This window comes from Suilimivivens sp. (assembly GCF_037359455.1).
GTDB classification, from domain to species: Bacteria; Bacillota; Clostridia; order Lachnospirales; family Lachnospiraceae; genus Suilimivivens; species Suilimivivens aceti.
The window spans coordinates 1-46,138 of the sequence record NZ_JAXXXI010000005.1 but is presented as its reverse complement, the minus strand read 5'-3'; the positions used below and the strand labels follow the sequence as shown (position 1 = coordinate 46,138).

The window sequence follows — 46,138 nt, the reverse complement described above, 5'->3', positions numbered from 1 at the left end:
CTTTTCCAGTTCTTTTGCTATTTTATCCACAATTGTAGCAATTTCTTCATCTGATGTCTTTTCGAAATCGTGTGCTACATGCTCCAGCCGCTTTCTTTCTTCTCGCCGATTTTCCAACCATTTCCACTTAGGACTGTCTTTCTCCAACATTGATAGATAAATATTATATAATGGTGTGACTTTCACTAGAAGATCTGTCAGCTTTTCACCAATTGATCTCTTATGATGATACTCCTTCAGTTGTTCTTTGGACAGATTATAATATGGATCCTTAAGTACCTCTTCTGCCATATCCGCAAATTTGATATAACTTGGCGTCTTCCAGTCAATCGTATATACCTCATCGATCAGTTCTTCACTGACAGGAAACGGCATTGAACAATTATCCTGTGTTGTTACCTCAAATTCGTCAAATTCTGTGATCTTATGTGCATTCTGGAAAAATGCCAGTTCATAATCTTTGGGTACTGGTATCGGAAATAGCAAATAGCACATTTTCTTCCCAAAATACGCTTCTACAAATGTAGAACTGTTTCCTGTATATACCTTATCACTGATCAGGATCCATTGCTTTACAGATTTATCTCCTATTACCTTAAAATTAGGTAATGTCTTCTCCATCTCTATTGCTGTCAGACTCTCTTCACCTGGATGTGGTCTGTATATAAAGACAATATCCTTTCTTTCCTCACAAAGCTTTCTGATCCAACCTAAAATAATCTTCTTGGACGGGAGCATACAATCCTGATAATAAGACCTCCAACCCTCACCAAACCGTCTGCACATTTCCTTCAGATACTCTTCTGTATGGGTATCCGAAAAATATGGTGAAATAAACAAGAATACTTTCTTATCTGCCGGAATCCCGTAATCCTTCACCACTTCTTCTTTGGACAGATAATATCCCTTTAGCTCATCTCTCAGGAAATCCATTCCAACATGACCTACAAGTTTGACTTTCTTAGGATCCATCTTCACCACGTTCAGCATCCGTCGCTTATTCATTTCTCCCCATGAAACTCTGACTACATCCTTGGCTACACCGGAATAATTTTTATAAGCCTTTTCGTCCTTCTCATCCATGGGAAACACAATATTTTCCCACTGCATATCGATAAGCTTATCAAATGTTACAAACCTTTTCGTATGCCATTCTATGGAACTGTTCTGATAACAAGCCATGGTAACTACAACTTTAGCGTGATAGATAGGCCGCATTGCCTTCAACGCCTCTGCATCCTCAATATGGACAATTTTAGTCGTATACCCCCTCCTGTCAAGTTCATACTTTAACAGGCACAGGTTCTCCAGCTCACGTACCTTATGCTCATATACAAACAAAAAATCAACTTCTTTGATCTGATACTTTCCCATTTATTTTTAAATCTCCTGATCACTAAAGTATTTCTTCACTTCCGCCAATACTGTAAGTGCCATTGCCTTCTCCATGACATTGCCCTGTTTAAACATCACTTTGATATCTTTCCTCAGGCTGTCTGTAATGACTGGATTCTCTATATTTTCTTCATAATATTTCTCATATAAATTCACTGTCTGCATATCTCTGTGATACCAATAATCCACCGGTGTCATACCATCTCTACTGCTCTTTCCAGCCAGCTTTGACACTTTCATTCCTATAAGCCGCCTGATTGTTCTAATCTTTCTTCGCCAGATATGATCTTCTCTTGGTCTTATACCACCCCATTTTTCCCATCCGAATTTCGTAGCATCTGGATATTTCTGGAGCATCCATTTCAGATAAATATGATGTCTGTTCCGATATTCAAACGGCAGTGAAAACACTGTATTCAGGAAATCCACATCCATAAAAGGCGAATCTGTTTCCACATAATGCTGTCTTGTAATATAAGAAGACTGTGCTCCCAGCATTCCTCTGGTATAAATCGCAAACAGTTCCTGACAGGGATATTCCCCTAACAATGTTTCTTCGAAATCATAAGCTAATCTATCAGAATATCTGTGATAGCCAAATCTGGGGGCACCATAATTAAGTGTTCTGTCATGATAGAACGTAGAAAGTATCGCATCTCCTATCATACCCGTATGTTCCATACCAAACTGCTCTGTATTAAGAGTTCCTAGCATTCTGGCTCCACCCGTTATACCCAAAAAAAGTGCAGCCCCGTTGTTCTGTGAAGTAATGCTGTCAATATCCTGCATCCAGGCTGCATCATCCAGTGGCTTAAACAGATATTCATGCTTCAGATACAATGCAATCTCTTTGGAGATCACATCATCACTATATCCAGCCTGACTGTATGTGATGTTCATCTGATCTGTATAGCCAAGGTCATGTCCAACAAAGGAAACCATTCGACTGTCAAGTCCACCGCTTAAGTCTACCAGATGCCTATATCCATACTCCCTGTCCTTTTCAAATTCTCTCCTGACTGCCTCCCGAAATGCACGGTCAATTTTTTCAACCGCTTCATCCTCAGGTATCTGCTGTTCAGCATTCGGGATCATATAATATCTTTCTGCCTGAATATGTCCATCTTTAATTATAACATATTCTCCTGGCAGTACACGATGAATTTGTTCAATAAAGGTACTGTCATCTATCATATAGCCATAAGAAAGCATGTACTCAGCAGCTTTATCACAAAAAGAGTATTTTTCGTGATTCTCCCGTAGTACCTTCACCATATAATCAAGATGATTGGAAACCATCCATTTATCCATATTACTGTAATAATATACCGCCTTATTGCCCACCTGGTCAGTAAATATCCTAAGCTCCTTCAGTCTGCAATCATAAGCATAGCCACAAAAGCCTCCTCTCATTCTGTTAAGAAGGCTCTTCATATTCTGCCCGGCTTCCTCTGCAAATGCCTGAGACCAGTTCTGCCCGTAATCTGTAAAGTCCTGTCTGTTATAAACAAATCCATCCAGAAACACATCTGTCTGCCCTGTCTGGCAGGAAACCCTGTCCCCCGGGAATTTATTCAATGAATGATCATAAAAAACACATCCACTTTTTCTTACCTTAATATCTCCCAGACATTCTATATTCAAATTGCCTGCTGCCAGCCAACCCCGCATATCTTCGCTCCGTTATTTTTCATTTGCCAATAGTAATAATTCCTCTGCCATTGCTTCATAATTTTTATCTGCGTCAAATTTATCATGGAATATTTCCAATGATCTGTCACACATTTTAAAATAAATATTTGTTCCATACACTTCCCGCATTCTCAGGATTCCCTCAGCCACCTCCTGTGCTGTTGGATTTTCCGGCAGTAATACTCCATTGTCCTGAACCATAACAGGCAGTTCCCCTACCGCCGTAGCTATAACAGGAACTCCAAAGGATAATGCCTCCTGTACAGAAACAGGCGAACCACCTTCTGTAGATGTTGTTGTGATAAACGCTCCAACATAGTGGTTCCGATAGTATTGAATCACCTTTTCGTTTGGTACAGCTCCAAGAAATTCGAATGTTATATTCGTATCACTCTCCAGTTTCTGCTTTGCAAGATTCTTTAAATGAGTAAACTGTTCACCATTTCCTATATGAACCCACTTTATTTCTCTATCATTGATAAAAGATAATCCTTCAATAATCAATTCTATCCTTTTTATCTGAATTGCATTAGAACAACTTAAAAGCAAAAATTTATTCTCAGGCAACCACTCTCTTCTTTGCTGCCCAGTTATTTCTTTATCTGATACTCCTAATCTGTGAAGCGGATATTTTTTATTGTCTTTTTTTGAATACCTCTGCAGATAATACTCTTTAGCAAACCCAGCTGCAAAAATGAGTCTTTTTAAATTTCGATCCATCTGTTCTTTAAAAAACTGTCTTCCATACAGCTCCCTTGCATCATATAAGTCATATCCGTGTGTTCTTGCTATAATTTTAAGCCCTGGATACTCTCTTTGATGCATAGTCAGTCCCAAACATTTATAATCGAACCAATAAAAATAAACTATTGCCTCTGTTTCTGAGGTTAACCCTGCTACCTTTTTGAAATTCTGAAAAAATGCTTCTGCCGCTGTCCCAAACATAAGTGCACGGAAAATACGCTTTGCTGTCAATGTACGTGTTTTTATTATATCTTTTATTTCTAAATAACACTCTTTTTTTAGTAAGAATCTGATCAATGAGGAGATTTTCCTCCAGGTACAATTTTCCGTATCCATACGTATTGTATCTATATTCTGCGGATATGTCTGTTTTTCCTGCTTATCCACTTCCGTTGCAATCACTGTAACATCAAATTTTTCTTTTATATGATCATATTCTGCAGTAATAAATGAACTTTCACTATTTCCAAAAGGGAAACCCTTTGTTACTAAAAAAACTTTATATGCCACTTCATTTACTCTTCCTTTTTCACTAGTAATCTAGCCGGATTTCCTACTACTACCGACTTAGCTTCCACTTTCTTCGTCACATTAGTTCCCATTCCAACCACACAATTTTCTCCTACTCTAATTCGATTTCTTATGCTTGAATTAATTCCTAAAAAACTGTGTTCTCCCAGTTCTGCAAATCCTCCAACGATCGTACCTGCCGTAATTTCTGTATTTTTTTTCAAATGCGCCTCATGACCTATGTGAACAAGTGCATCTATTTTTACATTATCTTCTATTATCGTATCTCCACATGTACCTGTAGCAATATCATCACATGCTCCAATCTCTACATTGTTCCCGATAATAACTCTCCCTAATGCAGGAATCCTAATTCTATCCCCTTTTAAATCTACTGCCATTGTAAAACTGTAATCTCCAATTACAGCATTTTCATTACACAAAAAATCATTTCCAATGGTTGCACATTTAATAACTGATCCTGCCAATATAACTGCATTATCTCCAATTTTTACATTATGTCCTAGGATTACCCCTGGCTCAATATAAGCATTTTTTCCAATAGTTACACCTTGTCCAACAAAAAAGCCTTTTTTATCCTGCTTATATCCCCACTGTGCCTCCTGCTTTCTTATCTCATTTGTCAACTTAGTTGCAAACATAGCATACATATATTGCGGATTATCAGAAAACATAAAGCAATTTTCTTTTTTCAGTATTTCTGGAACCTGAATACCATTTTCTGCGAATACAAGACAATATTTTTTCCCTTGAAGATTTTTAATTAGGTCTTCTACTTTCTTTGAAATATACATCATCGTATGCTCTCGTGGAGCACCCACATATGATGCTCCATCTATATAAAAATCATATGCATTATTTATTGTGCAAACATTAACTCGCATCACTAGCTCCATTCTCTTTATAGTTGAATATCATACAATACTTTGCGAATTATACAATTAATATTACTTACTTCATCTTCTTCTAAGTATGCATGCATGGGAAGAGATAAACAGGTCTGACTGATTTCTTCTGTCTTTAAACAGTTTTTCCCCTGACACTTATTATTAAAAGCTGCCTGCTTGTGCATAGGTTTCTTATAATAGACAGCCGAAGGAATCCCAGCTTCCTTCAGTTTACCCATAACCAGTTCTCTCTCCTCAGAGCTTTTTAAAAGTATCGTATATTGTGCCCAGCTGGAACGCATTCCTTCCGTTATCACTGGTGTCTCTACAATATTCTTTAAGCCTGCAGTATATTGTGCTGCTACCCTGTTGCAGGCTTCTATTTCCTCTTCCAAGAATTTCAGTTTCACATTAAGAACTGCTGCCTGTATCGTGTCCAGTCTTGAATTCATTCCTATACGGATATTATCGTATTTATCTGTTCCTTTCCCATGCACCCGAAGAGACCTGAGTAGCTCAGCCCATGCGTCATTATCTGTAAATACGGCTCCGCCATCTCCATAACAGCCTAAAGGTTTTGCCGGGAAAAAGGATGTCGTTGCAATATCCCCAAAGCTACATGCTGCTTTATCACCAATACGTCCGCCAAACCCCTGGGCTCCATCCTCCAACACGTATAGATTGTACTTATCTGCAATCCTCCTGATTCTGTCATAATCTGCAGGCTGCCCAAATAAATCTACTGCGACTATTACTCTCGGCTTCAGTTCACCCTCACTTATACACTTTTCTATGGCAGATTCAAGATCATCTGGATCAATATTAAAAGTATCCTTACTGATATCTACAAATACAGGAGTTGCACCACACAAAGAAACTACTTCACCACTGGAAAAGAATGTAAAATCCGGAACAAAAACAGCATCACCCTTCCCAATTTCCCAGGTCATCAATGCAAGCTGCAACGCATCTGTTCCATTTCCACAGGTAATACAATGCTTCTTCCCAACATATTCTGCCAGTGCTGTTTCCAGTTTTTTTACAGCATCTCCCATAATAAAATCTGTATTAAGTAATACGCTTTCTATTGCCTGGTCTATATCTCTTTTATGTGTATAATATTGCTTTTTTAAATCTCTAAATTCCACTATTTTATCCTTCTACTTATCAAATCTTCCCTTGAACTGTATAGTACTGCATTCTTTCATTGGTAATTTTACAAAGCTTCCTTTGAATGCAGATTCATAGATTGCCAATACCAGCTCCAGTGCCCTTCTTCCTGCTCTGGCATCCACATAAGGCTGTCTGTTCTTTTCTATCGACTCTATTACATCCGCATATAGGGGTGTATGCCCATATCCATATACATTGGGGGGATTTTCATGAAATTGTCTTTTCACCTCTTCCGGATCATCAAGCATATCAGAAAAACGCCACTCTTCAATTACATTAACTGACTGACCTCCTGCCTTTACCGTTCCTTTCTCGCCAAATAAATATAAGGTTTCTTCAAGATTTTTAGGATATATATCTGTAGTTCCTTCTATAATTCCGTAAGCACCACTCTTAAACTTGACAAGCGCTATACCAAGATCCTCTGCTTCTATATAGTCATGATGCAGTCTGTCTGTCATACCAACTACTTCGTCAATATCATCCCCAAGCATCCACCGGAGAAGGTCAATATTATGGATACACTGATTCATCAAAGCTCCGCCATCCTGTTCCCATGTTCCTCTCCAGCTGGCCCGGTCATAATACTCATGATCCCTGCACCATCTGATATGTGCCGTTCCATAAAACATCTTTCCAAAACGTTTTTTCTCCACTGCATCTCTTATCTTCTGTATAGATTTATTAAATCTGTTCTGATGACAGGCGCATACCTTAACTCCTTTTTCATCCGCTTTTTTGATGATCTTATCCGCATCTTCCAAGGATAGCGCAATAGGCTTTTCAATGATCAGATTGCACCCTGCTTCAATGCAGTCAAGTGCTATCTGCGCATGCTTCCCACTCTCAGTTGCAATTGCTACCAGATCAATCACTTCCTCTGCCAGCATTTTTTTATAATCTGTATACAGTTTTACTGTGTTTGGAAGATCAAACTTTACTTTTTTATCAATCATATTTTCTGGAACAATATCACAAATAGCAATCATCTCCAGATTATTTGCCTTTGCTGCTGCAATATGATTCGGTGAAATTCTGCCACAACCAATTAATGCATATCTCATATGTTACCCTATACTCCCTGATCATTATAATCAAATAAATTTCTTCTCTTTCAAAATCTGAACCATCTTTTGTGCTGCATGACCATCTCCATAGAGCCTGGGTCTCTTATCTGTCTCTACTCTTTGCGCTTCTTGGGCAAACTTCAATGCACTCTGAACGCTTTTCTCATCTTCCACATTAACCTTTTGAATCCATCCAATATTCATTAAATCAATCCAAACATCCAGATCGACCATAAAAAGGCATTTAGCACCGGCAAATGATGACTCTTTTGAAACACCACCCGAATCTGTCAGGATCAGTCTTGCGCTCTGCATAAGTGCTACCATTTCCAGATATCCAACTGGATCAATTATTGAAAAGCCAGATATTCCAAGGGCTTTTTCCCATAGTCCAAACTGCTTCAGATATTTCTGTGTCCTGGGATGCATTGGACAAATCACCTTGTCATTAAGCTTCTCAACAAAATTCAGAATACTTTCCATCCGCTCTTTACTTTCCGTATTCTCCTGTCTATGCCATGTCATCAAAATAATAGGATCATTATTCTCTTTTTCCCTCTTTGCACAGTTCAAAAATGTATCATACATAATGTCCCCTGTACAATATGAATTATTTTCCATTCCCTCCAGCTTTGTATTTTCTACTGCAATCATATCTGGACAAAATATCACGCTTGACAGGTGATCTGTCACAATACGATTCTGTTCTTCAGGATTCGTTCTGCTATGAGTTCTTTCGCCTCCTTCCACATGTGCAAGTGGTATATGTAATTTCGAAGCAGCAAGGGCTGCCGCCAATGTTGTGTCCGTATCTCCATATACAATAACCAATTCTGGCTTTAACTGCAGCAATTCTCTTTCCACTCCGACTAATGCTTTAGCTGTTATTTCCGCATGGGTACCGCTTCCCACTCCTAAATTTACAGCAGGCTTTGGAATATTTAATTCATCAAAAAATATTTGTGATAAGCTTGGATCATAATGCTGTCCACTATGAATGATACTCTGTTCTGCCCCCGAACTTTTTAAGGCAAAATATAATGGTGCCAGTTTGATAAACTGAGGTCTGTTTCCTACCACATGTACTATCATTTTATTCCTCACTCTCTATAAATCTGATAACAGGTAACATTGCTTTTTCCATTCCCACTGTCTCTTCAGCATACTTTCTGATTTCATTTGTTGTAACTGCTTTTTTCAGATTTTTCGACTTAATTTTAACATAAAAATCTACTATTTCATTAATATTTATGCTTTCTTTATTATTACTAAAATTTTGCACATAAAAATAGTCATCATTTAATACATCAATTTTACATCCAGTTACAATTGGCATTCCTTTTGCCAAATATTCTCTGGTTTTTAATGCACTGAGCTTCCCATTATACCCCAACTTATACATTCCAAAGGATGCCATCGCAATATCACTTTCATCATAAAGCTGTTCCAATGCTTCTCCAGACATAGTTGGATAAAATTCTATATAATCCTGCAAGTGATATTTCCCCACTAAGCTTTCATATTCTGCTTTTTCCGGACCATCCCCTACCAATTTTAATTCTACAGTATACCGGGAATTTCCTTGTTGATAATAGCTTCTTAATCCTTCTATGATCCGTTCATATCCGTGATGTCTTTGCATAAAGGCAACAGCCAATAAAGTAATTCTATCTTCCTTATATTCTCCCTCTACAGTGCTTACCCGGGATAAATCTATTCCATTTCGAGTTATAATCGTCTTTACACCGAATATTTCCTTATCATCAGTATACGTTACAAATCTGTCAATATAATTCTTCAGTTGCTTCCTGTATATCAACTCCTTAAAATAGAATGGCCACGCATTCCATTTACCAAAATCATCTTTATCATAAGGATACGTATATATTTCAATAATAATTTTACAATCAGGAAACCTTTTCTTTATCTCTCTCCAGAACGCAACATATTCTTTATCTGCCACCGTTCTTCTTACATAAATAAAATCAGGGGATTCTAACTGATTTAATGCAGCTTGATAATTTCTTTTTATTGACGCTGTCGGCCATAAGCCAATAATTCTCTCCAGAATACTTCTCTGAGGTGTTGTGACCTCAAGTTCCTCTATTTGAAAATGCTTTTCAAACTCAGCCAGCTGCATATCAATTTTTTTACTTACACCAATAGATTCTCTTCCTTGAAAATGTATATAGTACCCTTTTTTCATTACTTCCTCATTAATCATCATATTTTTAAAAGTATATCACAATGTAATGTCTATTGCAAATTACACTCCCTGCTCATATCTTCCATTTTTTCCTTCTTTATAGTGTTTGATTCCACGCTTTATCTCACATATCAGCAAATCCTTGCCCTGCAATTTCCATATTATGCTCCATGCCAGTCTATTGAAGAAAAAATATATTCTGAATATGATAAATCTTTTTTTCATATATTGTCTATTACATAGCAGCCAGTTTCTCGTAATATAATAAACACTGAGTGGATTTTCATTCCCTTTCGTTGCCCCATTTACCTTATGGTAAACCACAGCCTGTCCACAATACCAGATTTCTACTCCAGCCGCCCTTGCCCGCAGACTGTATTCTGTATCCTCGTAATATAGGAAAAATCTCTCGTCCAGATAACCTATCTTTTCAATAATCTCTTTTGTCATAAGCAGACAGCAGCCGTTTGCGAAGTCACACTTTTCTTCTCTGTCATACTGCCCTATATCCTTCTGGTTCAATCCCCTGTGAACAGGCTTCCAGATAACAGGAGTCAATTTTCCTCCTGCATACCATATTACACCTGGTCTGTCCGCATATAAAACCTTGGAAACTACCAGTGCCTTGTGCTCCTGACTGCACTTAAGAAGACGTTCCAATGTATCTTCTTTAATTTCAGTATCATTGTTCAAAAGCACATAGGTACTACACCCCTGCTCCATCGCCCACCTGATCCCGATATTATTTGCCTTGGCAAATCCGTAATTATCATCAAGTGCTATGATATGAACCTTTTCCTGATCTCCCCATACTTTCTGCAGTGCTTCCAGTGATCCATCTGTAGATGCATTATCTACAACTATAATTTCCAGACTGTCTCTGATACTGCTCTTTAAAATTGACTGAATACAGGCATCATTAAATGACATGCCGTTGTAATTCACCAGAATAACACTTATCTTTTCTTCCATTCGTCTTCCTTTAACGCTTCCAGATAGAGCCTTGCGATATGCTCAGGTGCATATCTGCCAAAATCCGGTTCTTCCTGCTTTGTTTTCGTTTCTATTTTCTGGATCCATTCCTCTACATCATAGGGATCCTGCACATAAACTGCCTTCCCCTGTGTTACCTCCGGTATACAGGCACACTGCGTAGTCACAACTCTGGCGCCAAAATACATGGCTTCCACCGTTGGCATCCCAAAGCCTTCAAATACACTTGGGAACAAAAATGTGTGGCAGTTCTGATACAGTGTATTCCTTTCCTCATTGGATATAAACCCGGTAAAGGTAATATTATCCTGAAGCCCAAGCTCTGTTATTTTCTTCTGCAGCTGACTGGCTGCATTCCCATTTATCCCTGTAATCAACAGCTTCCCTGGAAGATCCAATTTCTTCTTTCTGATTAGCTGCATAACCAGAATCAGAGTCTCTATATTTTTATGAGGAATCAGCTGTCCAATCGTATAAAAATAACCTTTTTCATCTATGTGATATCGCTCCTTCAGATCACCAAAGGGAACAACTTCCTCTTTTGTCACCAGTATGGGATTATAGATCACCCCTATATCCTTCCTGTGATATTTCCGAATAATATCTTCTCTGACCCAATTGGAAATTGCAAAGATCCTCGCTGCATTCAGTACATCCATTCTCCAGCACATTCTGGAATATACAATTTCATGAAAAGGATGGTATTCCGGATAATGCAGTGCCTGAAGATCATGGATAACACAGGTGTATTCTACACCCCCATTCAACCATGGTTTACAGTAAACCGGTTCAAAGCATCTTGTAATACCATGCTTTTTAAGAAATTTATTCTGATGCAGGTTCTGCCATATGATTCTTTTCCCGATCCCTGCCGATGCAATATCCGCCTGTAATATAGTAAATCTTCTGTCCTTCGTATAATGGACAAAGGTATCTGCGTTATCTTTGGATACCAGAAGCACAAATGCGAAATCCTCATCCAGTTTTGAAAGTCCGTCTAGCAGATTCCGGATAAAAAATTCTGTTCCTCCCACCTTACCAGGCCGGAGCCACAAAAGATCAATCGCTGTTCTTTTCATTCTCTGTTTTCTCCTGCTGACTCTGCTCCAGCTCCCGGATTCGTTTCTCGAGCATACTGTTTTCCTGGATCAAAATCTTTATCTTCATGTTCTGTCTGGATACAATAGAAGTCAGTGTCATCATGATCATGATGGTGACCCCAAAGCAAAGGATATATAATCCATTCATATTGCTCTCTATTCCAAGTATCCTGACAAAGGCAACAAGCAGCTCCGGGAAAAATATCATGATTCCCATGACAATACCCGCTGCAAGCCATATCAATGTATACTTCAGCTCAAGCATCTTATTTTTCAGATAATGAAGAATAATAACAAAATAAAGCAGCACTGCTACACACAGAGTAATACGTAAGGTTCCAGGTATCATGCTTTTGCCCTCCTTATGCCCATACTGAGTCTTCTGATCATCATGGCAAGAGAAACCTTGATCATGTAATAAAAAGATCTTTTCAGGGTGATCGAGCTCTCCCCTCCCTGACGTTCCTTCATAATAACCGGATATTCTAATACCCTGCCGCCATGAACCGCTGCCATCACCATAGCCTCTGGCTCCGGATAATCTGCCGGATAATCATCTGCATATATATGAATAAATCTTCGGTTGACAGCGCGATATCCACTGGTAATATCCTTCACCCGGATCCCGGTAAGAAAATGACACAGGCGGCTCAGAAAAATAATACCTGCTCTTCTTGCTGCTGATGACTGGAACCCTTCTTTCTCCACAAACCGTGAACCTACCACAATATCTGCTTCCTTATTCTCCAGCTTCTGAAGCATTCCTGCCAGATATGCCACATCATGCTGACCATCCCCATCGATCTGGACTGCATACTCATAATCATTTTCTCTGGCATACCGGTATCCGCTTTGGACTGCACCACCGATTCCCATATTAATGGGAAGGTTTAACACCTGATAATTATTTTTCTTACAGATCCTTTTCGTCTGATCTGTGGAACAGTCATTCACGATAATATAATCATACTGTGGATAATTATTCTTCAGGTTCTCTATCAGATTCTCTATATTTTCCTCTTCATTATAAGCGGGTATAATGATCAGACATTTCGCCATAAGCATCACTCACAAACCTTCCATAATTGTTCTTCTTTATCTTCTTCCAATTCTGCCAAATATACTGTCCAGTCTTCCGGATTATACGCCAGTACGGTTCCTTCATCTCTCATAATATAACATTTATGATCCTTTGTCATTCTGATTGACCATTCAAAAGGATATTCCTGTTTTGTGGCACATACTTCATCTCCCTCAAGGCTCAGTACACTCTGATCCTTCTGAAAACGTACCGTATACCCGTCGTCACCTGCATACAGACTGCATTTCTGTTCCTCGGTTTTCTGACGCAGGACAAGCACGCTGCCTTCCTGCTCTGATAAATATAAATCACCTGTTTCTGTACAAATATAGCAAAATCCACTTTTTACCATTTTCTCCTGCCCTGCTGGCTTATTTTCCGTCACGAGTCCGGCTTTTCTCCAGATTGTTAAAAAAGGAAGCCCTGCTGCTACCAGCAGAATCACGGTCACTGCCAGAAGATTTCTTTTCGTTAAACAGCTTCTTCCTGCCTCCTCTATACGCTCTTCTACTGATACCATTCCCATACACGCATAAGGGATCAGCATTACATAATATGGAACCGCATACCGCCCTGACGCTTCCCAAAACAGATGAAACAGAAATCCACCAAGAAAAATTAATAGAAATATCCATCCATATTCTGTCTTTTCCCTGTGAAAAAGAAGATAACATAATGCTCCTGCCAGAATCCACGTCTGCAGGAAATTCATACATATCCTTATCAATACTATGTTTTTTTCATTATATACAGCTTTTATACCCGCTGCCAGATCTCCTTCTTTTATTTCAGTTCCATTAAATACCTCTCCATCCGGATTATTCCACTGTCCAGCTATTTTTCGTAGCAAGAACCGCACTGCTTCATCAGGCTCCCTGGAAAACTCTTCCAAAGTCTCACGGATATCTTTTCTTGCTTCTGCTCTCGTTTTTTCTGTGTCATAATCATTCCCGTTAAATGACCACAAATTATATCCATTATAACATCCTGGTCCTCTTCCATTATCATTATCCTGAAGTCCCATAGCGATCCAGCTTTCCACTGGTACCCCATCTGAAAGCCTCATCTGGGTAATCCGTTGAAGAGTCATCTCACTCGCATTGTTGATTCCCCAGACAGCTCCCACCAGAATAAGTATGTATAACACCCCTTCTTTCCACTTTCGGGTCAGCAGTACATCATATATTGCCAGCACTATCATAGCTATCCATACAATCAGCTCGTTCATCCTTACTATACAGGCTGCTGCGATAAGGAGCGCTGACAGACATGCCCATTTATATTTTCTTTTTGAGAAATATTTCAGCTGTGCATAAACAGCAGACACAGCCAGTGCAAGACCATACCCGTCGCCATAAATCAGCGTTGTATAAAGAAGCAGTGGCACAAACAAGCAGCATGCTAAGACCTGTATAACTGGTACCATTGTTTCTTTTCCCCAGCTATCATCCACAAATTTATACAGTAACCAGAAGATCAGCAAAAATGCGCCCACATTCAGCATCCGTAGCAGCACATAATTATCCACCCCAATCAGAAAAGAAACCAGATACAGACACAAAGCAAGTTTTCTATTTCCTGACCATGCATACAAATAATTTCCTTCTGTAAAGGATGTAAAATTGTACTGCCGCATTCCCGTTGCTGCCATCAGAACATTTCTGGAATCATGAACCGGATCCTTCTGGTAAATAATCACCCAGAAAAGAGCTGCAATTCCCCATGCCCAAAGAATATATTTAACTATTTTCTTCCCTTTTTCTCTCGATATTGTTTTATGTCGAACCCAGTAGAGCAGTCCCATCAGAAGCGAAAATGCCACAATATGCACCAGCGGATAATCCCTGAAATAATAAATCCTCTCTTCACCTGCTTCATCCAGTCCCACAAAACAGGTAGATATCAGACTGATAAATGTTAATAATGACAGTGTAACTCCACTGAGTATATAAATGATCTGCCTTGTTATTTTAGCCATTACATTCATACTTCACTTCTACCTTCCTCTGCAACTCTTTTGAAAAGGAGCATTCCTATGTAAACAATCAGTATTCCATAGAATATAGCTATCGGTATAAGGGTCAGCTTCTCGGATCTGAAAAGATAGGGAAGATAAGAAACAAATGATACCCCCTCATAGGCTAACATGATCCAATATCTCCTTAATGCCCCTGAAGCAAAGCAATATACTATAGCAAAAATGTCCAGTATAAATCCATATCTTTCATGCATATGAGGCATACAGTACACGATTATGGATACTGAAACTAGAACAAGCAGCGACAGAATATCACATGTCATATGAAATTTTTGAGTGTATACCCACAGCATCAGACCTCCAAGAAGACCGATTGTCAGCCATGGTGCTGCATCTATCAGATATGCTGTATACTGGTTTTCTTCTATCAGCGCATAAATATTAGGATAACTTTTCACCAGATCATCATAAAAACCAGGTTGTCCTAAATAGATATTAATAATGTCTCCCAAGCCCTGTCCTGCAATTACAGCAGGAATTGATGTTATCAGATATATAGCTGGTATCATCAGAAAATCCATTAGCTTCACTTTTTTCTTTAACCAGCAGATAACAAGAAATGGCAGGAAAAAACCTGCCTGTAATTTAATTGAAAATGCCAGTCCCATAAAAGCCAGTGCCAGTGTGCTTTTATTACACAGGACACAATAAAAACACAGCATCAAAAACACAACATAAACAATATCACATTGTCCCCATGCTGCACTGTTAAGAATCACCGTCGGGCACAATAAAACTGCCGAATAAGCAAGCATGGCTTTTTCAGAATTATTTGATATTCTATAAATGATCAGGAACATCACATACGCTGCTGCATAGTCAAATAAAACAGAAAACGCTTTAATATAATACATATAGCTAAATGGTGTTGTCGGATAATCAATATAAGATATTAAACACAGAATATACATGTAAGGAGGATTATAACAGGAAAAATTTAGTCTTAAAGCTTTTAATCCCCCATTTTCTTCAAAGCATGTGACCCATTCCAATAACGCTCCATCCATATCTCCAGAAATAAAATGCCTTAAACTGAAACGAATCAATATACCCGCTATAGAAATGCAAATTCCAAACAGAAATACTACACTTTGCATTTCTATCTTACCAATTTTAATCTCTTTCATCAGAAATGCATCAAACCGTTCTCTCATTTTTTCCATATTTTCCAGATCTCCTTCATCTGCAGATACATACTGCAATAAAAAATACCCATAGCATATACCATATATCGTTGAAGCCCTATAAATACCAGATTGGTAACTACCACCATAATGACGATATAGCCTACTGTCATTCCGGTAAACTCTGCTATCTGTATATTTTTCTTTTTTTTCACAATCATAATACATCCTGCTACAGCCATCAGGAACAGGATAAGTGTAATAATATGACACAACAGATAAACTCTTTCTACTTGGAAGAATATGCTGCTGATAAAGGAAGAAATCATAACTCTGCAGGTATGATAAAGGTACCTTCCAAAATGATAGAATAATACTTTTCCTCCAAGCTCATTCATAATCTTTATAGGCTTCAGTCCTATTTCCGAATTTTCTTCTAAATACTGTCTTATTTCCGTAAGTGCCAAAGCAGGTATTTGATCTTTCACCAGATCCTTCCACATATATAAATCCTGTCTGGCATATACATAACGGCATTTCTCTTTATCCACCGCACTATAAACCCGTTTAAAGATTTCTTTCATCTCAGGTGATTGAAATAATTCCACATCTTCCGGATCCACTTCATAAAAACCACGTATCATAAGAAGTGATGTCATTTGTGATATTGTGTATGTCTTTTCTTTTTTCTTTTCTTCTCCCCTATCGGAAATATCTTTAGTCATCTCTGACTTCTCTTCTTTTGCTTCTTCCACGATTCCATTTTGTATCCGGTACATAGCAGACAACTGATCTGAAATATAGTAACCATATACTTTATAAACCATTACAATTGACAATAGCATAACTCCACAGCCCATTATAAAGCTTATTAATCCATTCCTTATCTTTACGCCTCTTGAAGAGTCTGGTTTTCCCTTTACCTGTACATAAACAAATGCCATTACCCACACTAAATGCAAAAATATCAGCTGGCTTCTTGTTAATTCCAGAAATACCGCCATAATGATCAGTGCAATCAGCCATTTTCCTTTTCCGCTGTAAATGTATTTCATCAGAAACAGGAAATATATATAAAAAAGGGCATAGGCAATCCCCTCTGTCATAATCTGATGCGTGATCCCTGATTCCGGTAAATAAATAGAAAACGGCATCATACAAAACAAATATAACAGGAAAGTTTCCCAGTCCTTTAATGTGAACTGTTTTTTCAAAAAACAGACAAAAATCATAGTACTAATCAACGCCAAACCTGACTGTATACATACGACTACGCTTAGATAATGAGTCTCCCCAACTATATACCTTACCAAAAACAAAAATATTGGATAAACCGGCATTACTCCTTCATGCCCCGACAAATTCATATAAACCGGTGAGTCATCCTGAATACTGATCCACTCATTCCCAAGAAGGAAATAGAAAACAAATCCTGCTGCAAGCATTACAGCTATCTCAATAATGGTATTTTTTTTATCTTTTACTGATCTCATCATATATTTCCATAACCTTTTTATAGTAACTCTGAAAAGAAAAGTCTTTCTTTACATGCTCATAAGCATTCCGTCCAAACCGGACAATTTTCTCCCTGTTTTTTACTAGCTGTTCCAGTTTAAAGAACAGATCCTCTTCATTTTTATCTTCAAAAATATATCCAGTCTGATCCTCTATGATGTAATCTGCCGTCCCGTTTCCTGTACTGCAGATTGCCGGAACGGAAAATGCCATAGCCTCCAGATGGGAGATCGCTGCCGGCTCGTCAGAGCTTGGAAGGACAAAAATATCCGCATTCCGATATAGTTCAAAAACCTGCTGCCGTGTCTGATTTTTATACAAAGTAACTTTGGACTCCAAATGATGCTCTCTGATATATTGTTCTGTCTTTTCATAATACTTCTCATGAAAAGGTGTAGAACATTCCCCTGCCATGACAAGTTCTATCTGGTATTTACTGCATAGCTTTTCAAAAACCTGCAGCAGCATCAAATGATTCTTTCTTTCCTGATATTTTCCAATCATCAGAATTGTGACTGTATTCTTCAGAAAGTATACTTTCTGCTCCGGTTGAAGCTGTAATTCCATAACAAAAGGTACCCACTTTGTCCTGATATCCTCTACCAGTTTTCCAGTATCCTTTTCCTGATGCCGATAATTATATCGCACTGGAGTGATCCTGTATTCCGGTACCAGCTTCCACACAAGCTTATGCTGCCAGTCCATCTTTTTCTCTCTGTCCCACAGCGGACTCTGATTATAAAGGATCGCAGGAATCTGCTGTTTCCGGCATATTAAATTGGTACACATACTATAGACTGACCGTTCCCTGATGATCACCAGCTCCGGAGCATATTCTTTTATCTTCTTTTTCAGCTTCCCCATTGGTGGGAATCCACACTTCAATCTCCAGTCATCCCGGTAAGGATCATTTCTTTTCAAAAAATGTGTATAAAAATAATTCACCATCAAAAACACCTTGGAATAGCCTATTATCTCAGGTGTTACCCAGGTATAATCTTCACTTTTCCCGGCATATTGACTTAAAAAAGCAACCTCATCCCCTCTTTCTATCCATCCCTTCATAATTGCGATCTGATTGGTGTGATAGCGTGGAGCTACATACATAACCTTCATTTTAGCTGTTTTCTCCCGGTTTATAAATCCCATTTTTCAAATATCTGCTTCTTATATCAGACAGCTTCTTTCCTGTCATTTCATATCCCATTACTGCATATGGGATCAGCAGCCAGAAATACGGCATAACATACTGACTTTTTCCCTCCCAAAACAGATGAAAAACAAAACCGCCCATCACGATCACCGCATAGATCAGTTCTTCTGTCCTTACCGTTTTCCACCTGGTCAGAACATACAATACAGTTCCCATATACACAAGCGTCTGATATAGATTGCATAATTCTATATACCAGGCATTTTCATTTTCTTCGTAAATACCTGCGATCCAGCCCTGCAATGGCTTTTCTGACTCTCTGTTTCTCGAAATCTCTATGCTTCCAAAGGTAGGTTCACTCCACTGGGCTGCTGTCTTTTTTGCAAAGAATTTTACCCCGTTCTTCCAGTTATTTGTGAATTGCTTTATCTGTTCCTTTATTTCTTCGGCTGCTGCCTGTGTTGTTTTCCTTGTATCATAATCATTCTCCGTATAAATTCTCACACTCGTCCCATTCCAGTAGCCAGGCGCTTCTCCTCCATCCTCCAGTCCCATGGCAACCCATGTGAGCTTTGGCATTCCCTGCGGCAATGGCTGCCTAATAATTCTCTCCATCTGCCTGGTGATAAGCTTTCCACCTGCAAGATATACCAGAAGAAATACCCCCAGGATCAGAACTATTTTCCCCTTTTGGACAATCTTTTCTTCTCTGAACAACTGATAAAGCCCATACAGGAGCATTCCACAGAAAAAGATCAGGGAATTTGATTTCAAGACAATAGCGACACTGATCAATATTGCTGAAGCTGGTATATAACAGATCTTCTTTTCTTCAAAATACCTGTATTCCAGATATATTGCCTCTGCTGCCATTCCAAGAGAAAGCAGATTTCCATATACAAAGCTGGTATACAGCAGCATTGGTGTAAAAAGGATCTCTATCAGCAATACTGCATTATTTCTGTTATCCCAAACCCTGCCTGTCATCCGGTAGACGGTATAATAGCTCCACACAGCTGCCAGCACATTGGCAAACTGAAGGATCAGCACTTCCCTGCTGCCTGCCACTTTCATCAGATAGTAGATCAATAACAGATATCCGCTTTGAAAAGGATATCTGTGCATATATTCTCCTTCCTGAAACTGATGAAAGTCTCCCTGCAGCATTTCACCTGCTATCGTCTGAAGCTTTCCCGGGTCACTGATGGGTTGCAGCTGCGTAAAGCTAATATACAGAATGCCGGCCACGCCATATGCAAAAATAAGCAGAATACCTGCTATCCTGTCTTTTTTTTTCTTTGATTCCTTCTGTAACCGGATTTCTTCTGCCCTTCCACCTCTGGATCCCACATACCAGAAGCAATACTGCAAGGGAAAACACTATATGCTTAATCGGATGGTCAGAAAGATAAATAATTTTTCTGTTCCCCTCTATCGTCGTCTCTGTACTTGTCTCCAGCATGCTCAGGACAGTCAGGCAAAAGCTAAGAGCTCCGAAACAGATCAGTACTATTTTATTACAAATCTTTTCAATCTTTATCTTCAATGTTCAGCTCCATATCTGCTTTTTCACTTCACAACCGCTGTTATTTCCTGCAGATACTGTTGGAATCCTGCCTGTTCATTTGCTTCTTTTCCTACTACTGAGTGTTTTTTTACCGGCTCTTTTCCGGCTGCCTTATGGAGGTACCATTCATATTCCATATCCAGATTTCCAATATCCAGGGCTCTGTATCCCGCTTTATAAAGATCTTCTACCAGAAACTTGGCTGTAACACCAAGTGATACCAGAAACAGCTTATCTTTAGTATGTTTCTTGCAGCACTCCAGTATTTCATTCCGTTTTACATAGGCATCACTGGCAGGACCAATAATCCTTTCTATAGATCCTGCTGTATCGAAAAGATCATTTCCTACTCCATTATGTGTCCGTTCACCTTCAACGATCACAATATCCCTGTCCTTCCATATTTCCCTGATTTTCCTGACCCATCTGTCACAGTTTTTCTTCTCTTCATCAGACAGTGCATAGTAAAAACGTGAAACGGATGTATTGTAATATTTCTTCTCAGGGTTACAATATTTTTCATATACCCTGCGGCTAAACAGTAAATGATCCTTCCAGAACTGTCTGCTTTCTTTTCTATATATCCTCAGATCCCCAAATATTTCCGGTATCGTGATCATAATATCCTCATAAGTATATCCCAGGATCCTCTTCAAGCCTTCTGCAATTTCCGGTGATACCTGCTGCAGCTTCAAGCTCCGTCCCCTGATCATGGTGATTTCACCATCTCCAAAACGGATCATACTTTTTTCAGATGAAATAAGTGTATCTATCGTTTCATCTATGCTGTATGTCTGGATATTGCATTTTCTGATGCCGGTGCGGTACAGCCAGTAATCAAGCTGTGCCAGACTGTCCTTTACTGCCCTCTTTATCATCATTTTAATACTTCCTGCTTTGTCCGTTCTATTACCTGGCCATTTGCCACTTCAAAAAATCTGTCTGCCTTTTTGATCGTAGTCAGTCTATGTGCGATCACCAGTATTGTTTTCTGCCCCTGCAGGCTGTCGATTGCTTTCATGACCGCTGTTTCTGTTTCAGTATCAAGTGCTGAGGTTGCTTCATCCAGCACAAGTATTTCCGGATCATGATACAGGGCTCTGGCAATCCCGATCCTCTGTCTCTGTCCACCTGATAATCTCACACCTCTGTCACCGACAAAGGTATCAAGTCCTGCCGGCAGGCTGTCAATAAACTCTGAAAGCTGCGCCTGCTCCAGTGCATGCTGTACAGCCTGTTCATTAATCTGGTCTTCAGGGACTCCAAATGCTACATTGTTGCGGATAGTATCATCAGACAGGTAAATCGTCTGTGGGATATATCCGATTTCTTTCTGCCAGGTGAGTATATTCTTCTGTATATTCATATCATCTGCATAAATCTTACCATACTGAGGCTTCAATAATCCCAAGAGAATGTCAACCATCGTAGATTTACCAGCTCCCGATGCTCCGACAAATGCCACCATCTCCCCCTTCTGAATTGCAAAGGATGCATGTTCTATAACATTTTCTTCCCCATCCGGATAATGATAGGATACATTTTTAACCTCTATTGCATGGTTCAGCTTCCAGGAGTCATCTTTTTTCTGTTCCGTCACCTCCAGAGCTTCTACCTCCTTCAGATCGTTGTAGATAAGATCCAGTGATGGCATCGCATATAAAACCGCTGACAGATGTTCATTGATCTTGCCTACAGATGGTAATAGCCGGAATGCTGCCACTGCAAACACAGCAAGCTGTGGAACGAATTCAATCAGATCCTTCTGCCCGAAAAATATCTTGAAAATAATAGCCAGCAGCAAACCCGTCATACATACCATTTCTATAATATGCTTGGGGATCACTCCGATCAGACGGTTCAGGCGCAGTACTCTTACATATTTCGCAAAATAATGATCGTAATGGTCAATAAAGCTCTTTTCTCTTCCTAATACCTTGATTTCCTTAATTCCGCCTAGTGACTGGTTCATCCACTGATAGATCCTGGACTTGTAAACCTGGCCTTCCCTTCCCCATGCACTGGAGTATTTCCTGGAAATAACCGAAAAAATCGCAAGACAGGCTATCAGTAATGCCACAATGATTATGGTAATGGATTTGCTTACAATAAACAGATAAATGCCTATGGCAATACATACACATACCTCTGCAACCATTTCCAGCATATGTATGATCCCTTTTGTAAACTGATCTGTATCCTCCTGCATGCTTCTCTGCAGCACAGAGATATTCTTTCCCAGATGAAATGTATAAGGCTCTTTCATATAGGCCTTCAGAAGATCTGTAGACATCGTTCTCTGAATACGATAGGAAAACTTATATATGGCATTCTTCTCCACAATGATATATATATTTTTCACAATATAGACTGCAATGATAATACCTGCGATCATAGCCAGGAAATAATTAATCTCATCAAAGCCAAATCTGGCATATACATAGCTCATGATCCTGCTGTCCTTCAGAGATGACGTATCCATGATCAGATTAATAAACGGCTGAAACAGGGAAACAGCAAGGAGCTCAAGGAAGCTTCCTATTACTACTGCCACCATCAAGATACCTATTTTGATCTTGTCTCTGGTTGTAAAAATATAGCTTAATTTTTTGAACATTTTCTTTCCTTCCTTATTTCCTGCCGGCACCCTGTAGCAAAATATACTATCACATAACTGATACACAGCGCAGCTATTTCATTACGTACCTTCTCCATTGCAACAATATTTCCACTGAAATATTCAATCTCTTCCCCTTCCGCAAAAGCTTTCATTCTCTTAAAATCTTTATATGCCGTATTATCTTCCTGATAATAATGCTTCTCTTTGGTAAGATCCGCACAGTCTTTTCGGTAAACCACATATCCTTTCGGATACTGACAGACTCCATATACTACTATAGCACAGATACATGCACATATTGCTGCAATAGCACATTTCTTCCACTGAAAGGCATATATATTTCTAAACTTCGCCTGTAATCTCACCCATCTGTCAAATGACAGTTCTATTTGTTTATTAAAGTTCTGTGCCACTCTGGCAGGAATAATCCTGTACGCTCTGCCTTTTCCAGTTTCATACAGGAGTGCTCCCATCAGAATAAAGGAAACATTTTTGAAAGATGTATTATACAAAAATGGCTCCGTCAGTCCGCCAACTGCAATTGTCACGATAATCAGGGTTTCCAGATACATCTTCTTCGAAAGATATCTTGCAATTGCATACATGGTATACAGGCACAATATACTGAACGGTATGATCCCATATGTGATAAATGCCGACAGATACGCACTGTCCATGGTAACGCTTTCCGTTGTTATTTCAGACAGCCGTTTTCCAAACAGACTGATATATTCCGGTTTCAGATATCTCCATGCCAGTTCCATTCTTGTACTGAGCAATTTATTTAAAATCTGGAACCATCTTCCCGTAACGGTAACAGGGATCACTAACGATACAAAGACACATACCGGGAAAATGCATTGTATGACTATCTTCTCTGCAACATTCAGCCTCTTTCTCCACAGAAGATAAATTCTTCCTAATAATAAGCACATAAATACCGCAAAACCTGTATAGCTCACAGAATACAGAAATACCAGACAGTTCCCTGCAAACAGCCAGACTGCATGCTTCATCCGGAATTTATCTCCAAGCATATAGATAATAAATATGGCCAGAAGGAGGTAGGATACCTGTAATACATTGGGATGCGGATATCCAAGACTCCACCGGAATATATGCCCAAGTCCCAGCTTGGCATGAACCTTATAAACAGTACTGTCCATCCGGAACAGAGAACTCACAGTAGTTCCCAGAAATGTTACAGACCAGATTATGGTTCCCAGTGTAAATATCCGTTTCAGATTCACATTTTTCATGCCAGCCATCATCATGCCATACAGGAGCAGGCCTTTTTCACCGGATACCACATAGGTCAGTGCAGTAATCCCAAGAACAGCAACGATCTTCCCGTATTCTGCTATGGTATATTCTTCTATCAGCAGCTTGGCAAACAGACAGCAGGATGCAAATAAAAGAATGACCTTAAATACAGCCTGTCCATCATACAGACCAATTCCCTTCGCAAATAAAAGTGAACCGAAGAATAACCAATATAAAATTTCACCAGTACTGACTGTCACTGTTTTTCTATCTGCTTTTTCCATCTTAGCATCCCTGTGTATATATTTTTTCCAGCTTTCTGCAATATTCCTCCGCAGAATCAAAGCTGACTTCCCTGCAGTTTTGTGTAAGACACTGCAGTTCTTCTTTCTGATCCCACAATTCTGCAATTTTTCCCTTTAATTCTCCAGCATTTCCTGCCTCGAACAGAATTCCTGTCTTTCCATCCTGCACAAGCTCCGGTACGCCGCCAATTGCTGATGCGATCACCGGGGTTCCGTACCATTGCGACTCCATCACCGTAAAGGGACAGTTCTCATACCATTCTGACGGAAAGATCGTAAACCTTGCTTCTGCGATCAGCTCTTTCAGTTTTTTCCCCTGAAGGAATCCCATATTGGTTATATTCGGGCAGTTCTGCAGCTCCTTCTCCAGCGGTCCACCTCCGGCGAAGATAAACGGGATCTGCGACAGCTCACTGCAGACCTGCAAAAGTGTGTGTATTCCTTTTTCTTCCGAATATCTCCCAAAATAAAGTATATAATCCTTCTTTTCCACCACCTGATATTTCTCTTCAGTCAGGAAATTATGCAAAACAATAAGCTTATCCTTAAGAATCGAGCTTGTTGCAAGCTTATCTGACATAAACTGACTCGGACAGATCACCTGGTCTACTTTTCCATAAGTATGCAGCTTCTGATACAGCTTTGCTTCCATCATACCAAGTATACTCTTTACTCTGGAATTATGGATACATCTGTTTGTCACACAGCTTCCATACTTTCCTCCCTGGCATTGAAAGCACAGCTGTTTGTCCGAAGGGATCATCATCATATGATTGGGGCATACCCACTGGTAGTCATGGGCTGTAAATATGATCCTAACTTTCTTTTTCTGCTTTCTTTCCCATTTGCGGATTTCATAAATAATGGAAGGTGTGATCTGAAAATTAAAGTTATTCAGATGGATAATATCCGGCTTCATGTCATCCAGAACCTGCCGTATTTTTTTTCTTGCTTCTGTCGAGTAAATGATCTTAAAGGGATAAAGAAGCTTCTGCAGTCCCTTTGCATGGAAATCCATGTCAGAGGTATAGCTTTCTGCATGATTGCCAACGATCCTGCCTTCATGCTCCATGCCAAAGTACTGCACCTCATGCCCCATTTTCTGCAGCTGTTTTCCAATTTCAAAAATATAGGTTTCTGATCCTCCATTGGGAAACAGAAATTTATTTACAATGAGAATTTTCATAAAGTTCCTCTGTCTGTCTGACTACATCCTCCCAGTTATACTTGGAACAGATAAACTCTGTACTTGCTGCTTTATATCTGTCCACCTCTTCCGGATGTCCCAGCAGATCTGAAAGTTTTTCCTTCAGATCCTCTGTGTTTCCTTTTTCAAATATAACTGCTTTATCCTCTGTAACTTCCGTATTTTCCTTAATATCACTAACAACACAGCAGTTTCCATAGCTCATGGCCTCAAGCAGACTGAGTGCCATTCCTTCAATATCACTGGGAAGCACAAATAAATATGCATTGGAATACAGCTCCTCCAGAATCCTGCCCTGCACAAAGTCGGTCATCAGAATCCTTGGATCCCTGGCTGCCATCTCCTGTACCTTTTTCATGTATTCAAAGGAATGACTGCTGCCCCCTGCAATAACCAGTCTTTTGTCCGTGTCAAGCTGCGAATAGGCATTGATCAGATAATGCAGTCCCTTTTCAGGCACAAGCCTAGCCAGGAAAAGAATGTATCCATCTTTTACAAGCCCATATTTTTCTGTGATCTCTCTCGCCTCGCAGATCTGTGGCCTTGCTATTCCATTAGGGATAAAGTGTGTATTACGGCCATATGTGTCCAGAAAATACTGCTGTACATTTCTGGAAAGAACGATCACCTCATCAGCATGTTTTGCTGCCATTTTTTCTCCAAATTTCAATACCCTGGAAGCAAAATTCCCCCACTTGGCTCTCTGCCAGTCCAGACCGTGAATCGTTGCAACTACCCGGATCCCGAACATTTTAGGAATAAACAAAGTCGAACATGGTCCCTCTGCATGATAATGGATCACATCATATCTGCCAAACAATGCCCTTATTGTAGCAAGTACTGAGTACACAATCGCATTCAGCTTACCGTTCTTGAAGGTTGGCACAATAATGATCCGGATACCCTTATAATATTTCTTTCTTCCTCCATCAAAATCCTTGCCTGACACATGATATCCGGAACGATTGTAGGCTTCTACCTCATATCCCTGCTCTGTCAGCCTTGTTGCCAGTTCCTCAACAACTACCTCGACACCGCCTTCTCTGGACGGTATCCTCTTATGGCCGATCATTGCCACTTTCAGCTTTCTGTTCTTTTTCTTTTCTTTCTGAAGTCTTTTCGTTTCTTTTGCTGTTTCTGCCAGAAAAGTAAAGTTTGTATTGATATATCTGGAAAGCAGCCGGCCTGGATCCTGCAGAATCCGGTACAGCCACTCAAGGCACATTTCCTGCATCCACCCCGGCGCTCTCTTCACACTGCCAGCTTCAAATGCAAAGGCAGCACCTACTCCCAGCATAAGACCATTTACTTTTCCACGGTGATCATACATCCATTTTTCCTGTTTGGGTGCCCCAAGCGCCACCCAAATGAAATCCGGTCTGGTTTCATTGATCCTCGCAATGATCTCTTCATCCTCTTCCACCGTCAGGGAGCGGAACGGTGGTGAATACATACCCGCAATAATTAGCCCCGGATACCGTTCCTCTATTTTTTTCTTCAGGCTATCCAATACTTCCGGTGTACTTCCATAAAAATAATGCCTGTATCCTTTCCCTTCCGATAGTCTGAAAATAGCAGGCATCAGGTCAGGCCCTGGTACACGCTCCGCTTCCCTATATCCACGCTGCCTGCTTACCATAGACAGCGGTTTCCCATCCGGAAGTGCCATAGCTGCACTGTTCTGAACCTTCCGGTAATCTGCATCCCTAAAAGACATAACCACAGTATGCACATTAGATACACAGATATAGTTTCCCCGAAGCTGCTCCAGATTTTCAGTCAGCATGGCTATCGTGTCTTCCATATTGGTAACACTGATATTCGTATTTAAAATTGTACAATATTTTCTGTCTTCCAAATTCATGAAATTCCGGCTTCCTTTAAAAATCTGTCTGCTATCTTGGACAGTGCATAAGTTTCCCTGATCTTCACGGCATTATCTGAAAGCTTCTGTGCCAGTTTCTCATCTGCAGCTATTCTCTTCATCGCATTGCAGAGTGCTGTCCTGTCTCCAACAGGCACCAGAAGTCCACTGCTTTCGTTCTCTATATAGGCTCTTGATCCCCCAACGGGACAATCTGTAGAAATAACAGGTATTCCCATTGCCAGTGCCTCGATCATGGAATTGGATATTCCCTCATAATCAGAAGACAGAACGAACATGGCACTGTCAAGGATTTCTTCTCTGACATTAGTCGAAAACCCCCTGAAGATGATCTTATCTTCCAGTTGTAATCCCAAAACCTGCGCCTTCAAAGCTTCCTCCAGCTCACCGATGCCGAAAATATGCAGCTCATATTCTGGAAAAGCCTTTAGAAATTCAGCAAAAGCTTCTATTAACAGTCTGTGGTTTTTCTGCTTCTCCAGTCTTGCGACAGAAACAACTCTTTTTTTCCGTACCCCCTGATAATGCTCCGGTAAATTCTGCGGCACGGGATTGGGTATTACTGCAGATTTGCTCCTGATGCTTTCCGGGAAACACTTTTTCATATCTTCTGTCTGCAGTACCAGTTTATCTGCTTTGCCATATGCCCAGTTTCTAATTCTCTGATGCTCATACTTCCCTGGATCATTTCTTTCTGATACCAGCATCCCATGAGGAATCCCAGCTGCCGCAATCACTGAAAATACGGCACCCATAGCACTGAAAGCAAATACTGTACATCCTGCATTCTGTTTATAATAACGTCTCATGGCAATCAACCGTTTTATTCTGATCAACGGATTTCCACCTGATGTATCTCCGGTATGAACCACATCAATACGCTCATCCAATGGATATGCCACCTGATTACCTGCAAACAACATGATACTTACCTGATATCCTCTGCTCACATATTCATCCGCAAGCAGTGAAACTACCCGTTCTGTTCCGCCTCCTGCCATATCAGGCAATACAAACACTATTTTCATTCTGTTTCAGAACTCCCTATATTATCAAACATGCCAGCCAGATATACGTGGTCTAGCTTTTTTCTATACCTTATACAGTTCTCCACATAAAAAGCATTATTCCCACATATTTCCTTCAGTTCTTCTTTTCCCCACTGATCTTTCACGATTCCCAGCTGATTTTTCAAAATATAAGGTACATTGAAAGGTACTGAAGTGGTAATTACAGGAGTTCCAGCCGCAATGCTCTCCACAATGGATACCATGCTGTTATCCTTGCTGGTATATATGAGCAATGCTTTTGCACCGGCAAGAACAGGCATCAACCGGTTGTGATCCAGCTTACCAAGAAACTGGATATTTTTTTCTTTTCCAAGCTGTTCTGCCTGTATCTGCAAAGCTTCATTTAAAACTCCATCACCAATGATCTTCAGTTCATAGTCCTTGTAATCTCCTCTGGTAAATGCCGCAAATCGATCAATAATAAGATCTATATGCTTTCTCTCTATCAGCTGGGATACCACTACAAAATAATTTTCCTTATTTTCTGCATATGGGATTTTGTCCAAATCAATCCCATGATCTATGATTACCGGCAGCACATGGTCACAATATCTGGAAATAAATTTTGCAGCCTTCTCTGACCTTGTTATCACAGGGATTCCATGAAAAATAAATCTGCCAACTATATTGTACCATATTCTTGATGGAATTTTATGGCACATTCTGTTATGTGCTCCCAGCTCATGCCAGATTATCAGCTTTTTCCTTGCATGCAATGCACCTTCCAGCGTCACAAGTGAGAAAACCTCACTGCTGATAATATAATCAAACTCTGTTCCATGCTTTTTTAGATATTTTCCAAGTCCTTTCAGCATGGGAATACATCTGGGCTTACATATCTTTGATATCTGACAGGGAAACCATTTTACTTCAAAAGGATACTCCTCCGGCTTTACAGGTCGATAACAGTCTGCTGCAACCAGAGTCGGAATATCACCATTTTTCACAAACCCCATGCACAACGTATATATCATAGTATCCCTGATGGATTCCATCTTTGGTATCTGATCAGTTTCTGCCGTATATAATATAGGATTCATGATCAGCACTTTCATGATTCTTTACCTGCCTTTTTCCTACATAACAGACTGCTCCACATCCCACCCAGAAGAAACAGTACATAATTTCTTCCAATATAATCAGAAACTGCATGTGCTTCGACAAGAGTATACACTGCAAATGACACAGCCATGGATAATTCCATATATCTCTTTTTCTGGATACAGTAAGTAAGCATATACAGAAACACGGCTACCATAATTATTCCCGGTATGATGCCATACCAGTAAAATACTCTTACCCAGCCAAGATCAAAGAAATAATGACTCGATGGATCTGAAAACAATTTCCACGTCTGGATTGTTCCTTCCCATTCCGTTGTTCCTACAAGACTTGCTATCCTGCCAGTTAATGCTCTGTCAAGATATACAAAAAACTGTGTCGGTCTGGTCCATTCAAAGTACCATATATAATTATATACTCTATATGCATTGGCTGCTATTAATACGGAAAACAATACAGAAAATCCGCTAACACCCATACCACAAATACCAAACCATTTGCGGATACTGTCATTTTTAATCACCTTAAATAAAAATGTATACAAAACAGCAAAAATACCAACCAAAAGGCTGGTCTTGGAATCCGTCAGGAAAAAGAAACCTATATTAACTGCCAAAGCAGCCGCGTAACCATACCATTTCCATTTCTCCCCATACAAATATAATGCCAGGACCGTAAGTGCAAAGACCATACACTGGAGCGCATTGGGATGTCCCATTCCAAATGTATATCTGGTCTCCACACTACCCCTTCCATAGTCCTGGGTCAGTGCCATGCCTCCCCCGACTCCAAAGAATGATAGGAGCATGATAAGAAGACATCCTGTCAAGGTCATATAAAATACAAGCTTCAGGCATTTCTGCATATCCACATTCTTGCATGCAGCGAGAAACATTACAATTCTGACAATATCATTCCTGCCCGTCACAAAATAGGATATTGCTCCCAATGCAAGAAAAGCTGCTATCACAGCATATTCTTTTTTATCATACCTGGTCAGACAGGTTTTGATCAGAAACAGCAGAAATGTCAGCTGAAACAGCCTGCCCTCTACCGGATTGATCAAGGCGCTCTTATCAATGATAACCATCAGTACCTCTATGATCACTCCGAGATAAAAGCTGCCATATGCAATTTTTTCAATCTGTTTTCGATCTGTTTTCATCAACGATTTCCCTTAATTCTGTTTACTGCAATGTTCCATCCGGACTGATAAACGTCCATGCCGGCCACAGCTGTTCCATCTCTGCTTTCACAAAAACCTGTGAGTTCTTATGGATCGTCGGCCGGATCATCATTTTATCCTCGTGTCCGTTCAGTCTGGCTCCCCAGAAGCTGAAGGTTGAATTGGCGCAGATATTATGTCGGCACTGGCTCATCAGATACATATCATAAAAGCTGTCTTTTCCATGATTGATATCGACAATAGTATATTTCTCCCCCTGATAATGCTCTGTCACATAAGGAATATCATCAGAGAAAATATAGAAATGCGCCTCCGGGTATTTCTCTACCACCGTCCGGATCGCTGTTTCATAATATTTTTCGGTACAGATATTGCCAAATATCGATGCATTTTCCGGCTTCAGATAATCTCCCCTCCGGATGTGCACACTGACTGAATCCTGCATACTCATTTCCCTTGCCAGCTCTGCATTTCGTGGATCCCGGCTTTGAGGGAACTGGATCTTTTCCCTGAGATCATACAAAATATCACTGTAATATTTTTCACACGCAAAATATCCGGAGAGATACATATCTTCAAAATCAAAAATCTCCGGATGATACATCTTCGTTTCATGGAACCACTTCACAGTAAAGGGAAACAGCTTTCTTCGTACTTTTCCCGTGATCCCATCACTACCGATCAGTGCTGTTTTTTCTTCTTCTGTGCAGACTTCAAAAACAAGACGGTCAAAATACCGCAGCTCCAAAACCCTTTTTGTCACAACAGGTACATTTTCCATTCCCCTGGTATGTCCTGTTTCCTTCATCTGTACCTGATCAAACCAGGAAATGTCAAGCCTTACTTCCTTTCCAAGTCTCACCAGTTTTCGATACAGTGCATATTGCTGGAGCTGGTTTCCAAGCCCGCCTGCTACCTGAATAATGATCATACTTTTATTCCTTTTCCTCTGTTATGGTGAACAGAGATAATGCCGGTGCCAGCGACCACGGATAGGCTCCGTACACCTGCGGATACATGGAAAAGCCCTGACATTCTGCCAGACATCCATAGATCCTGCCCTCCTTTACTGAGTTCCAGAGAGCTTCTCTTCCCCGGACCATACGGGATTTATGTATACCGATAAGGACATTGGTCTGCAGGGATCTTGCAATGGCATACAGGATCATAGCCGTAGCCGAAGTATCTACCGGTCCCTCCTTGGCTCCAAGCTGCCAGCTGTAAAGTCCTCCCTCCAGCTGATAGGCCTCTACCTTGTCAACAAGACGGCGGTATGCCTGTTTAATCGGCTCATAGCTTGGTCTGTCGGTTTCCATATAAGCAAGGCTGTCAGCCATACCGATCATCAGCCAGCCTACAGCCCGTCCCCAGCCTATGATACCATATTTCACGCCGCTTTCATATTCAAATCCGTGATAGGGAAGGCCTGTCTTCTCATCCATTCCCATCTGGATAAAGTTCATCATCTGGGTAACTGCCAGGTTGACAGCATTCATATCATCATAGACTGCCCCGTATTTGCAGAGGAACGGACAGACCATTCCAATACCGTCAGCAAAAATATATCCGTTTTTTTGTTCCGGTCTGTAGGGCAGATTTCCGCCGTCATCTGTTTCATGGTGAAAAAGATACTCTGCTATCTTGTCTGCTGCCTCTTTATACTTTTCTTCGCCTGTGATCTGATGAAGATCGATCAGTGCCATACCGCTGACAGCATCATCCAGATAATACATTTTACACTTTCCGGCAATCCATCTGTCATAATATTTCTTCAAAACGTCCAGGATCACTCTGGCTTCCTCGGAATTCTTATGATCCTGATAATAATCTGCAAGCGCCTTGGCTAGAAGCCCGTTCGGCCAGTTAAATCTGTCTGCCGGTGGAACCTTCCTCCCGCAGATCTGCTTCAAAGCCCGTTTCATATAATAGGTACCAGTATATCCCGGATAGTCGATCAGTTCCCTTTCTGCCTCTTTTACCATATCCAGCATTGCGGATCACTCCTTCCTTTTTCTGAACTTTCCCTTTACAATCGTAACCAGATACTGAAATTCTCCCGCTTTCCTGAATACCATCAGGAAAATACCATTAAACACCACACAGATGATCACAAACATCACAAGAAATGTCAGTATCGTAATTTCCTTCATTATAATCCCTGAAATGCCATAAAAAATCCCATATTGGATCACCAGCAATAAACAGTACTTCATCGAATCCCTGAAATATTCTCCGGCCTTCCGGTCCAGTATCACATGGTAAATAATGATCGGCTTGGTCACATTGGCAATCAGCCCTGACACGATCGTTCCGATATATACCCCGACGAGGCCGATCCTTACGACCAGTACAATGGAAATGACCAGATTCACTACGCCCTGGATCAGTGCCAGATATTTATCCTGTTCAAAAACACCTGCTGCCGTCTTGAAGTTCGACAGCACGATCCTTTCTCCCTTAAAGTAAAAATCGATCAGGATACAGCCAATGACGGAAAATGCCAGTGTTCTCTCTGCGCCTACCCAGAGCGTGATAAATGGCGTCAGAAGAATGGCAAATCCAACAGCTGCAAATCCGTAGATCCAGCTGGCTGCAAACCGGTATACCTTAAAGAGCTCATACTGTCTGTCCTTTGATTCTGTGGCGATCAGGTTGCCAAAGCTTGACAGTACAGAATTAAAGACAATATTCACCACGTTCGCCGCTGAATTCATGATCATATTGTAGTTGTCCACGAAGCCATTGACGGTAACATTGATAAAGCTGGAAATGATCATGCTGTCGGTCTGAAGCCTCGCTACATCTCCTACCTTATGAAGCACCAGTGCCTTAGTCTTTGTGACTACTTCACCGGTTTCTTCCTTTGTCAGCTTCTCCACCCTTTTATCCTTCAGATAGGGATACAGACGGTTCAGATAGTGGCTCACATATATTTTCTGCAGCAGCTCCACTGCTGCCGCCGTCAGAAGATAAGCATAGAAGTTGCCGGTTGCCAGGATCACTATGATCTGCAGGCTGACCGTGATCATCTTGGTGACCGTGATGATATTGGTCTGGATATAATTCTTCTGCTCGGCATTGACCAGACTGTATTTATAAGCGACAAAATAGGTGCTGACTGTATTAAACAGAAAAATGAAATAATACAGTGTCAGATCCCTGACTGTCACACCATCAGGCTGTTTCACCAGATAGGGCAGAAACGGTGAAATGGCAAGACCGATTCCCGCTACGACCAGACCTATGATCCGGTAGGATTTCTTATAAAGCAGCATATAGGACTTGATCTTCTCATAGTCCTTATTGGCTACCGGCTTATACAGACTGTAATTCAGGGCTGTGCCGATCCCAAGCTCTGCCATGGAAAGCACGGACAGAATACTGGTGTAAAGGGAATTGACACCAACAAGGGTATCCCCAAGGTGTGCGATAAACACGCTCCGCAGGACAAAGCCGAGAAGCTGCGTCACCAGATTACCGATCTGTCCAAATACTATATTCTTTGTTGCTGACTGCACTCTTCCCATAAATGATCTACTTCTTTCCCTGTCTGCATGGCTGCTTCTTTATATGCAGGCATTTTGGCTGCAAGCTGGCTGCGGATAGCTTCTTCCTTCGCTGCAAGCCACCTGAAGGCCTCCGTCAGATCTTCTTCCTTCCGAAGAAGCTGTACCGGGAGCACATAATTTTTTTCTGTTCCAAACAGATCTCTGGCTATTCCTCTGGCTTTCACAGAATAGCCAACCACCAGTGTCGGCACCAGACTGGAGTATGCTGCAATGGTAGCGTGGGTTCTCGCCCCGATAAACATCCGGCATCTGGCGATATAGCCTTTCAGCTCCTCACAGGTTCCATCCGGAAGCTCCAGTATCCTTCCTGTATCCTTAAACTGTTCATACAGCTCATGGATCGGCTTTCTGTCATCATTTCTGTCCCAGACAACATGTGGGATCAGGGCGATCTGTAGGCCGGTATTTTCTACGATATACCGGATCAGCGCCCGGTAGTTTTTCATGGTAATCCCCGCTGATTCCTCATTATCCTGGATCATGGGACTGATATTGATTCCGACTGTATTCCCCTCCTGGAAGCCTGATGGCAGGGGCTGCTCCTTCTTTTGAAGGGTAAAGGCGGGATCCGGGAAGCAGTATACCTTAGGTACATTATATCTTGCCCGGTCACAGCTCCGCAATCCCTTCAGCCCTGCCTGCTGCTGCGCCACCATACGCTGCAGAGCCTCAAAGGTAATGCTTTCCCTGGCAATGATCGTGTGATACTTCATCAGATCCGCTACGATTTCCGGTCTCTTAATAAGCTCCGGCTCTATGGAACAGCCAAGCAGTACCGTTCTTGTCCCTTTTCTTACAAAGGCCTGATTGGCAAGGCGCAGATCCTTCCGCATGTTATCATAGCAGTAATTGTCGCCACCAATCGATATGGCAAGGGGAATATCCTCCCGGAAGGTCTTTCCATAGCGGTAACGGATAAAGCTCTCCTCATCTCCTGTCAGCTTCCGGTACAGATAATAACAGACATGTGCCAGCTTATGATCTGCAAAGCTCTTCTCTCCCCGGATATCACACAGCTCCCTCAGTGAATATTTTTTATCCTCTCCGCCGTAATAGCTGAGAAGTACAGGTTTTTCCTTGATCATATGACAGGTGCTGTTGACTATGGCTTCGCAGCCATGGTTGCCGCTTCCTGCATGCATATACATAACCAGTCTTTTTTCTTTCATAAATTCAGCCCTTATATTTTCTGAAATGATAACCATGCAGGTATAGTCCCGGCGCTGCTGCAAACAGCTTCGCTTTCAACCGGTATCCACCGGAAAGCAGTTCATACGCACCTGAAACCTGCAGCTCCTGCTTCAATTTGTCTCTGCATATCTGAATATACTGTGCATTCTTCCTTCTGTCCGCTGCAGGCAGCATGGCGAGCTTTCCTACAGTCAGCATAATTCCCATGATCAGGATGGAGGTCACCTTCGCTTCCAGAGTGCTATCTATGGCAAGGATCCTGTCTCTTGCCAGCTCCCAGCAGGTGATCTGATCCATATAAGATGGTGTAAAGGGTCTGTTCATAGCCCCCTTGGCATTCTGGTAATATCCATATCCAGGATAGTCAATCTCCGATACCTTTCTCGCATATCCAAGAAGCTCTGTCAGGAAAAGCATATCCTCCCCGATCGAAAGGCCTCTCTGAAAACGGAGCTTTCCGATCAGTGACCTGCGGTACAGCTTACTCCAGCATCTGCTGTTCCCCTGCAGCAGCTCCTCTCTCAGATACTGTGCTCCTGTATAGGTAACCGGCTCTCCGATCCGGAACCGTTCTGTCAGAAATGCTTCCCATTCCTCTTCTGTTGACCAGGCATGGAAGCTGCAGCCTGCCATATCACTGCCTGTCTTCCGGAGTACATCGGAAAGGATTTCCAAAGTCCTCGGGCGCAGTCTGTCATCAGCATCCACAAAGGTGATCAGTGCCCCCTTTGCCAGATCAAGACCGGCATTCCGTGCTGCAGAAACACCTTCATCCTCCATGGTTATAATGCGGATATTTTCATAGTTTTCTTTCAATTCCACGCATACTTTGCCAGTACTATCCGTGGATCCGTCATTGATGATGATGATTTCCAGCTTCTGATACGTCTGGTTTTCGATACTCTCGATGCAGCTTCTCAGATAGCTTTCGCCGTTATAGACCGGAACGATCACACTGATCAGCGGTAAATTCTCTTTTGGTTCTGCCAGCATGTTCCGGCCTCCTTTCTCATCTCAGGAACGGTAATACCAGATCATCGCAAGGCGGAGCAGTCTTACCGTCACTTCACCAGGATGTTTCATTACCAGATAAAGCAATTTGTTTGCTGGCTGGTTCACGGTAATTTCTGTCCTCTTTACCAAATCTCTGATCTCTTCTGAGCGGCATAGCTTAAGAATATTCCTGCGGTAACCGGATGGGTTGCCTCTGGCTTCGTTCTTGAGTACCAGGAAATACCAAAGTATTGACTCCTGATCCAGATGTTTTTTCTGTTCTTCCAGCTTATCCCCGGTAAATTTATCTTTCAGTATCCGATCCGTTGTCTGTATCAGCTTTCGGATATTTTCTGTCAGCTTTTCATTATATTTATGCACCATGGATTCTTTTACATAAAGATAATGGTAATAAGCCTTATGATCCATAGCTACAATTCTCTGACAGTCAAGCAGCACCGGCAGCATGATTGTTGTATCTTCCCCAACAATGATTGCCGGATCAGTATAATTTCCATTTTCTGAGATCAGTCTTTTTGAAATCAGCTTCATACAGCGTGAAATCGTAATATACCGTTCTTCCTGTCCAAGCAGGCAGGGAAATATCTTTTCCTCTATCTCTTTCCTGCCATATTCACCTGGTGCCAGCTTCTGCCATACATACTCCTGACTACCGCCGTCTCTTTCAATGATGTAATCACTGATCACCATCTCCCGGTCATTTCCGGTCAGATAAGCACTCATTTCAGAAAGCATCTCCTGATTGATCCAGTCATCACTGTCCAGGAAGCTGACATACTCTCCACTGCATTCTTTCACACCTGCTTTCCATGCCGAAACCAGACCGCCATTTTCCTTATGAACTACCCGGATTCTTTCATCTTTCTCCGCGTAAGCATCGCAAAGCTCTCCACTGCTGTCTGTCGAGCCATCATCTACAAGCATGATCTCCAGGTTTCCATAGGTCTGTGCTCTTACAGAATCTACACATTTCTTCAGATATTGTTCTGCATTGTATACTGGTATGATCATGCTGATCTTATATACTTCCATATATCTTCAACAGTTCCTCCATATTTTCTTCTATGGAAAATTCTTTTTCTGCTTTTTCTCTTGCGCTGTTTCCAAGCTTTTTGCATAAATGCTTATCCGCAAGGAGTCTGTCAAGCGCTGCATACAGGCTTTTTTCATCCCTTGGTTCAAACAAAAGTCCTGTTTCTTCCTGCTGTATCATCTGTGGAATTCCACCGGTATCTGACGCTGCTATTGCACAATAATTTGCCATTGCTTCCAGAATTGCAATTGACTGACCCTCAAAATAAGAGGGCAGGACAAAAATATCACTTTCCTGCAGATATTTCTGTTTCTCTTTTCCACTGATCCATCCCAGATACTTTATAAAATCGCTGTTTTTTTCTATCTGTTCCTTCAGTTTTTCATCCTCAAAAATACCACCCAGATAAAGCTTTGCCCCAGGGTATTTCTGCTGCAGTTTTTCCGCGGCAGCCAGTAATTCCAAGACACCCTTTTCCTTGCAGATCCTGCCAAGAAAAAGCAGCTTGTGCTGACCATACTGCTTCTGATATACTGGCGGCATTTCTATGCAGTCAGGAAAAACAATGATTTTATTTTCATCAATCAATGTGCCAAAAAATTTCTTCCATGACGGAGCCAGCACCAGCATAATGTCTCCCATGGAAAGGATCTCTTTTACTCTTTTCTTCCCCTTTTGGGAAAGCTGTCCATAATATCCCTCAAAATCCCCGCCATGCTGGTGAATCACTATCTTTTTCCGGGCTCTTTTCGCTGCCTTGATAAAAAAACTTTTTCTCACATAGCTTGCATCTGATGCCATATTCACATGAACAATATCATACCCGGAAAGCTGCACCAAAAACTGCATGTATGCTTTCATGGCTCTCCAGAGTTTTCTTACTTTGGAGCCTTCGATCATGGTTCCAATATATTTCAGTTCTATTTTCTGATCAAGACCTGCGGCATAATAATTATTTACCACTCCGGAGATTCCTCCGTGAACACTTCGATCAGGCCCTACCATTAATACTTTATATTTTCCCATTTATTTTCCTGCTGCAATCCTCTTCAGCTTCCTGATTCCTCTTCTTACCAGCCTTTTCCCCTTCAGTGTCACTCTGGTAAAGAATATTTTCGCCCTGCTAACCGGCGGCATGATCAGATACTCATATTCTGCCCGGTGCTGCAGCAGATACGCAGGATAGCTGTCATCTATTTCCACTCTTTCAAATCTGGCTTCCCGCCCAAACATATCTTCTCCAAGGAGAAGTCTGTCTGCTGCTTCTGCCAGCAGCACAGAATCGTTATATTCCTGATGAGCCGCTGCCACGACTTTGGTTCCGATTCTCCTGGCCACATCCTTCTCGCCGCTGCTGCCCATATACCCAAAATGCCAGCCGCCATCAGCCACTCTTACTGCATTTGGTGCTGTCACGCTTGCTTCCCTGAGCTGGATGATCCCATCCTCCGGTATGCTCCTTTTAGAGAATACCTTGGTTCCCAGCCAGAGCTTTCTCTTTACTCCCGGAAATTCCCCGGTAATGGACAGGAGTTTTCCTGACACCTCTTCCATATTCAGGAAACAGTAAAACATCCTCTGGGCAAAATGATATACCTTGTCAGGATCAAAGGTATCAATAACCTTCTGCAGTGTTTTGGGATTGGGAATTTCATCCACATCACTTAAGATGATCACATCCTCATCTGCTGCATCTGCAAGTCCCTTTACCAGTGCGTTTTTCTGAAACTTGTCCCTTAAGTGGGTAGTCGTATTAACCGGTGAATTATCTACTACAATATAGGTGATCTTGGGTAAAAATTCTTTAAACAGCTCCTTATTCTTCTCAAAGCACAGCTCCTTTGGCTCACCGGAAAAGGTCACCGTAGCCTCTTCGATGACAAACCGGTCTACGATCGGATCCATGATGTGAAGCCGCATCTTCAATATATCAATTTCATTAAAAAACGGGATACAATCGTATACCATTCTGTTTCCTCTTTCTTCCTATCTTCTGATCCTTCTCCAGAACAGCAGTGGTCTCACTACATCTTTAAATGCTTTCCACCGCTTCGTCCATGGATTCTCGAACCTGGGGTACTGCTCATTTCTTCCCCACCATTTATGAAAAACAAAAGGCTTCTCCACATCTGCCACTTCCAGAACAGGATGCTCATGTCCAAAATATTTCGCCACCTCGACCGGTGCGATCTTCATGCCCGCCGCTTCGATCCTGTGCTTGTTCATACAGCAGAGGAAGATATCTTCGTTATAAAATCCGTCCTCATCCTTTTCCCAGGTAAGATCCGCTTTCCTTGGAAACTCAAGGAGCCGTTTGCTGCGAAGTGATACGCTGTTTCCTACCCGGCACAGATTTCCGTAAATATCATGATAACAATGCTGTGTTCCCGGCTTTGGGATGGGCCATGGAGATCCAATATAATCATACTGAAGAAATTCCTCCCTCCACATCTCCGGATGTACCACAAACCCGTCATAATGAACCAGAAGCACATAATCTGTGTTAATATAATCCCCAAGCTCATAAACCATCTTATAATTAAAACAGTCAATATCCGTCAGCTTGGAAGTATGCTTGTAGGTAATTCCCTTTGGCAGAGAAAAAGGCTTTCTGTGGGTGATCAGTACGACTTCCCCGAATTCGATTCCCTGCATACTGTAGGTGAGTGCCCTGATCGTTTCATAAAGCTTCACACTGGTCATGGCAGCCAGCGTTACATTGGGAAGCTTTAATTTATTATGCATCTGCTGTTCCATTTTGTCTCTTCATTCTCCTGATCACTGCCCGTTCTATCTTTTTCAGATAAAACCATCCATACAGTGCCTTACGTCTGATATTCTGGCAAAATCTTCTTGTATTGCCCGGCTTCTGATTGATCCTTCTGTACTTCGGTGAATGCTTCTTGTATTCTTCCAGCTCTTTTCGGCATTCCTCTGCTGTAAACATATTACCTTTTCTGTCCATATAATGGAACAGACTGTAAATATTCTGTTCGGATGCCCAGTAACCGTCTGATACATTGTGTCTCGCCCAGTATTTGGGTGCAATGGCAAATTTCAGTGTTTCACTGGTGTGTGCCGGCAGGCAGGCAAAGGAGGAATTGGATAAAAGCAGATAGTGTGCATTTTTCAGCGTCACATAATCCTTGCCGATATCAAAGTGATGTGCTTCAATCCCCGGCAGCATTTTCCGGGCTGATTCCACATCATCCGTGATGATCATGAACTCCATATCCGGTCGGAGCTTTTTCATTTCCTTCATGCCATGGATCCAGTATTTCTTATCAATAAACAATTCCGGGCTTCCCGTATACTCGCCGCCCCGCATATTGATGATGCACAGATTGTCCCGGCTGTATTCATAGGAATCATACTCCGGCTTTACATGCAGCCACTGCTTCACCTGATCCAGATGGTCGATAAAATAAGATTCATCCTGCATATTCCCATAAATCAGGGTATTGTCACTGATATTCTTTAAATTCTGATCTGCTCCGGCGATATAGCAGCCATGCTCCATATCATGTCTGGAATTTCCGATATAAAGTCTTTCTTCTTTATCATTGTAGATCTGAAAACAGCTCTTTTCTTCTTCCGTAATCCTTTTTCCAAGATCCATGTCCATGAAATACATGCCACGGTCACTGTGAATATTGACAGCAAAGCGTTCCTGTCCTGCTGTTCCAAATTCATAGCCGTTTTCTTCTGCCACTACTCTTGCAGTCACATAACAGAACAACTGGTTCCCCAGGCCCTGTCCATTGATAAATTCTGTTCCTACCATTCTGTCCCGTTCCTTTACAGCGTAGTCTCCACCAGCTTCATATTTTCTACCTTATAGATCATATCGCACTTCTCAATGGTATTTAGCCGGTGTGCAATGATGATCATGGTCTTACGTCCATGGAAGCTGTTGACTGCCTCCATGACTGCTGCCTCTGTATCATTGTCAAGTGCAGAGGTTGCCTCGTCAAATACAAGGATCTCCGGATCATTGTACAGAGCCCTTGCAATACCGATCCTCTGTCTCTGTCCTCCGGAAAGCCTGACTCCCCGGTCACCGATCGTCGTATCCAGCCCCTCCGGCAGCTCCTCTACGAATTCTTTCAGCTGTGCCTCCTCCAGCACTTCCCAGATCCTCTTCTCGTCAATCTTGTCTGCATCAATACCAAAAGCAATGTTATCCCTGATCGATTCGTCGATCAGATAGATAGACTGTGGAATATAGCCGATCTGTGCCAGCCAGGACTCATAATTCTTAAAGATATCCACCCCATCACAGGTGATCATACCGGTCTGTGCATGTAAAAGCCCAAGCAGGATATCCACGATTGTTGACTTACCGGCTCCTGAGGTTCCGATAATTCCCACTGATTTTCCCTTGGGAACGATCATATGGGCATCCTCGAAAATATTTTTGTCAGAATCAGGATAATGGAAGCTGATATGATCCAGTTCGATCTGATGATCCAGCTTCAGCTTTTCCACCTGAGAATAAGCCTTTCTCTCTGCCAGCATGGCATCTGTTTTCATGCCCTCCTGCAGATTGTCATACACGAAATCAAGGCTGGGCTGGGTATAGGCGATTTCTGTGATATACGTATTGATACGGTTCACACTGGGCAGTACTCGTACTGCTGCGATCGCAAATGCAGAGATCGTCGTTACCATGGCTGTGATATCCCCGCCGCCATTAATATAAACTACCAGAAATCCCAGTACGCTTACGATAAACACGGTTTCGATCAGCAATCTTGGCATATTGTTCAGCACGGCATAGTTTCTGGCCACCTCTGCGCCGACCTTACCAGTTTCATAGTAGTTTCTCACATAAAATTCTTCCCGGTTCAGCACCTTGACATCCTTCAGTCCGTAGGTTGCCTGAATCCTCCATTTGGCGATCCTCGACTGGATCGCCTGGTTCCTGGCACCGATCCGGTTCAGCCTTGGTTTAAACACCTTCACAATAAACAGGGTCAGAAGACCAAATACCGCAATGATAAACAAAGTCATCCCGGGATCATTCAACAAAAGCACCATAAAAATGAGACAGGAAACCACTACTTCACTTGCCAGCTGCAGCATAGCAAGGATCAGGGAAAAGGTCTGTGGAATGTCACTGTCTGTAATCCGGAACACGGTAGGGATATCTGCTCCCAGATACTTTTCATAAGGGCGGTTTAAAAACTCTGCCATAACACGGCTGATCATCCGGTTCCGGTTCTTTGTGATAAAGGTATTCTGCATATAGGTCAGCAGCAGAATATACAGGTTCTTGATCACATAAATGGCCATCATTCCATAAAGTAATGCCATGGTGACCTGTTTCACCGTTGTAATGGATAAAGCATCACAAAGATTCTTTACTACTGGGATCCTGTCGATATAACCCATCAGCTCGTCTGGTGCCAGCAAAGCCTGTACCACAGGGATCATGGCACTGACTCCCAGTGTCTCCAGGAGACCACCGATAAAGATCATGATGCCAAGCCCAACTAACTGCCATTTCTGTTTTCTGTCAAAGATTGCTCTTACTTTGCCAAGTAATGTTATTTTTTTCATGTATGATATCCTTCGTTCCCGTTATTGTAAAGAGCATTGTGATTCCTGAAAATACACTGATCGCCAGCAGACGGTGTGTAAACCAGTAATGTACATAGGAGTATCCGTTTCCAAGCACTGTAAATATGGCAAACGGCAATAAGCAGACCAGTAAATATGGCAATGCCGCCACCAGCTTCTCCCTGGTTATTTTAGCATGCTTTCTTATCATGCTTACACAGATAATTCCTAACAGTACAATTGCCATCATCAGAAATGGCCACTTCATATACATATTGATGTTTTTTACCAGTCTGTCAATTAATGTGGGATTTTCTACTTCCCATGTTGCGTGATCTGAGGTATATCGTTCTGCCTGCTCGATAGCTTCCTTAAAATAATTATAACCGGTAAAGATCCATGCCAGAATCCATTTCCCAAGCCATACCACAGCATAGCCCACTCCCCACAGCATACCAAATACCACTTCCTTTTTTATCTTTTCCTTTACTTTTTCCTTAGAAAGAAGAAGATAAACGATCAGGGGAATGGCAAAACCTATCATGGGAAATGACAACTCATTAAAATATACAAACAAAATTCCATTGATCAGGAAATAAAGATAATAATTATATCCCTTCTGCAGCTCCTCATGAAAATATAACAGAATAGCTGTCATAAGCAGCATCAGGACATATTCTACGGAAAAGCACCAGCCAAATATCATTGTCACCGGGTTCAGGGTGATGATCGCGCCAAAGAAGCCCGTCAGCTCCTTATACAACTGCCGCCTGCAGAAGCCCATGATCACTACGAACAGCAATCCCATCTGTATGATCATGGATATCATCCTGATATCTCCAAGATCAAACAGCAATAGTAACGGCTTCAGCAAAATCAGGCTACCATGCCAGTACCGTCCATAGCATACCTCATGGGTTTCCCCGGTATCACCATTTGCCAGCAGCACTACTGACACCTCATTGTTATCATCACCATACAGAAGCCTTGGCGCATTCATTGCATCCCTGACTGCACTTCCTGAACCAGGATACATCGCATTCAACAGAAGCGAAGCGTCTGTATAGGTATCGGTCTGGGCATTTTTATATCCTTTGGCCCACTGGTAATACTGTCCTTCTGTATTAATCTGCTCCGCCGTCACTGCTACATTCTGGCGCATTCTTTCTGTTGGCAGCATGTATGCCAGAACCAATAGCACGAACCCCAGCAGGATTGCTCCGACAAGTATTCCTGTCAGCTTTATTATAAACTTGTAAACATTCTGTCTGTTGTTTTTATTTTCTGCACACATAATTATAAAAATTATACCATACCTTTACTGCCTGCGCAAACAGCTGGTTTTGTGTCAAAAGAACCACATAAAAGAACCAGGCTGATATAAAACAGCGGCATGTTATAGATCATATACCTTGTCTGGCAAAAGATCGTTGCCGACACCACAGCTACATTGATCATGACAGCAAGCAGTGTATACACCGCCAGAATTGCCCTACCATCCAGTCCATTTCTTTTTATATGAGTTATCAGCAGCACTATATACAATATGTACACCACCACGCTGTACCATACCAGAACCGGCGTTTTCTTCGCCACTGTTGTGACCATTCCATTCAGCACATTATCTGCAAAAACCCTCATAAGCCTCGGAAATACTTCTGGCATTAATGCCCTGATGATCTGTGCATTATAATCATCTACAATCCTTTCCAGACTGGCATTATCTCCTTCATAATGCTCTCTGACATACCGTTCCAGTGCCGGCCAGAGAGTATCAATCTGGATACAGTCATAATAATCCCCAAAATGCGCTGATCTTTCATACCATCCCTGACCGGCACTGTGCATCAGATAGCCGCCTTCATCACAGATTTCATAGATGCTTTCAAACAGTTCTCTGGTATCATCCCTTTTGATCGCCTTCCCATCCTCCTTTTCAGATGCATAAATAATCACAGTGTCTAAAAAGCGGTTATCATTCGTATGCCTCGAAAAAGAACCTCTGACACAGTAGTTATAACTACAATCCAGGAGATAGCTTCCTGTCCCTATACCCAGAACACAGACCGTCAAAATAAGGAGTCCTTTTTTCACCATTTTTTCTCTTATACTTCTCCATACAATAGCCGATATCAGGAGCAGTACCGTTATAACCATCTGTTTTCTCGTGGAAATAAGTAAAAAGGAAATAAATGCTGCTGTAAAGAGTGCCTTCTTTTTTCCTTTTATGCAGTAATCAATTAAATACCTGGAAAATAAAAGAAACAATGAAGTGGCAATTCCTTCTGTCAGAATACTGTTAGAATACATGGAGGCACGCTTTGCTGCGAATCTGCACAGCAGGGAGGTCAGCAGTGGGATCATCAACACCACAAGGCTGACTGCTTTGCCGAGTTTTAACTCCTTTCTCAGGAAACAGGTTAGTGAAAGAGCCGCACAGGCTGCCAGTATACTTTGAAAAATAGCAACTCCCTGAAGATATCCCTCACCGGCTGATGAAAACACCTGTCTGAAAAGCAAAAGCAGCATAGGATATAAAGGCTCTCTGGATATCTCCATATTAATATAGCTTGGAGAATCCACGCAGATCACTGCTCCATCATAAAACGCAAAAAACAGATAAAATCCCATACTGATCAAAAACAATAACACACCAAAAACTGTATCTGACCTTTTTTTCATAAGTTCCGTTTCCCTTTTGCACAATTTTTTGCTTATTATAACAACATTTCTATATTTGTGCAATTTGAACACTTGAGTTTCCGCAGAATGTACTTTTTAAGTGGTCAGCTTAAGGCAGAGTTGACGGTATGCCGGAGATACCTTTAGCTAACCGGTAATAGCTGAACTCGGGAGTTTGACACTTCTTTTTTTATCATTGTAATATAAATCCTTTGTTTAAGCC

38 protein-coding genes are annotated in these 46,138 nt (G+C 41.4%); all 38 read right to left on the bottom strand.

Annotation, left to right across the window (positions count from 1 at the left end; translation table 11 throughout):
- Nucleotides 1-1,374: surface carbohydrate biosynthesis protein (locus WJQ40_RS00835; protein ID WP_337537594.1), on the bottom strand; the 1,374-nt coding region annotated here is incomplete at its 3' end.
- Nucleotides 1,375-1,380: 6 nt separating this feature from the next.
- Nucleotides 1,381-3,066, bottom strand: coding sequence for a hypothetical protein (locus tag WJQ40_RS00830; RefSeq protein WP_337537593.1), 1,686 nt, complete (start codon nt 3,064-3,066; stop codon nt 1,381-1,383).
- Nucleotides 3,067-3,078: 12 nt separating this feature from the next.
- The gene (locus tag WJQ40_RS00825) at nt 3,079-4,341 is read right to left on the bottom strand and encodes a glycosyltransferase (protein WP_337537592.1); all 1,263 of its coding nucleotides are present in this window, start codon (nt 4,339-4,341) and stop codon (nt 3,079-3,081) included.
- Nucleotides 4,342-4,346: 5 nt separating this feature from the next.
- The gene (locus tag WJQ40_RS00820; protein WP_337537591.1) at nt 4,347-5,246 is read right to left on the bottom strand and encodes a DapH/DapD/GlmU-related protein; all 900 of its coding nucleotides are present in this window, start codon (nt 5,244-5,246) and stop codon (nt 4,347-4,349) included.
- 17 nt (nt 5,247-5,263) lie between these two features.
- Nucleotides 5,264-6,397 carry a DegT/DnrJ/EryC1/StrS family aminotransferase gene (locus tag WJQ40_RS00815; RefSeq protein ID WP_337537590.1) on the bottom strand — a complete coding sequence of 378 codons (1,134 nt, stop codon included), beginning with the start codon at nt 6,395-6,397 and terminating at the stop codon, nt 5,264-5,266.
- 12 nt (nt 6,398-6,409) lie between these two features.
- Nucleotides 6,410-7,486: a Gfo/Idh/MocA family oxidoreductase gene (locus WJQ40_RS00810; protein ID WP_337537589.1), complete on the bottom strand. Its 1,077-nt coding sequence runs from the start codon at nt 7,484-7,486 to the stop codon at nt 6,410-6,412.
- A 30-nt stretch (nt 7,487-7,516) separates the two neighbouring features.
- Nucleotides 7,517-8,581, bottom strand: coding sequence for a UDP-N-acetylglucosamine 2-epimerase (non-hydrolyzing) (gene wecB, locus WJQ40_RS00805; RefSeq protein ID WP_337537588.1), 1,065 nt, complete (start codon nt 8,579-8,581; stop codon nt 7,517-7,519).
- A 1-nt stretch (nt 8,582) separates the two neighbouring features.
- Nucleotides 8,583-9,695, bottom strand: coding sequence for a glycosyltransferase (locus WJQ40_RS00800; RefSeq protein ID WP_337537587.1), 1,113 nt, complete (start codon nt 9,693-9,695; stop codon nt 8,583-8,585).
- A 60-nt stretch (nt 9,696-9,755) separates the two neighbouring features.
- Nucleotides 9,756-10,667 (bottom strand): glycosyltransferase family 2 protein, encoded by a 912-nt coding sequence (locus tag WJQ40_RS00795; protein WP_337537586.1) that lies wholly within the window; start codon nt 10,665-10,667, stop codon nt 9,756-9,758.
- Nucleotides 10,652-11,767 (bottom strand): glycosyltransferase family 1 protein, encoded by a 1,116-nt coding sequence (locus WJQ40_RS00790; protein WP_337537585.1) that lies wholly within the window; start codon nt 11,765-11,767, stop codon nt 10,652-10,654. Before WJQ40_RS00790 ends, WJQ40_RS00795 begins: the two co-directional genes overlap by 16 nt.
- Nucleotides 11,748-12,137: a DUF2304 domain-containing protein gene (locus tag WJQ40_RS00785; protein WP_337537584.1), complete on the bottom strand. Its 390-nt coding sequence runs from the start codon at nt 12,135-12,137 to the stop codon at nt 11,748-11,750. Before WJQ40_RS00785 ends, WJQ40_RS00790 begins: the two co-directional genes overlap by 20 nt.
- Entirely contained in the window at nt 12,134-12,853 is a 720-nt protein-coding gene (locus WJQ40_RS00780) for a glycosyltransferase family 2 protein (protein ID WP_337537583.1), read from the bottom strand. The genes WJQ40_RS00785 and WJQ40_RS00780 overlap by 4 nt, the downstream gene beginning before the upstream one ends.
- A complete protein-coding gene (locus WJQ40_RS00775; RefSeq protein ID WP_337537582.1) occupies nt 12,853-14,847 on the bottom strand; it encodes a hypothetical protein in 1,995 nt (664 codons plus the stop codon). Before WJQ40_RS00775 ends, WJQ40_RS00780 begins: the two co-directional genes overlap by 1 nt.
- A gap of 5 nt (nt 14,848-14,852) precedes the next feature.
- Nucleotides 14,853-16,070, bottom strand: coding sequence for a glycosyltransferase 87 family protein (locus tag WJQ40_RS00770; RefSeq protein ID WP_337537581.1), 1,218 nt, complete (start codon nt 16,068-16,070; stop codon nt 14,853-14,855).
- Nucleotides 16,058-17,137, bottom strand: coding sequence for a hypothetical protein (locus WJQ40_RS00765; protein WP_337537580.1), 1,080 nt, complete (start codon nt 17,135-17,137; stop codon nt 16,058-16,060). The genes WJQ40_RS00770 and WJQ40_RS00765 overlap by 13 nt, the downstream gene beginning before the upstream one ends.
- Before the next feature lie 367 nt (nt 17,138-17,504).
- On the bottom strand, nt 17,505-18,662 hold the full coding sequence (locus tag WJQ40_RS00760; protein ID WP_337537579.1) for a glycosyltransferase: 1,158 nt from the start codon (nt 18,660-18,662) through the stop codon (nt 17,505-17,507).
- A 1-nt stretch (nt 18,663) separates the two neighbouring features.
- The gene (locus WJQ40_RS00755; protein WP_337537578.1) at nt 18,664-20,049 is read right to left on the bottom strand and encodes a hypothetical protein; all 1,386 of its coding nucleotides are present in this window, start codon (nt 20,047-20,049) and stop codon (nt 18,664-18,666) included.
- A gap of 219 nt (nt 20,050-20,268) precedes the next feature.
- Nucleotides 20,269-21,147 (bottom strand): GT-D fold domain-containing glycosyltransferase, encoded by an 879-nt coding sequence (locus WJQ40_RS00750; protein WP_337537577.1) that lies wholly within the window; start codon nt 21,145-21,147, stop codon nt 20,269-20,271.
- The gene (locus WJQ40_RS00745; RefSeq protein ID WP_337537576.1) at nt 21,144-22,883 is read right to left on the bottom strand and encodes an ABC transporter ATP-binding protein; all 1,740 of its coding nucleotides are present in this window, start codon (nt 22,881-22,883) and stop codon (nt 21,144-21,146) included. The genes WJQ40_RS00750 and WJQ40_RS00745 overlap by 4 nt, the downstream gene beginning before the upstream one ends.
- Complete coding sequence (locus tag WJQ40_RS00740) at nt 22,868-24,433, bottom strand: hypothetical protein (RefSeq protein WP_337537575.1); 1,566 nt, start codon at nt 24,431-24,433, stop codon at nt 22,868-22,870. The genes WJQ40_RS00745 and WJQ40_RS00740 overlap by 16 nt, the downstream gene beginning before the upstream one ends.
- A gap of 1 nt (nt 24,434) precedes the next feature.
- Nucleotides 24,435-25,640, bottom strand: coding sequence for a glycosyltransferase (locus WJQ40_RS00735; protein WP_337537574.1), 1,206 nt, complete (start codon nt 25,638-25,640; stop codon nt 24,435-24,437).
- Nucleotides 25,618-27,525 carry a WecB/TagA/CpsF family glycosyltransferase gene (locus WJQ40_RS00730; RefSeq protein WP_337537573.1) on the bottom strand — a complete coding sequence of 636 codons (1,908 nt, stop codon included), beginning with the start codon at nt 27,523-27,525 and terminating at the stop codon, nt 25,618-25,620. The genes WJQ40_RS00735 and WJQ40_RS00730 overlap by 23 nt, the downstream gene beginning before the upstream one ends.
- Nucleotides 27,522-28,574 (bottom strand): glycosyltransferase family 4 protein, encoded by a 1,053-nt coding sequence (locus WJQ40_RS00725; protein WP_337537572.1) that lies wholly within the window; start codon nt 28,572-28,574, stop codon nt 27,522-27,524. Before WJQ40_RS00725 ends, WJQ40_RS00730 begins: the two co-directional genes overlap by 4 nt.
- Nucleotides 28,571-29,671, bottom strand: a complete 1,101-nt coding sequence (locus WJQ40_RS00720) for a glycosyltransferase (RefSeq protein ID WP_337537571.1) — start codon at nt 29,669-29,671, stop codon at nt 28,571-28,573. Before WJQ40_RS00720 ends, WJQ40_RS00725 begins: the two co-directional genes overlap by 4 nt.
- On the bottom strand, nt 29,668-30,843 hold the full coding sequence (locus WJQ40_RS00715; RefSeq protein WP_337537570.1) for a hypothetical protein: 1,176 nt from the start codon (nt 30,841-30,843) through the stop codon (nt 29,668-29,670). The genes WJQ40_RS00720 and WJQ40_RS00715 overlap by 4 nt, the downstream gene beginning before the upstream one ends.
- Nucleotides 30,844-30,865: 22 nt before the next feature.
- On the bottom strand, nt 30,866-31,795 hold the full coding sequence (locus WJQ40_RS00710) for an alpha-1,2-fucosyltransferase (protein ID WP_337537569.1): 930 nt from the start codon (nt 31,793-31,795) through the stop codon (nt 30,866-30,868).
- 4 nt (nt 31,796-31,799) lie between these two features.
- The gene (locus WJQ40_RS00705; RefSeq protein WP_337537568.1) at nt 31,800-32,855 is read right to left on the bottom strand and encodes a glycoside hydrolase family 88 protein; all 1,056 of its coding nucleotides are present in this window, start codon (nt 32,853-32,855) and stop codon (nt 31,800-31,802) included.
- A gap of 6 nt (nt 32,856-32,861) precedes the next feature.
- Nucleotides 32,862-34,391: an oligosaccharide flippase family protein gene (locus tag WJQ40_RS00700; RefSeq protein WP_337537567.1), complete on the bottom strand. Its 1,530-nt coding sequence runs from the start codon at nt 34,389-34,391 to the stop codon at nt 32,862-32,864.
- Entirely contained in the window at nt 34,358-35,602 is a 1,245-nt protein-coding gene (locus tag WJQ40_RS00695) for a polysaccharide pyruvyl transferase family protein (RefSeq protein ID WP_337537566.1), read from the bottom strand. Before WJQ40_RS00695 ends, WJQ40_RS00700 begins: the two co-directional genes overlap by 34 nt.
- A 4-nt stretch (nt 35,603-35,606) precedes the next feature.
- Nucleotides 35,607-36,617: a glycosyltransferase gene (locus WJQ40_RS00690; RefSeq protein WP_337537565.1), complete on the bottom strand. Its 1,011-nt coding sequence runs from the start codon at nt 36,615-36,617 to the stop codon at nt 35,607-35,609.
- A gap of 21 nt (nt 36,618-36,638) precedes the next feature.
- Nucleotides 36,639-37,670, bottom strand: coding sequence for a glycosyltransferase family 2 protein (locus WJQ40_RS00685; protein WP_337405870.1), 1,032 nt, complete (start codon nt 37,668-37,670; stop codon nt 36,639-36,641).
- Nucleotides 37,657-38,697: a glycosyltransferase family 4 protein gene (locus WJQ40_RS00680; protein ID WP_337537564.1), complete on the bottom strand. Its 1,041-nt coding sequence runs from the start codon at nt 38,695-38,697 to the stop codon at nt 37,657-37,659. The genes WJQ40_RS00685 and WJQ40_RS00680 overlap by 14 nt, the downstream gene beginning before the upstream one ends.
- Nucleotides 38,698-39,639 carry a glycosyl transferase GT17 family protein gene (locus WJQ40_RS00675; RefSeq protein WP_262572504.1) on the bottom strand — a complete coding sequence of 314 codons (942 nt, stop codon included), beginning with the start codon at nt 39,637-39,639 and terminating at the stop codon, nt 38,698-38,700.
- Nucleotides 39,640-39,657: 18 nt separating this feature from the next.
- A complete protein-coding gene (locus WJQ40_RS00670; RefSeq protein WP_337537563.1) occupies nt 39,658-40,428 on the bottom strand; it encodes a DUF5672 family protein in 771 nt (256 codons plus the stop codon).
- Nucleotides 40,409-41,455 carry a glycosyl transferase gene (locus WJQ40_RS00665; protein ID WP_337537562.1) on the bottom strand — a complete coding sequence of 349 codons (1,047 nt, stop codon included), beginning with the start codon at nt 41,453-41,455 and terminating at the stop codon, nt 40,409-40,411. Before WJQ40_RS00665 ends, WJQ40_RS00670 begins: the two co-directional genes overlap by 20 nt.
- Nucleotides 41,456-41,469: 14 nt before the next feature.
- Nucleotides 41,470-43,233: an ABC transporter ATP-binding protein gene (locus tag WJQ40_RS00660; RefSeq protein WP_337537561.1), complete on the bottom strand. Its 1,764-nt coding sequence runs from the start codon at nt 43,231-43,233 to the stop codon at nt 41,470-41,472.
- The gene (locus tag WJQ40_RS00655; RefSeq protein WP_337537560.1) at nt 43,190-44,428 is read right to left on the bottom strand and encodes a hypothetical protein; all 1,239 of its coding nucleotides are present in this window, start codon (nt 44,426-44,428) and stop codon (nt 43,190-43,192) included. The genes WJQ40_RS00660 and WJQ40_RS00655 overlap by 44 nt, the downstream gene beginning before the upstream one ends.
- 110 nt (nt 44,429-44,538) lie before the next feature.
- Nucleotides 44,539-45,915 (bottom strand): hypothetical protein, encoded by a 1,377-nt coding sequence (locus WJQ40_RS00650; protein ID WP_337537559.1) that lies wholly within the window; start codon nt 45,913-45,915, stop codon nt 44,539-44,541.
- Nucleotides 45,916-46,138: the final 223 nt, after the last annotated feature.

Excerpts from the sequence above, each read along its gene's own strand:
- WJQ40_RS00710 (WP_337537569.1), bottom strand. The coding sequence starts at position 31,795 with ATGATCATTATTCAGGTAGCAGGCGGGCTTGGAAACCAGCTCCAGCAA.
- WJQ40_RS00800 (WP_337537587.1), bottom strand. The coding sequence starts at position 9,695 with ATGAAAAAAGGGTACTATATACATTTTCAAGGAAGAGAATCTATTGGT.
- WJQ40_RS00680 (WP_337537564.1), bottom strand. The coding sequence starts at position 38,697 with ATGGGAAAATATAAAGTATTAATGGTAGGGCCTGATCGAAGTGTTCAC.
- WJQ40_RS00720 (WP_337537571.1), bottom strand. The coding sequence starts at position 29,671 with ATGAAAGTGCTGATCATGAATCCTATATTATATACGGCAGAAACTGAT.
- WJQ40_RS00685 (WP_337405870.1), bottom strand. The coding sequence starts at position 37,670 with ATGGAAGTATATAAGATCAGCATGATCATACCAGTATACAATGCAGAA.
- WJQ40_RS00730 (WP_337537573.1), bottom strand. The coding sequence starts at position 27,525 with ATGAATTTGGAAGACAGAAAATATTGTACAATTTTAAATACGAATATC.
- WJQ40_RS00665 (WP_337537562.1), bottom strand. The coding sequence starts at position 41,455 with ATGGTAGGAACAGAATTTATCAATGGACAGGGCCTGGGGAACCAGTTG.
- WJQ40_RS00695 (WP_337537566.1), bottom strand. The coding sequence starts at position 35,602 with ATGAAAGAAAAAAGACTGGTTATGTATATGCATGCAGGAAGCGGCAAC.
- WJQ40_RS00715 (WP_337537570.1), bottom strand. The coding sequence starts at position 30,843 with ATGAAAACAGATCGAAAACAGATTGAAAAAATTGCATATGGCAGCTTT.
- WJQ40_RS00795 (WP_337537586.1), bottom strand. The coding sequence starts at position 10,667 with ATGGAAGAAAAGATAAGTGTTATTCTGGTGAATTACAACGGCATGTCA.
- WJQ40_RS00675 (WP_262572504.1), bottom strand. The coding sequence starts at position 39,639 with ATGGTATACGATTGTATCCCGTTTTTTAATGAAATTGATATATTGAAG.
- WJQ40_RS00785 (WP_337537584.1), bottom strand. The coding sequence starts at position 12,137 with ATGATACCTGGAACCTTACGTATTACTCTGTGTGTAGCAGTGCTGCTT.
- WJQ40_RS00725 (WP_337537572.1), bottom strand. The coding sequence starts at position 28,574 with ATGAAAATAGTGTTTGTATTGCCTGATATGGCAGGAGGCGGAACAGAA.
- wecB (WP_337537588.1), bottom strand. The coding sequence starts at position 8,581 with ATGATAGTACATGTGGTAGGAAACAGACCTCAGTTTATCAAACTGGCA.
- WJQ40_RS00660 (WP_337537561.1), bottom strand. The coding sequence starts at position 43,233 with ATGAAAAAAATAACATTACTTGGCAAAGTAAGAGCAATCTTTGACAGA.
- WJQ40_RS00650 (WP_337537559.1), bottom strand. The coding sequence starts at position 45,915 with ATGAAAAAAAGGTCAGATACAGTTTTTGGTGTGTTATTGTTTTTGATC.
- WJQ40_RS00820 (WP_337537591.1), bottom strand. The coding sequence starts at position 5,246 with ATGCGAGTTAATGTTTGCACAATAAATAATGCATATGATTTTTATATA.
- WJQ40_RS00670 (WP_337537563.1), bottom strand. The coding sequence starts at position 40,428 with ATGGAACAGCAGATGCATAATAAATTAAAGCTTCCCAATGTAACGCTG.
- WJQ40_RS00745 (WP_337537576.1), bottom strand. The coding sequence starts at position 22,883 with ATGTTCAAAAAATTAAGCTATATTTTTACAACCAGAGACAAGATCAAA.
- WJQ40_RS00780 (WP_337537583.1), bottom strand. The coding sequence starts at position 12,853 with ATGCTTATGGCGAAATGTCTGATCATTATACCCGCTTATAATGAAGAG.
- WJQ40_RS00830 (WP_337537593.1), bottom strand. The coding sequence starts at position 3,066 with ATGCGGGGTTGGCTGGCAGCAGGCAATTTGAATATAGAATGTCTGGGA.
- WJQ40_RS00765 (WP_337537580.1), bottom strand. The coding sequence starts at position 17,137 with ATGACAGAGGGGATTGCCTATGCCCTTTTTTATATATATTTCCTGTTT.
- WJQ40_RS00690 (WP_337537565.1), bottom strand. The coding sequence starts at position 36,617 with ATGCTGGCAGAACCAAAAGAGAATTTACCGCTGATCAGTGTGATCGTT.
- WJQ40_RS00750 (WP_337537577.1), bottom strand. The coding sequence starts at position 21,147 with ATGATGATAAAGAGGGCAGTAAAGGACAGTCTGGCACAGCTTGATTAC.
- WJQ40_RS00735 (WP_337537574.1), bottom strand. The coding sequence starts at position 25,640 with ATGAAAATTCTCATTGTAAATAAATTTCTGTTTCCCAATGGAGGATCA.
- WJQ40_RS00810 (WP_337537589.1), bottom strand. The coding sequence starts at position 7,486 with ATGAGATATGCATTAATTGGTTGTGGCAGAATTTCACCGAATCATATT.
- WJQ40_RS00775 (WP_337537582.1), bottom strand. The coding sequence starts at position 14,847 with ATGGCTAAAATAACAAGGCAGATCATTTATATACTCAGTGGAGTTACA.
- WJQ40_RS00770 (WP_337537581.1), bottom strand. The coding sequence starts at position 16,070 with ATGGAAAAAATGAGAGAACGGTTTGATGCATTTCTGATGAAAGAGATT.
- WJQ40_RS00790 (WP_337537585.1), bottom strand. The coding sequence starts at position 11,767 with ATGAAAAGAACAGCGATTGATCTTTTGTGGCTCCGGCCTGGTAAGGTG.
- WJQ40_RS00700 (WP_337537567.1), bottom strand. The coding sequence starts at position 34,391 with ATGGGAAGAGTGCAGTCAGCAACAAAGAATATAGTATTTGGACAGATC.
- WJQ40_RS00740 (WP_337537575.1), bottom strand. The coding sequence starts at position 24,433 with ATGGAAAAAGCAGATAGAAAAACAGTGACAGTCAGTACTGGTGAAATT.
- WJQ40_RS00705 (WP_337537568.1), bottom strand. The coding sequence starts at position 32,855 with ATGCTGGATATGGTAAAAGAGGCAGAAAGGGAACTGATCGACTATCCG.
- WJQ40_RS00760 (WP_337537579.1), bottom strand. The coding sequence starts at position 18,662 with ATGAAGGTTATGTATGTAGCTCCACGCTATCACACCAATCAGATCGCA.